The sequence below is a fragment of the Paraburkholderia sp. JPY465 genome (assembly GCF_050436725.1).
Classification (GTDB): domain Bacteria; phylum Pseudomonadota; class Gammaproteobacteria; order Burkholderiales; family Burkholderiaceae; genus Paraburkholderia; species Paraburkholderia youngii.
Genome location: NZ_JBNDMT010000006.1, coordinates 1 through 57,671 on the forward strand (window position 1 = coordinate 1; position 57,671 = coordinate 57,671).

Below are 57,671 nucleotides of genomic sequence, written 5' to 3' on the forward strand. Positions count from 1 at the left end.
GCCGCGACGCCATCGACCTGCACGGTACATGCGCCGCACACGCCGTGTTCGCAGCCGACGTGCGTGCCCGTCGCGCCCAGTTCGTGCCGGATGAAGTCCGACAGCAGTTCGCGCGGCTCGCAATAGCCGCTTCGTTCGCGGCCGTTCAGCGTCAGCGCGATGCGCCGCACTTCGCCGTGCCGCATGATGGTGTCCGACATCTTGCTCACTTCGCCTCCTCGATCACGCGCCATCCGAGTTGCCGGACCAGATTCCGGCGATATGCCGCGCTGATCTGCACATCGTCCTGCGCGTTCAGTTTCCAGCTCAAATCGTTCAGTGCGCCGCGCAGGTCGTCGCCCCGCAGACGCGGCCATTGCTCCGTCACCGGCCGGTCGGCGACGCCGCCGACAGCAATGCGGATCGACTCGTCGGTGACCACGGCCGCGCACGCGACGATCGCGAAGTCGCCGTGCCGCGCGGAAAATTCGGCGAACGCGTAGCGCTCGCCTTCCTTGCGCAGCGGGAAGCGCACGGCTTCGACGAGTTCGTCGGGCTCGCGCGCGGTCATCAGCATTCCCTGAAAGAAGTCCTGCGCCGCGAGCGTGCGGCGCCTCTTTCGCGAGCGCAGCATCACGTCGCCGCCGAGCGCCGCAAGCACGAGCGGCAACTCCGCGCTCGGGTCCGCATGCGCGATCGATCCGCACACGGTGCCGCGATTGCGAATCTGAAAGTGCGAGATGTGCGGGAAGGCCATCGCGAGCAGCGGCGCTTCGTCGGTGAGCGTGCTGCGCCATTCGACGCTGCCTTGCGTCGCCGCGGCGTTCACCACGAGACGCCCCGCCTGCTTGTCCACGCGCACGGCATCGAGTTCGGCGGTGCGCGAGATATCGACGAGCACCTTAGGCTGCGCGAGCCGCATATTGAGCACGGCCATCAGCGACTGGCCGCCCGCCAGCACGCGGGCGTCTTCGCCGTATTGCGTGAGCGCGTCGAGCGCGTCTTGCGCGGTCATCGCGCGCAGGTAATCGAATGGTGCGGGCTTCATGCGTGTCTCCTGAAACGTGCAAGGAGTCTTGCGATCCACGATCCGTGCGCTTGCACGGGCTTGCCCGCCGCCTGCCGTCCGAGCGATTCGAACAACTGCTTGAGCACGACCTTCGCCGCGCCTTCGAGCATCCGGCCGCCGACCGCCGCAACCTTGCCTGACACCTGTGCTTCGTAGTCGTACGTCAGCCGCGTGCCGCTGCCTTGCGGCGTCAGTTCGACGAGACCGCTGCCGCGCGCGCTGCCGAGCGGCGAGATTCCCGCGCCGGCGAGTCGCAGGCGGCGCGGCGCATCGATCTCCGACAAGCCGATACGCGCCTCGAAACGCGCCTTGATCATGCCGACGCCGACGGTCACGTCAGCGCGATACTGGTTCGGCGCCGTCTCTTCGAGCGCGTGACAGCCGGGAATGACGTTAGCGAGTGCCTTCGGATCGAGCAGCACGGCGAACACGGCTTCGGGTGTCGCGGGCAGGTCGACCGCGCCCTGCGCCGTCAGTGCGCGACCGCCGCCTGGCGTCGCCGGCTTCGCGGCGGGCGCTTCGCGATATTCCGGCCGCGACGGTTCGGGATCGTCCATGCCGATCATCGCCATCACTCTGGGCGGCGTGAGCGGCAGGCGAATGTCTTCGACGCCAAGCGCGTCCGCCACCGCATTCGCGATGCACGGCGGCGTGCTCATGTTGTTGCCTTCGCCGAGACCCTTCGCGCCCAGCGGCGTGAAAGGCGAAGGCGTCTCCAGATGCACGATCAGCGGATCGGGCACTTCGCAGGTGGTCGGCATCAGATAGTCGGCGAGCGTGCCGGACTGGAAGCTGCCGTCCGCGCCGTAGCGGAACTCTTCCATCAGCGCCGCGCCGAGGCCTTGCGCGAACGCGCCGCGAATCTGGCCATCGGCGAGTGCGGGATTGAGGAGGGTGCCGGCGTCGTGCACGGTCACATACCGGTCGATGCGCACGCGTCCCGTCGCGCGATCCACTTCGACCCCGCACATGTCGAACGCGAAGCCGTATGCCGCCGAGGTATTGATGCGGTCCTGTTCGTCGGGCGCATCCATGTGCGGCGGCGACCAGAACACGGTTTCGCGCAGGCCCGGCTCTTCGCCTTCGGGCAGGAGCGCGGGCGCCCAGTGCGGCGCATTGCTCGCGGCACGCGCGAACGGCAGCGCGCGGTCTTCGGCGTCGTGCGGAAAGACGCGCGCGCGTTCGAAGCGCACGTCGCCGGGCGCGCAGTTGAATTGCTTCGCGAGCACGCGCGCGAGCTTGTCGCGCACGCGCGTCGCGGCGAGATGCACCGTGCCCGCCACCGCGCCCGCGAAGCGGCTCGAATAATTGCCTGCCGCGACGGACCAGGCGTCCTTGTGCGTATCGAATTCGACGTTGACGACGATGTCCTTCGGATCGAGCCCGAGCACATCGGCGACGACTTGCGCGCACACGGTCATGTGGCCCTGGCCCGCGGGCGTCGATGCGATCGTGACGACCACGCCGCCGAGCAGATCGACGCTGACGGTCGCGCTCGCGATCGCGCCGTTCTTCGGCCCGGCTTTCCTGCGTGCGTCGGCGGGCATCACGGTCGTGATGTAGCCCATGTTCGATACCGACGGCTCGACGATCGCCGCGAAGCCGATGCCATACAGCCGCCCTTCGTTGCGCGCGGCGTCGCGGCGCGCAACGAGTTCCCGGTATCCGCCTTCGTCGAGTGAACGGCGCAGCGCTTCCTGATAGTTGCCCGAATCGAGCAGGGCGCCCGCCGCTGCGCGATACGGGAACGCATCGGCGGGAACGAAGTTGCGGCGATACACGTCGAGCACATCGAGCTTCAGTTCGATCGCGATGCGCTGGATCAGCCGCTCCAGCGCGAAGTACACCTGCGGGCCGCCGAAGCCGCGCACGAGCCCCGTCGGCGTCTTATTCGTCAGCACGACGCGATTGCGCACGAGCAGATTCGGGATCGCGTACGCGCCCGTCAGGCAGCCGTGCATCCGGTAGAACGTCGCCGGCTCGGGCGCGCGCACGTAGCCGCCGACGTCTTCCAACTGATCGTAAGACAGCGCGACGATCCGGCCATCGGCTTCGACCGCCGCTTCTATGGTTGAAACACGCGCCGTCGCCGATGTCGCCGCGCTCAAGTGTTCGAGCCGATCCTCGACCCACTTCACCGGCGCGCCGGCCTTGCGCGACGCGAGGCACATCAGCACGACATACGGAAACACCGCCTGCTTCACGCCGAAGCTGCCGCCGGAATCGCGCGGGGCCTTATGACGCAGCCGATTGGCAGGCACGTTCAACGCCATCGCCATGACGGCGTGCAGCGAGAACGGCCCCATGAAATTGGACGTGACGTCGTAGCCTTCTTCGCCCGAAAGATACTCGGCGATGACCACGCCGCACTCGATCGGCGCGCAGGTGTTGCGCGGATAATGCGCGACCAGCTTCACGCGATGCGGCGCGCGCTCGAAGGCCGCTTCGGGCTCGCCGTAGCGGAAATGCCGGTCGCTGATGACGTTGCTGCCGACGCGTTCGTGCAGCACCGGCGCGTCGTCCTTCGCGGCCTGTTCGATCGACGTCACGGGATCGAGCATCGCGTAGTCGACCTTGATGAGATCGAGCGCGTCTTCCGCGAGCGCACGCGATTCGGCCATCACGACCGCGACCGGCTCGCCGACGTAGCGCACACGGTCCATCGCGAGCGCCCACTGTTCCATCGGCGATTTCAAGCCGACGACGAACGGTCGCGACCACGGACGCAAATCGTCGCGCGTGAGCACGGCACGCACGCCCGCGAGTTTCGACGCGGCTTGCGTATCGATCGACAGGATGTCCGCGTGCGCGTGCGGCGAACGCAGAATCGCGGCGTGCAGCGTGCCCGGCTTGACGGCGATGTCGTCGCCATAGCGGCCACGGCCCGTCAGGATCGCCGGGTCTTCGAGGCGCTCGATCGAGCGTCCGATGTGACGCTGCGGTGCGCTCGCTTCGCGCGCCTCGTTGCCGGCGACGCGCGCGTCCATGTCGGCGAATGCGGTTTCGCGCTGATTCATGACCTTACTCCTCACGTGCGGCGCGGCCGCCGAATTCATCGGCTAGACCGCTCCAGCGGCGCGCAATCTCGTCGTGCTCGATCTCGAACAGATCGAGAATGCGCCCGACAGTGTGGTCGACCACGTCGTCGATAGTCTGCGGATGCGCGTAGAACGCGGGCACCGGCGGCATCACGATCGCGCCCATTTGCGTGGCGAGCGTCATGTTGCGCAGATGCGCGAGATTGAGCGGGGTTTCGCGCGCGACCAGCACGAGGCGGCGGCGCTCCTTGAGCATCACATCGGCGGCGCGCGTCAGCAGGTTGTCCGCGAAGCCGTTCGCGACGCCCGCGAGCGTTTTCATCGAGCATGGCGCGATCACCATGCCTTCGGTCAGAAACGATCCGCTTGCCACGGCCGCGCCGATATCACGCACGTTGTGCACGACATCGGCAGCGGCTTCGAGGTCACCGCGCGCGAGGCCGAGTTCCTGGGCGGCCGTCACCGCGCCCGACGACGACACGATCAGATGCGTTTCGTGCGTGCCGAGCCGGCGCAAGGCGGCGAGCAAACGCACGCCGATCACCGCGCCGCTTGCGCCCGAAATGCCGACGACGATGCGTTTCTTTCGTTCAGCCATGATCGCGTGACAGATAGGCGTCGAACGCGCTGTTGTCGGCGGCGACGAGTGCTTGCAGGTCGACCGTGTCCTGCCCCGGTATGCGCACGCGGGTGAACACATGCGCGGGGTAGACGACGGGGCGCGTCGCATCGAGACCCATCTTCGCGCTGACGCCTTGCAGATGCGACGGCGCATCGTCGGGCTGACCGACCGTCGTCGACGGATCGAGCGGCGAGCCTTGCGCGCCTGCTATCACGACGAGATCGCGGTCGGCCTGGAAGCGCGTCGCGATGGCCCATTCGATTTCGGCGGGATCGTGCACGTTCACATCGGTATCGACGACGACGACCTGCTTGATGTCGTAATGCGCGCCGAACGCGCACAGAATGACGTTCTTCGCTTCGCCTTCGCGCTTCTTGTCGAATTGCACCCACAGGTGATAGCGGCACACGCCGCCCACCGACAGATGCACGTCTTTCACGGCGGGATGACTGCGCTGAAGATGCGCGAGCAACGTGGCTTCACGCGGAATCGCGCCGAGCAGCAGATGCTCCATTTCGGCGGGCACGATCGTATGAAAGATCGGATCGCGCCGATGCGTGACGGCCGTCACTTCGATGACTTCGCGTGCTTCCTTCGCGCTGTAGTACTTGGGAAATTCGCCGAACGGACCTTCCGGCTCGCGCACGTTCGGCAGAATGCGCCCTTCGATGACGATCTCCGCGAACGCCGGCACGTGCACGCCGTTCGTCACGCACCGCGCGACAGGCAGCGGCGCACCGTGCAGCGCGCCTGCGATTTCGAGTTCGTCGTGATCGATCGGCGTGATCGCTTGCGACGCGAGCATCGTCAGGGGATCGACGCCGATCGCGATGGCGACGTCGAGCGCATCGCCCGCGGCTTCCGCGTCGCGCTGGAACGCGTAGAGATGACGCGGCAGCAGCAGGATCGCCATGCGATCGGGGCCGTGCACCTGAATGCGGTTGATCGAGACGTTCTGCAGGCCGGTGCGCGGATTGCTCGCGATCACGAGACCGGCGGTGATGTACGGGCCGTTGTCGTGTTCGCTGTGCGTGGGAATGGGCAGCAGGGCGTGGAGATCGATGCCGCTCGTATGCACCACCTGCTGACAGGGCGCGTCTTCACGTTGAATCAGTTTCGATGCGAGCGGCGCCGCGGCCGCAGCGGAAAAACGCGCGAGCAACGCCGATTCATCGACGCCCATCGCTTCGGCGATCCACGCGCGCTTCGACATGAAGCCGCTCACGACGGGAATCCCATGTCCGTGCGGCTGCGTGAAAAACGCAGCTTGTTCGCCGTCGAGGCGCTTTGCAATGGCGGCGAGTTCGTGCTCGAGCGCGACGGGCTTGTCGATCGTCGCGACGCGGCCGGTTTTCGCGAGATGCGCGAGCCAGTCGCGCAGCGACAGCGAGCCGGTGTCGGCGTGATCTCGTGCCCAGGTGAATGAGGGATTGCCGTGCGTTGCGGCATCGCGTGTGTTCATCAGCGTCTCCATCTGTGCGCGCTACCGTAGCAAGCGCATGGGATGAAGCGTAGCGAGATCGCGCCATAACATCTAATACTGTTTACTGATGCGACGAATCATTCGTCGTTATATCGGTGTTAGCCCGGATGACAGCGGTCTTACGGTTACGTATCAATAGACCGCTCACGCACGCCCGTACTGCAGGGCGCACTACCAAAAGGGGCCCTGCACCGTCGATGAACGCAGGGTGATAATGTCACCACGCCCCATTAGCATCGCTGATGCCGTGAGGGAACATGGACCTCAAGCAAATCCAGTACTTCATCGCACTATTCGAGGACGGCTCGGTCACCCGTGCCGCGAAGCGGCTGAACATCGTGCAACCGGCCCTGAGCATGCAGATCGCCAAGCTCGAGGACGAACTGCATCAACAGCTGTTCGAGCGCGGCGCGCACGGCATGGCGCCGACCGCCGCCGGACGGCTGATGTACCGCCTGTTTTTACCGATCGTGCGTGACCTTGCCCACGCACGGCAGCAACTCGTGCAGCGCGATGAAGTGGTGACGGGGCATGTCGGCATCGGGCTGATCGCATCGGTGACGGAAAGCGTGCTCGCGGATTCGCTGTCGCGCTTTCACGCGCGTTACCCCGATGTCGAAGTCACCGTCGCCGATGGCTACAGCGCGACCTTCATCGACTGGGTGGCGGGCGGGCAGCTCGATGCCGCCCTCATCAACAAGCCGCGCGCGCGCTTGTCGCTCGACTCGCGCCCGCTGCTCGACGAAGAGATGGTGCTAGCCACCAGCGCCGCGCATGGCCCCGACTTGCCGCATGCGATCGAACTCGCGCAATTGCCGGAACTGGAACTCGTGCTGCCCACCAAACGTCACGGCCTGCGCGGCGTGCTCGACAGCGCCGCGCAACACGAGGACGTGCTGCTTGCGCCGCGCTTCGAGATCGACGTGCTTTCGACGATTCTCAAGCTCGTCGAGCACACGCGCTTTGCGACGATTTTGCCGCGCATCGTCGTCGAGCGCGCCGCGCGGCACGGCACGTTGCGCGCGTACCCGATTCTGGCGCCTCGCATCGTGCGGCACATCGTCTGCGTGAATCATCCGCGCCGCCCGTTGAGCGCGGCGGCCGAAGCACTGATCGGGATCATCGGCGACGAGTTGCACCGCGCGTCGAGCCTGTCGGGCGACGAGCCCTCACACACCATCAAGGAACGATCTTCATGAACGCACGACACTGGATTGCCGGCGAATGGACCGGAACGCCCAACATCGACAGCATGGATCCCGCGACGGGCGAGGCCATCGGCCGGTTCGCCGACGGCGGATCGAGCGAAGCCGATGCCGCCATCGCCGCCGCTCGCCACGCGTTCGATCGCACGACATGGGCGCAGGACGCGCGCTTGCGCCAGGACGTGCTGCTCGGCTGGGCTTCGGCGCTCGAAGCCGAACGCGACATGCTCGCGACGCTGCTCACGCGCGAAAACGGCAAGGCGATCGCGCAATCGCGCGGCGAGATTGCCGGCGCGATATCGGAGGTGCGCTATTACGCGGGGCTCGCGCGCCATATTGCCGGGCACGTGCTCGAACCGGAACCGGGCACGATATCGACGATGCTGCGCGAAGCGGCTGGCGTTGCGGCGGTCATCGTGCCTTGGAATGCGCCCGCCGTGCTGCTCGTGCGCTCGCTCGCGCCCGCTCTCGCGGCCGGCTGCACGGCGATCGTCAAACCGGCGGCGCAAACGTCGCTGCTCACGGCCGCGATGCTGCGCTGCTTCGAACACACGGCGTTGCCTGAAGGCGCGGTGAACCTCGTCAACGAACGGGGATACGCGGCCAGCCAGCGGCTCGTCGATTCGCACGGCGTCGACGTGGTGAGCTTCACGGGATCGACGGCGACGGGCAAGAAGATCATGGCGGCCGCTGCCGACAGCATGAAGAAGCTGTCGCTCGAACTTGGCGGCAAGTCATGCTGCGTCGTCTTCGACGATGCCGATATCGCGGCGATCGCGCCGCGTCTCGCGCGCGCCGCGACGATCATCTCCGGGCAGCAATGCACGGCGGCGCGCCGGGTGCTGGTTCATGCGTCGCGCGCTGCGCAAATGCGCGAGCACCTCGCGTCGGCGCTTGCGTCGCTGCGGGTCGGACCGGGCATCGATCCGGCGACGGATATCGGCGCGCTCATCGACGGCACCACGCGCGATGCGGTGGCACGGACGATCGAGCGCGCGTGTGACACGGCCGAGCGTGTGCTGCTGCGAGGCACTCGCTCGGGGTACGCGTTTCTGTCGCCGACGCTCGTCGAGCATGACGATCCGAAGGCGTTCTTTTGTCAGGACGAGATCTTTGGCCCGTTCGTCACGCTGGAGGTCTTTGAGAACGAAATGGAAGCGATCGAGAAAGCCAACGACACGGTCTTCGGTCTCTCGGCGAGCGTATGGACGCACGACGGAGCGCGCGCATTGCGCGTCGCGCGTGCGCTGCGCAACGGCACGGTGTGGATCAACGACCACAACAAGCTTTTCGCCGAAGCCGAAACGGGCGGGTATCGCCAAAGCGGACTGGGTCGGCTGCACGGCTACGATGCGCTGGCGGACTTCACCGAGTTGAAGCACATCTGCATGCCGGCCGGCGTGGCGGAAGGCATCGCGCCGTTGCGGTGAAGGGCAGGGACAGGCGCCGTAAGGCGAGCGGTCCATCGCTTAACTGCTGGCGCAGGAAATCGACCGCCACGCGCACCTTCGCGGTGGACGGCCTGCGCTGAGTCCCGTCGAGGTAAGTCAGTCGTTGTCGGCGTCGGGGGCTCCGGTATCGAATCCGGCGGCCTCGCGCAGCGCTTGCAGCATCGCCCGCGCACCCGGTGAGAGCCGGTCCCCGCGCCGTGTGACGATGCCCGCCGGCCCGAGCTTCAGATCGAGCTCGAACGGCAACGGTTCGAGCGCGCCGGCAATGCAATACGGCCGCACCGGCTCGCGCGCAAGCGGCGCGATCATATCGCTGATCTGCAGCAGACTCGTAATGACAGGCAGCGATGAGCTCTCCACCACATCCGTCGGCAACGCGAGCTGCCGTTCGAGAAAAAGTTGCGTGAACTGATTGCGCATCACGTTGCCCTTGGGCGGCAGGATCCAGGTTTGCGGCGCCAGTTCGTTCCAACTGAGAGCCTTACGCCTGGCGAGCGGATGGCCAACGCGCGCGAACAGCGCATGCTGAGCTTCCGCGAGCGGGGCGTAGTGCAGTTCCGTCAGATCGTCCGGCTTGCGGATTCGCGCGACGATCATATCCAGCTTGCCTTCCTGCAAACGCTGCACCAGCACCTCGCTGAACTCCATCTCGATGTTGACGCGAATCTGCGGAAAGCGCTTCTTGAGTAGCGCCACGGCCTGCGGCACGACGTTGGTGGCCGCCGTGACCTCGGTGCCGATCATCGCCTGCCCGGTCAGGCCGGCTTTGAGCGCGGACACTTCGTCGTACGCGTGCTGCAACTCCGCCAGCACGCTGCGCGCATGGCGGATCAGCACCTCGCCGTACCAGGTGGGCTCGACACCGCGCGGATGGCGTTCGAACAATGGCACACCCATCGTCTCTTCCAGTTCCCGCAGCAACTTGGTCGCCCCGGGTTGGGTCATGTGCGTGGCGTCCGCCGCGCGCAATACCGAGCGATGCGTGTCGAGCTGAACGATCAGGGCCAATTGGCGCGTCTTCAGGCGCGAGGGGTCGAAGCGGCCCGGCGCGATGGCCCCCGCGCCGTCGACCGGATGAAGTGCCGAGCTCACGATGTCGCCTCCACGTATTCCGTATCGATATAGATCTTGCGTTATTTTTCATTATAAAAGCATATCGAACAATCCTACTATGCAGCAGTCGCCCTGCATTTCAAGGCGGGCGGTTTCCCATCATGGGCATCGAGACCGGCTGCATCCAGCATCCGCGCATGCAGCCGCACAGGAGGCGAAGAGGTAATGAACATCCGTACTGCAGACATCCCGCCGGAAGGCATCACCACCGACGAATTCCTCGGCCGCGTCGCCAAGGTCCGCAGCGCGCTCGACAAGGCGGGCCTGGTCGGCCTGCTTGCATTCGGCGATTGCTGGCGTGGCGCGAACATCGGCTACTTCACCGAGTTCCGCCCGCTCGACGGCGTATCGGACATTGCCAATGCGATCCTGCTGCTGCCGGTGGACGGCGACCCCGTGCTGTTCGTGTCGGATCAATGCTTCGATTACGCGACGAGCGTGACCGCCTTCGAGGTGCGCAGTCTGCGTGAAGTCACGCAACAGGTGCAGGCCTTTTCTGCGCGGCACCGCAGCGGCACGGTCGGCCTCGCTGGCGCCGCCTATATCCCCGCGGACCTGTTGCAGCGCCTGAACGCCGGTCTCGGCGAACTGAAGCTCGAACCGACGATGGTGCTGGCCGAAATCAAGGCGATCAAGAGCGAGCCCGAGGTCGCGCTGATGCGCAAAGCCGCGGCCTTGACCGATTCGGCGATGGCCGCGATTCGCGACGCGCTCGCCGAGGGCCGTCCCTACACCGAGCGCGAACTCGCTTTAATCGCCGACCGCGCGATGCTCGCGGGAGGCGCGGACCGGACCGCGTTCGATTCGATGGTGCAATCCGGTCCGCGCTCGGCGTATAACCTGGCGCGCCCCACCGACCGCATCCTGCAACCGGGCGACCTCATCATGACCGACATCGGTGCGCGTTATCGTGGGTACGTGGCCGACGGCGGACGCGGTTTTACCTACGGTCCGGCGAATCCAGAGAAGATGGCGATCGTCGCGGCAGCGGCGCGCGCGGTCGAAGCGGGGCTGGCCGCCGCGCGTCCCGGCATGGCGGCCATGGAGTTGAACGCGGTGATCCAGCAGGCGCTGGTGAAGTCGAACTACGAGCAATACTCGAGCGAAGCGCGCGGCCATGGCACCGGTCACGGCACCGGCATGGACCCGGAAGAAGAAGCGCCGTGGATCGGGCCGGGCAACAGGACCGTGCTGCAGGAAAACATGGTCTTTACGCTGAAGGCGACGATCACGGTGCCGAACGTCGGCGGCCTGCGCACGGAACGTATCGTGCGGTTGACTTCGGGCGGCGTCGAAACGCTCGACCATTTCCCGATGGAACTGCACTGGTGAGCACAGTGAACTGATCGTAACGTGCGGGCGGCCCCGCGCCGCCGACACGCAGCAGTTCAAAACATAGATTCCCAGAGAAGGGAGGAGACGTGAAAACATCGCCCATTTCATCCGGCAACGCGCCGGTTATCAGCCGGTCGGCCGTCAACCGTGTGCTGGTCGCCTCGGTGGTCGGGACCGCCATCGAGTGGTACGACTTTTTTCTCTATGCCACCGCTTCGGCGCTGGTCTTCGCCAAGCTGTTCTTTCCCTCGTTCGATCCGATGGTCGGCACCATCGCGGCGTTCGGAAGTTTTGCGGTCGGCTATCTCGCCCGGCCCTTCGGCGCCGTGTTTTTCGGGCACTTCGGCGATCGCATCGGACGTAAGGCGACGCTCGTCGCGACGCTGACGATCATGGGCGTCGGCACCTTCGTGATCGGCCTGCTGCCGACTTACGCCTCGATCGGCGTCTGGGCGCCGATGCTGCTGGTCGCGATGCGCTTCCTGCAAGGGCTCGGCGTCGGCGGCGAATGGGGCGGCGCGGTGCTGATGGTGGTCGAAACGGCACCGGCCAGAAAGCGTGGTTTCTTCGGCGCGTTCCCGCAGTTGGGCGTGCCGCTCGGGTTGATGCTCTCGACCGCCGTGTTCAAAGCCGTCTCGAGTCTGCCGTCGCAGGCGTTCTATTCCTGGGGATGGCGCCTGCCGTTCCTGCTGAGCGTCGCGCTGATCGCGATCGGCCTGTTCATCCGCCTGCGCGTCATGGAGTCGCCGGTATTCGAACAGATCAAGGCGAGCAGGCAGGTCGTGAAAGCGCCGCTGATCGAATTGCTGCGCCGGCATCCGAAAGACCTCGTGCTGACGATCGGCACGCGCTTCGCGGTCGACATCACCTTCAACGTGATCAACGTGTTCGTGCTGGTGTACGGAACGACGCGGCTCGGCTTGTCGCGCGGACTGCTGCTGAACGCCATCATTGTGGGCTGCGTGGTTGCGCTGTTCACGCTGCCGCTGTTCGGCAAGCTGTCGGACGCTATCGGACGCCGGACCGTCTTCATGCTCGGCGCGGTATTCGTGGCAATCTATGGATTCGCGTTCTTCCCGTTGCTCGAGACACGCAATCCGACTTTGATTTTCGTGGCGTACGTCTGCGGCATCGCGTTGAGCCAGGCGTCGGTGTACGGCGTGCAATCGACGTGGTTCGCGGAACTGTTCGGGACCCGGGTGCGTTATACAGGTGCTTCGCTGCCGTATCAGATCGCCGGCATCATCACGTCGGGACCGACGCCATTGATCGCCACCTATCTGTTCGCGACGTATGGCCAGACGCTGCCCATTTCGATCTATATCGCGGCGACAGGATTGCTGAGCCTCGCGTGCGCGTTTTTCCTCGCAGAGACTTTCAGGCGCGATCTGTCCGCCGAGCCGGGAGATGAGGCGGCCGCGGCGCCGGGCGCGCGAGCGTCCGCGCACTCGCCGCATCCTCTGGCGCGGTGAGTGCAAATCGATCCGGTTGCTGTGCCGTCCGGGACCTGATCATTTTCGGTGCTGGAGCGGCAGCCCGGCGAGGGGGCGGGCGAACTCGCTAACGCGGGTGGAATGGAAGCCTCGTCGGCCCGTTCGCTGATTTACGCATCGCTTACCGGCCCCATGGCGCGGGCAAGCGCAAGCCGTTTTGCAAGGGCTTCGTATAGAGCGCGCACGCCGAATCGCCAAGGCGCGATTTCGGTTGACGACTGCACGGTGTTGACCAGTGCGCCGAGCTCCGGCGTTGCAATAGTCACCTTGTCTCCGAGGTGATGCGTGAAGCCACTGCCCGGAGCATGCCGGTCTTTAATCGGGGAGAACATCGTGCCGAGAAACAGCATGAAGCCGTCGGGATACTGGTGATGTGGGCCGGCAGTCTGAGCGACGAGTTCCTCCGGGTCACGGCTGATCTCGCGCATGTGGCTCACGCCTTCGAGAATGAATCCGTCGTCCGCGCCTTCTATCCTCAGCGACACGCTGGCCGCACGCACCGAGTCCATCGTGAAGCGATCATCGAACAAGCGGACAAAAGGACCAGTCGCGCATGAGCCGTTGTTGTCTTTCGCCTTGCCGAGCAGCAACGCACTGCGGCCCTCGATGTCGCGCAGATTGACGTCGTTGCCAAGGGTTGCTCCGACGATCGTTCCGCGGCTGTTTACCGCCAGCACGATTTCCGGCTCGGGATTGTTCCAGTGGGAGGCCGGGTGAAGCCCGACGTCCGCGCCGTAGCCGACTGCCGACATCGGTTGAGACTTGGTGAACACCTCTGCGTCAGGCCCAATGCCGACCTCCATATATTGCGACCATGCACCGCGCCGTTCCAGTTCCCGCTTCAGACTGTCGGCGGCTGGCGTGCCGGGGCGAATTCTGGAGAGATCAGTGCCGATCAGTTGCGCGATCGTCGCGCGCACCGTGTCGGCTTGCGTCGCGTCGCCGGCAGCCTGTTCTTCGATGACCCGTTCGAGCAGGCTCACGGCAAAGGTCACGCCACATGCCTTGATAGCCTGAAGATCGCATGGCGCGAGCAATGCCTGGCCGATGTTCTCGACGGGACCGAGCGCCTCGCCCTCGACGTGACGTGCAAACTCCAACAGGTCCACGCGCTCGAACAGATCGGAGCTCGTCGGCGCCGACGCCGTGATGTCGTAGACCTGACCGGCACGAACAACGACGACCGACGGCCCGTCTATCGGCGCGTCTCGCCAGATGCGTCCGACCAGCAACGCATCGGGTAGGTCAGCAGGTACGAAAGGCGGAAGATCGTTCGATATCATGGACGGATTGGCTAGCGAGGGTTCGGAACCGCGCGGCAGGGGTGCTTCCGGCGAGCGATACGCGTTGCGTGCCGGGCCGAAGCTTGCCTGGCAACATCACGCGACTCAGCGCTTCGGCGAAGAAGAAATCGCCGAACATCGTCGCGCCATCGACGCCTTCATTGTGCGGCTTCGAATAGCAGGAATTTCTCAGGAGTCCGCGATGCGCAGATTCGTAGGCAAACTCGTCACGACACAGAGCTTCGAGCATCGCAAGTCCGTGTTCTCGCCAGTGAACCGAACTGGCCGGATCGGGATGCAGACGGCCCAGCTCGATCAGCGCTGACGCCATCACCGCTGCTGCGGCAGTGTCCTTGATTTTCGCGTCCGCGCCAGTGGCGTCGAAATCCCACGGTGGCACCAGACGTCCATCGAGCCGGCGCAGATAGTACGCCCCCAGGCGCCCTGCAAGATCCAGCCAGATGCGCTTGCCGGTTTCACGCGCCGTGTTCACGTAGCCATAGACGGCCCACGCCTGGCCCCGGCTCCACGCCGATTCGTCGAATGCGCCCTGAAACGTGTAGCCGCGCCGACGCTCACCGGTTGTTACGTCGTACTCGACCGCGTGATAAGTCGAACCGTCCGGGCGGATAAACGACTTCGCGGTCATGACGGAATGTGCTTCGGCGGCGAGGCGATAACTGCCGTCCCCGGAATGGTTGGCCGCCCAGTAAAGCAACGATAGATTAGCCATCGTGTCGATAGCTGAAGCGCTGCGTCCGCGCGGATCGTCGAGCGGGCCCCAGGAGGCGAGATAGGCGCCACTGTGCGTGGTGACGAGACGGGCGCGCAATTTGTCCGCGGCTTCCATTGCAATTTGCGCGTACCACGGGTCGCGGGTGATTTCATAACCGGGCACGGCGCTGCTGTCGAAGATGAAGCCAATGTCGTGCGTGTTGGGGTCCTGCGCGCGCTGCGCGACGAGGCGCATGCGCTCGCGGGCCCACGAGAGGTATTTGTCCTCGCCGGTGTGCAAATACGACGTCAGCAGAAGTCCGACCCAGAAGCCACAAAACCAGTTGCCGTGGCTCCAGGTTGAACCGCTGTAGCCTGCGGACAGCGACGCCGGGAGCAGCACCCACTTTCCATCGGCCGCCGTGATCTGAGGGAATTCGACGCCGAGCGTCGGCTCGTCCTCAGCAACTTTGGCTGCCATGCGGTCGAGGACGCCGGTGAAGAGCGCGGACCGTTCAGAGGACAACCCTTGATCTTGGTACGAAGCATTCACGCCTTTTCTCTCCTGATTGCTTTCACGTTTCCCGAGTGACGGGGACACGCAAATTCTAGGAGCGCGGCGGTTCCGGCAGTTAGGACGAAGTGCGGCTTATGTTGGACTTTTCTACGCGCACCGGCGTGTGTCGAGCCACTGCTTCAGATGCTCAGTTTTTCCAGGCTGCGGCGGAAGTCGATGGGCGAGCGGCCCGTATGCTTGCGAAAACATCGGCTGAAGTAGGCCGGGTCGTCGAACGCAAGCTGTGTTGCGATCTCGGCCACATTGACCTCGGAATGCAGCAGCAGACGCTTCGCTTCCAGCATCACGCGTTCACGAATCAGCTTGGCTGCGGTGCTGCCGAGCGCCTGGCGCGTCGCATCGTTCAGCGCTCGTTCCGTGACGTTCAGCAGGCAGGCGTAGCGAGCGACGTCGTGGATCGTGGCGAAATGTTTTTCCAGCAGGCTCTTGAAGCGTCGCGACAACAGCACGCTACGCGACGAATTGACCTCGGTGACGGCGTCGCCGCCGAGGCGCGCGGACTTGATGAGCAGAACCCGCAGATACGACCAGATCACGTCCTCGTAGCCAGCCTCTTCACCCTGATATTCCGCATTGATTCCATCCAGCACACGGCGAAGGTCCTGAGCCTGTGCGTCGCTCATATAAACCGTATTCGGAATTCGCTCGAAATCGTAGACGGGAATCTCGGTCTGCGAATGGCGGTTCTGCACCTTGAACGCGAAAAATTCGGACGAGAAACTGATCGCGTGCCCGATGGTGTCTTCGGACAACGCGAAATCGTGGATCTGGCCAGGGGCCATGAAAAACAGCGTATTGGGCCGCACCTCGTAGCGAATCGAGTCGATGATGTGGTGACCGCTGCCCGACTCGACCCAGACGATGTGATAGAACTCGTGCCGATGAGGATACGGCAACGTCGATTTCATATCTTCGAGAGGCGCGAGATGAAAATCGATCGACTTGATTCTCGACCCATACTCGTAGTGCGCGATCTTGAAGACCGGCAACTCACAACCACAACTGCTAGGCATCTGACTTGTCTCCTGCATCCAGCGCACTTCTCAGGCTCGCCTAGCCAGTTGCCCCCCAGCCAAGTCAAGCCTGCTGTTTCTCCTTCGCCCGTTCGGCATCGAAAGTAGTCTAATTGTAATTGGCAAAGCGGCGTGACGGCTGTTGCCGAAAACCCGCACAGGTTCGGCCTCGCGTGCTGATTGTCAGCTCATTACGTCTGCTGATTGGAAACGCAATTCCTTCAGCGCCGACAGTCCGGTCAGCACCGGCTTGCCGTCCTGATTGCGAACCATCGTGTCCATCACGAGGATGCGCTTGGCGGGTTTCTTCTCGACCACGGTCACATGGATTTTGATCGTATCGTCGATGAAGACGGGTCCGAGAAAGCGCAACTCCTGCCCGACGTAGACGAAGCCGGGACCGGTCAAGCCGGTATGCGTCGTCGACACCAATGCCGCGGTCAGCAGGCCGTGCGCCACGCGCTGGCCGAATGGCGTGCGTGCCGCGAAGTGGGGATCCATATGCAACGGATTCAGGTCGCCCGACAGATGGCCGAAAGCGTTCACGTCACTTTCCGCGATGGTATGCACGAGGATCTGGCAGCGGCCAATCTCGATATCGTCGAAACGCAGCATCTCGTGGCACCGATTCGGATGAGTGTTCATGCGGTTCTCCGCTCGGTCAACGCTGTGCCGGCTTCAACCAGCGCATTGATTTCGTGCGGCTCGTAGCCGAGTTCGGCGAGCACCTCACGGGTGTGCTCGCCTTGCCGCGGCGGCTGGCGGGTGAGCGGCGGTGCTGCGCCGTCGTATCGAACCGGATGCGCGAGCAAGCGAACCGGCCCGGCCTGCGGATGGTCGACCTCCATGATGATGTGGTTGTGCGCCACTTGCGGGTCGGCCTCGACCTGATCGTAATCGTTCACGGGCGCGTACCAGACGTCGTGCTCGTCGAAGGTCGTCATCCAGTCCGCCGTCGTGCGCGTGGTCAGCGCGTCGTACACGATGCGGTTCAATTCGTCGCGGCGGCGCACGTTGTCCTTGGGGTGCGAAAACCCGGCGAGCGTGGGCTGAGACAAGGCCGCCGCCAGCTTTTCAGTGGGCGTCAGCGAAACGGCGATCCAGCCGTCGAGCGTCCGGTAAATCCCGTAGGGCGCCGGATGGAACCGGCTGCCGGTCGGCGGGTTTGTGCGCGGCCAGAGCGGCCCCTTGTTCAGGTAGTAGGTGAACGGCTCGATCTGAAGATCGAGCGCCGCGTTGAGCAGATTGCTTTCGACCAGCGTGCCTTTGCCGGTACGTTCACGCGCCTGCAACGCCGCGACGACGCCGAAGGCTGCCAACGCCGCCGCGTGCTGGTCGACGATCGCGGAGCCGACTGGTGTGGGCGGGGAATCGGCGTCGCCGGAGAGCATCGTCATGCCGCTGATCGCCTGCAGCAGCAGATCCTGCCCTGGCCGCTTCAGATATGGCCCGGATGACCCGTAGCCGGTGCACGAACAGTACACGAGCCTCGGATTGATCTCGCGGACATCGTCGTAACCGAAGCCCATGCGCTGCAGGACGCCTGGGCGGTAGTTTTCGATCAGGACATCGGCTTCCTTGATCAGCCGCCAGACGATCTCTCTCGCGCGCTCGTCTCGGAGATCCAGCGAGATGCTGCGCTGATTGCGGTTGCCGAGCAGGAAAAACATGCTCACACCTTCGACATACGCATCGAAACCGGTCCAGCTTCGCTCGAACGCGCCGCCCGGCGGTTCGATCTTGATCACGTCCGCGCCGACGTCGGCCAACATCTGCACGGCAGCGGGGCCCTGTAAGAAGTGAGTAAAACTTACTACCTTGATGCCTTCCAGCATGACTCGTCTCCTGAGCGCGTGTTCCTATCTGTTTGACTGATCGCTCAGGCAAGCAGGTTTCGCGAAATGATCATCCTTTGAATCTCCGAGGTCCCCTCGACGATCTCCAGAACCTTGGCGTCGCCGAATGCGCGCGACACCGGGTACTCGCTCATCACGCCGTAGCCGCCGTGTATCTGCAACGCCTGATGAGCCGCCTCCATCGCGCGCTCGGTGGCGAAGAGCTTGGCCATCGACGCCTGTTGATCGAAGCGAACGCCCGCATCTTTCAGCGCGGCGGCATCGTAGAGCATCAGCCGCGCGGCGTGCGCGTGGGCCGCCATGTCGGCGATCTTGAACTGCAGCGCCTGGAACTCGGCGATCGGCTTGCCGAACGCGCGCCGCTCCTTCATGTACGCGATCGACCGATCCAGCGACCCTTGCAGGATGCCCAGCGCGAGCGCGCCGATCAGGATTCGGCCCGTGCTGATCTGGGCGAGCGTCTGTCGTAAGCCCGCACCGCGTTCGCCGAGCAGGTTGGCGGCCGGAATCGCGCAGCGCTCGAAGAACAACTCGTAGGTGCTCGATGCGCGCCAGCCGATCTTGCGCAGTTTGCGTCCGTAGCTGAAACCGGGGGTGCCGTTGGGCACGATGAAGTTGGAAATTTCCTTGCGGCCGTCGGGGCGCGTTCCCGTTACCGCGGCGATGACGACCGGTCCGGTCACTTCCGTGCCGGAGTTGCTAATGAAGGTCTTTGATCCATCGATAATCCATCGGTCGCCTTCCAGCGTCGCACGCGTCGCGATGTTAGCCGCGTCGGAGCCCGCGTTGGGCTCCGATAATCCGATCGCGCCGACCTTGCGGCCGTCGAGAATAGGGCGCAAATAGCGGTCCTTCTGCTCATCGGTGCCATAGTTGGAGAGCAGGCTCGCGACCGTCGAATTGGCCATCAGCGAATTGGCGATTGCGCAATCCACCCGTGCAAGTTCTTCCAGCACGATCACATAGGAAAGCCATTCGCCACCGCCGCCACCCCAACTCTCCGGATAGGGCAGGCCGGCGAAGCCAAGCTCGCCGGCACGCTTCCAGATGTCGTAAGGAAAGGCTTCGGCTTCCCAGAGCTCTTCCGAGACAGGAGCGATTTCGTTTTCCGCAAAACGGCGCACGGCGTCTCGTATCGCGGTGTGTTGTTCGTTTAACCAATGCGGCATGTTCGATTCCGTGAAAAGCGGGAGAGATTAAAGGCAGTGCGCTGGGTTACAGCACCTTCAGATAGGTATCGCCGGATGCGACCACCGTGCCGTCCTGGCGCGTGACCTCTGCTCTGAACACGCATACGTTGCGATCGTCGTCCTTCTCGCGCAGCGTGAGCCGGGCAGTGACGGTGTCGCCGATAAATACCGGCGCGTTGAACGTGATGTCGTAGCGGTAGGAAACCGCACCAGGGCTCGGCGCCTTTTGCGCCATATAGCCCATCACAGTCGATAAGAAGCCGACCGACAGACATCCTTGCGCGATGCGCTTTTCGAAACGCGTGGTTTTGGCGAATTCCTCGTTCAAATGCACGGCATAGAAATCGCCGACGATCCCGGCGAAACCGTAGATATCGAATTCGGTGACGGTCTTGGCGAAATCGGCAGTGTCGCCGAGCGCGTAACAATCCATGTGCGGGCGTTTGGCCATGGTGGTTCTGACGGTGAGAGTGGGTTGAGAAGCCTGCCTGTTCCTCGTTGATTGGGGCCGGCAGGCATGACTCAAATCTAATCAGTGCGGGTTGCTGACCGTTAGGACGGGTTGGGGGAATGCTTGGACTTTTTTGACCGCACGCACGCGGTGATTTCAGTCTTCACCTGATCCGCAAGGCGCCCGCGGATAGCCCCCGCTGTGCCCTTCGCCAGTATCGCCAAGGGTCTTCCGCCGTGTGCGCCGGATCAATCGCCGGACAGTCCGGGAAACGCTTGCTATCGAAGACGCCGTAAAAAAGTACAAGAAATCGGGCGACCGGTCCTAACGCCCGTTGCGTGCACTCACGAATACTTGAAGCGCCTGCTGACGGATCGACCTGACGCGGAGCGAAGACTAAATTCCAGTACGGAAGGAGACGAAATGAAAGCATTCTTGAGCGCGCGCCGCGCAGGACGCGCCATCATGGTAGGTACGCTGCTCGCGGCAGGCGTCGTTGTCGCAGGCGTCGCTCGCGCCGACGACCCGATCGTCATGAAGCTGGGCCACACCCTGGCTCCGAACAATCACTATCAGCTGACTGCCCAGGTGTTCGCCAAGGAGGTCGCGCAGCGAACCCACGGCAAGGTCAAGATCGAGATCTTTCCGCAGTCACAGCTCGGCGGCGAAGTGCAGATGGCGCAAGCGCTGCGCACCGGCACGCAGGAGCTCATGATTTCCGCACAGGCGCCGATCGGAAACACGATCAGGCAATGGCAGATCTTCGATACGCCTTATCTCTTTAGCAGCATCGACGACGCCAACCGGGTTCTGCAAGGACCGGTCGGCCGCAAGTTCCTCGACATGATGCCGGCCGTCAACATGATCGGCCTGACGTGGCTATCGGTGGGCGAACGCAATTTGTTCACGGCTAAGAAGTCCGTCGGCTCGCTCGGTGACATGAAGGATATGAAAGTGCGAGTGATGCAGAGCCCCGGCTATATCACGGGCTATAAGGCACTGGGCGCAAACCCGACGCCGTTGCCTTATAACCAGTTATTTCTGGCGCTTTCGCAAGGTCTGGTGGACGGCGGCGACACGTCACCGGAGCAGTTCATCCAGGACAAGTTCTCGGATGTCGCGAAGCATTACTACCTGACCCACGTGAACTACTTGCCCGTGGTGCTGGCAATGAGCAAGAGCGCCTGGACGCGTCTTTCGCCTGACGAGCAGAAGGCGTTTCAGGCGGCTGCCGCCGTCGCCGCTGACTATGACATGAAAGAATACAAGCGCGAGTATGACGACGCGCTAACAACGATGAAGAAGAACGGCACCCAGGTGACCGAGATAAACACCGCGCCGTGGGCCGCAGCAACCGAAAAGGCGCGCGACGGCCTGCTCAGTGGCATTCCGGATGGCAAGGCGCTTTATCGGGAAATCGAAGCAGCCGACCAGTCCGCTGTCGCTTCGAAATGAACGGGGAGCGCCATGGAAAAGCTTGCGCGTAGTCTCCTGTTTATCGACGACCTGGTTCTGAAGATCACGCTGTTCCTATGCGGTGGACTGCTTCTCACGATGGTGTGCGTCGCTGGCCTCGGCGTGGTCTTTCGCTTCATCCTGCAGGACTCGCTGTCGTGGTCCGACGAACTCGCGGCTTATCTGTTCGTGTGGCTCACGTGCCTCGGTGCGGCGGCAGGAGCCAAGCTGCGGGTTCATCCGGAGGTGCGGGTACTGGCCGACCGTTGTCCGCCCATCTTCGCGCAGACACTGGCGGACCTTACCGACTGCGTAGTCCTCGCGCTCGGCGTGGTGTTCGTCATGTACGGTGGAGAGATGCTGGAGCTGATGGGCACGGAAACAGCGACCTCTTTGCCAGTTTCCATGGTCTACCCGTATCTCTCGATTCCCGTCTGCGGCGCGCTGCTGGTCTTTCATTCCGCGGTGCGAATCGCGGTTTCCCATCTCGCGCCCGGCGCGCAAACGAGGCCCTCTCTGTTGCAGGGCGTCTCCGAACATATCTGAGGTGAATCAACATGTGGGCACTCGCTCTAGGCGCCGGATTGCTCGGCTTCGGTGTACCGGTGGCCATTTGCATCGGCATTGCGGCGACGATTGCATTGACGCTGAATGGAACCCCGCTGCTGGTGATTCCGCAGCAGCTATTTGCGAACCTGAATAACGTCGGCCTGCTGGCCATCCCGTTCTTCATGTTGACTGGCGCCATCATGGATGCGGGTGGTGTCTCGCGCCGGATCATCGACTTTTCGCAGGCGCTTGTCGGGTTTATGCGTGGCGGCATCGGCCAGGTGACGATCGTTGCCAGCATGTTCTTCGCCGACCTCTCCGGTTCGGCGACTGCGGACACCGCAGCGATCGGCTCGGTCATGATTCCGGGGATGGTCAAGCAGGGCTATTCACGCGCGTTCGCAGTGGCGCTGCAGTCGGCGGCGGGCTCGCTCGGACTGCTGTCGCCCGTGTCGATGAGCATGCTGGTGTATGCGTACACCGCTAACGTGTCCGTCGGCACGATGTTCGTCGCGGGGATCGTGCCGATGCTGCTGGTGGTGATTTCCTTCATGCTCGTGAACTACGTCACTGCCGTGCGCCAGAACTATACGGCCGTCGAACCGTTTTCCGCCGCGCGGCTGTGGACCACGTTCAGACAGGCGATCCTGGCACTGCTGACTCCTGTGATCATTCTGGGCGGCATTCTCGGCGGCATCTTCACCCCGGTTGAGGCAGGCGTCATCGCGGCGGTCTATGTGACGCTGGTGAGCGCCTTCGTTTTCAAGTCGCTCAGGCTGTCGCACTTCAGGGAAATACTCACGCGCACTGCTATCAATACCACGCGGGTATCGTTTCTTCTCGGGCTCGCGTTCGTGCTCGGCCGCTATCTGATCGAGGCGCAAATCCCGCTGCACGTCGCCAACAGCTTTCTCGCCGTGACGACCAGCGCGTTCGTATTGCTGATCCTGATCAATCTCTTCCTTCTGGCAGCCCATACGGTACTGGAAACGATCTCGAGTATCGCGGTGGTGATCCCCGTGTTCCTGCCGCTCGTCGCGCAGATGCATATCGACCCGGTGGTGTTCGGCGTCATCGTACTGATCAACTCGGCCATCGGCATCAACCTGCCACCGATCGGCTTTTGCCTCTTTACGGCTGCATCGATCGGCGGCGTGTCCGTCGAAAAAGCGACTCGGGCGATCCTGCCGTTCATCTTCGCGCTGACGGTCGACCTGCTGCTGATCATCGTCTTCCCGCATATCCCACGGTTCCTGCCGAACCTGCTGGCAATCAAATAACACGAGGAGAATGGGCCACCGGCCGCACGCGCCCGGCCCAATCTTTAGAACTTCGTATGCGGCGACTGTTCTCGCGCGCAAAACGATCGCAATACCGAGAGGCTCATCATGAACACGGCTCACATCGAACGAAGCGGCGCCGCCCAGGTCCCGCTGGCCGCAGGCGAGGACCTGCGGTACCTGAAGCTGGAACAACCCGCTGAGTTCGTCTGGTTGATCACGTTGAATCATCACGACAAGCGCAATGCGCTGTCTGTGCCGCTGCTGGAGGAACTGGCGCGCGTGCTCGCGGCGGCCGAAGCTAGCGACGACGTCAGGGCTGTCGTGCTGACCGGCGGCGAGCGTTATGGCGTTTTTCTTCAGCGCGGGAGCGGATATCGCCGACATGGCGGCACGCGGGGTCGCAGCGTATGCGGACCCGGTGCGCCTCGCGAGCTGGAAGACGATCGAGACGTTTTCGAAGCCGCTGATCGCCGCGGTCAACGGCTTTGCCATCGGTGGTGGTCACGAACTGGTGATGCTGGCCGATATCGTCGTCGCGGCGGACGACGCGACCTTCTCGCAACGAGAAATCGTGATCGGCGCGCTCCCGGGCGACGGCGCCACTCAGCGCCTGCCGCGGGTGCTCGGCAAGACACTGGCGATGAAACTCGTGCTGACCGGCGAACCGCTGACGGCTGCCGAGGCCGAGCGCCACGGACTGGTGACCGAGGTCGTCGCGCCGGCACGCAGCATCGCGCGCGCTGTCGAGATCGCGTCGCTGATCGCCGCCCGCGCACCGCTCGCGGTCCGACTGGCCAAGCGCGCGGTGCTCGATTCGTTCGAGACCGATCTTCAACGAGGCCTGGAGCTGGAGCATCAGGCGAATCTCGACGTGTTCAAGACGGAAGATCGCGCCGAAGGCCACCGCGCGTTCGTCGAAAAACGGCCGCCGCACTTCAAGGGTCGCTGATCACTGGTGCGTCGCACATGCGCCTTTCGACGGCGGTGGGCAACGCTTGCCTTTGGTTATGACGGGCATCGAATGTTCAGGGTGAACGCGGAGTTCGGCAGGGCCTTGGGCCGCCTCGGCAGATAGCCGGACTCACGACCTAACGGAGATTGCATGAACGGGCTGAACGGTATCCGCATTCTCAGCTTCAATCATTTTCTGATGGGGCCATTGGGCGTGCAGCACCTCGCCGATTGCGGGGCCGAAGTCATATCGGTCGAACCTGTCGACGGCGCATTTCAGCGCAAATGGGGCGGCGCTAACCGCGCCATCGATGGACAGACGATGCTGCTTCTGATGGGCAATCGCAATAAGCGCAGTCTGGCGCTCAATCTCAAGGACGCGCGGGCAATCGATATCGTCATGAGCTTGCTGCCACAAGTCGACGTCGTCGCCGAAAACTACCGTCCCGGTGTGATGGAACAGCTGGGATTGGGTTACGACGCACTCAGGGCAGTCAAGCCGGACATCATCTACGCGTCCGGCTCGGGGTTCGGTCCTGACGGACCCTATGCCAGCCGGCCGGGGCAGGACCTGATCATTCAGGCCATGTCGGGTATCGCGACAGTCACCGGAACCCGGCAGGACGGTCCGCGCGCGGTGGGCGTGTCCGTCGTCGATCATCACGGCGCTGCGCTGTATGCGAACGGTATCCTGACGGCACTGCTCAACCGTGAGCGCACGGGCGAGGGCTGCCGGGTCGACGTTAGCTTGCTGGCGGCGGCGCTCGATCTGCAACAGGAGTCTCTCACATGCTTCCTGAACGGCGAAGGCCATGACGACGTGCGACAGGCTGGGCGTGTATCAGGTTGGTACTTCCCCGCGCCGTATGGCATATACGCAACTGCGGACGGTTTCATCGCATTGTCGCTGAGTCCTCTTGACATCATCTATCAGATCCTGGAGATCCCTGAAAAGGAACGGATTCCCGCGGAGCGCGCATTCGACGAGCAGCACGAAATCTCCGACCGGCTTGCGCGCCGGCTTGCGCAGCACACGACGGCGCACTGGTTGCCACTCTTCGAGCGGCAGCATGTCTGGCACACGCGCGTCAACGATTATGAGCAGGTGGTCGCCGATCCGCAGGTGCGCCACTTGAAGAGCTTCGAGACAGTCGAAGGTGCAACCGGCAGCCCCGTGACGCTCGTCAATCATCCGGTGCGCTACAACGGCAGCGCCCCGGCTATCCGCACGCCGCCGCCACGATTGGGCGCGCACACGATCGACATCCTGTCAGGGTTGGGAATGAGCCGGCCGACCATCGACTCGTTGCTGGCGGACGGCGTAATCGGCGTTGCCGAGGACGCCGCGGCCGTTGCCGCGGATGCGGCAAAAGACGGCGTTGCGTGAAGCAGGGGTGCGCCGTCCACGCGGCAAGCGTGCCGCACGTGTCGATGGAAACAGGAGAAGCGGGCATGAGTGACAAGTACAGGGAAGTCATGACGGACGTGCTGGTCGTTGGCAGCGGCGGCGCTGCGCTGCGGGCTGCGCTCGAAGCAGATTCCAGCGGCGCTGACGTGCTGGTCGTGATCAAAGGTCAGTTTGGCAAAAGCGGCGCGACGTTTCATAGCGTAGCTGAAGTAGGCGCCTTCAATGTGCCGGACGGAGCCGGGGATCCCAGCGATAGTCCCGATGTTTTTCTCGCCGATATCCTGCATGCCGCTCAAGGCATGGCCGACCCGCGCTTGAGCGCGATTCTCGCGAACGAAGCGCAGGATTCCCTGCGGTACCTCGAACGGTACGGCGTAAAGTTCGAGCGCGAGGACGACCATTACCTGGTTTTTCGCGCATGCTTTTCTTCCAGGGCGCGCTCACATGTGATTCATGAGCACTTCAAACCCATCGTGAAATCGCTGGGGACCGAAGCGTCCCGGCGAGGCATCAAGGTCATGGACCGGTTGATGCTCGTCGACCTGCTATCGCAGGACGGCGAATGTCTCGGCGCATATGCGATCGATTCTGACGGCAACCCGGTGCTGATCCATGCCAAGTCGACGATTCTTACCACCGGCGGCGCAAGTCAGCTGTTCGCCCAAAACCTGTATCCATCGGACATTACCGGCGACGGCTATGCAATGGCTTATCGCGCGGGCGCGAGACTGGTCAACATGGAGTTCATGCAGGCCGGTGTGAGTGTGCTGACGCCTTTCGTCAACCTGTTCGGCAACTACCTGTGGGACGCGCAGCCGAATCTCACCGACCGCGATGGCAGGGCGTTCGTCCCTGACTATCTGCCGGCGGGACTCGCTCAGGTCGATGTCATTCGGCAAAAAGAGCGGCACTTCCCATTCAGCTCAAGCGATATCTCGCGCTACGTCGAAATTTCGATTCAGAAGGCACTCAACGATGGCCGCGGCACGGTTGAAGGCGGCGTGTTTCTCGACTTCGTCGGATGCGATCTCGAAGCGAGACTGGCCGACAAGAGCCGCAGCATCGCAAGGATGTGGCCGCTGACCTGCCAATGGTATAAGGAGCACGGCGTCGACCTTCATCGCGACCGCGTGCAGATCACCTGTTCCGCACATGCGATCAACGGCGGTCTGTACATCGACGAAAACGCTCAGTCCAATTTGAAGGGTTTGTTCGCTGCGGGTGAGGTGGCAGCGGGTCCGCATGGCGCCGACCGTCTCGGCGGCAATATGGCCTTGACGTGCCAGGTCTTCGGCCGCCGCGCGGGCCTCGCCGCGGCCGAACGAGCGAGAATGACAACGCACCGCGCGACCGCGGCAGCCCTCGACGACAGTCGCACGGTCGCCACGCAATTCCGCCGAAGTGGCGGACACACGGTGGAAGAACTGAGAGCACGGATTCAGCAGAGTGCAAACCGGTATTTGCTGATCGTGCGCGAGGAAGCCGGGCTTCAGACCTTCAGGCGGATCTGCAGAGAGACGCGCGATCAGTTGTTTCAGGACACGATGATCCGCACGCCGGCCGAACTCATCCGGAGCATCGAATTGGCGAACTTGATTCAGGTCGGTGAATTGATGGCTTGCGCATCGCTTGCCCGACGTGAGAGTCGCGGCGGTCACTACCGCGAAGACTTTCCTGAGCGCAATCCGGACTTCGCCAGCAACATCTTCCTCGAGCGGAATGTACCGGAAGGTCTGTGGTTCGGGCGGCTGGCGGATTTGCCGTCGTAAGTCACAGGTTCCCTCGGCACACGAATCAGGCCGGCCATACAAGCGAAGCTCAAGCCAGTTTCCAGCGCGTTCTTCGCCTTGCCGAGGTATCCGCCCTGTTCATCCGCGCCGTTAGCGGAACCGACGGTCGCCGAGAAACGTCGGTGAAATCCGAAACCCAGAGCTGGTTCTCGGTAGATTGCTGCGCACGCTTTTGCTGTGCGACTACTTCAGCAACATTGAATTCCGGCGTGAAATGCATACGCTGCTCAATCGCGGTGAATCGGTCCATCAGTTGCAGCGCGCAATCTAGACCGGCAAGATCGCGCCGGAGCGCGGGCGGCGCCGCGACGAAATGATCGCGATTTCTGGCTCCTTGTCGCTGCTGACAAACCTGGTCATTGCGTGGAATACACAGCGCATCCAGGCAACCCTTGATCGTTGGCAAAGCAAGGGCCAAGGGGTGGACGACGACTGGTTACGGCGGATGGGTCCAGCGCATTTTGCGCATGTGAATTTCCGCGGAACGCAGAGCTTTCCGATCGATCTCTATCGAGAGATGCTTCTCGATGCGGCGCCATGGCGGCGCATGGCTGGATCGTGAACGCGTTCTGCATGCACACAGACCGCAGGACTGCAGCGCGTGGTGCGGTTTTGTTGGCCGCCCTCAATCATGCGCGCTCCGGCCAGGCGCGGTGGCGGATGAAAGCGCCAGATTCATCACGAAAAGGACGAATGCCCCGAACTGCAGTTACCTTCGCCCACGTACCACAATGGCTCTTTGTTTTATCCGTGCGGTCAGCGGGGAAGCGTTGCTATGTCATCGGGGCTCGATATGACCAAGCAGCTCCATCAGCGAATGCGGGCGGCCATCAAACAACGCCGCGTAGTAGACCGTGTTCGACAACACATTCTTGACGTAGTCGCGGGTTTCGTTGAACGGAATAGTTTCCGCGAAAATCGCGCCTTCCACCGGACGCGGGAGGTTGGCCTGCCACTTGCGCGGGCGTCCAGGGCCGGCATTGTAGCCGGCGGTCGCGAGCACGGCCGAACGGTCAAGCTGGTTGTAAATCATCGACAGATAATACGTGCCGAGCTGGATGTTCGTGTCGAGCTCATTCATCCTCGCCCGCGAGAGCGGACCGAGCCCGATTTTCCTCGCGACCATCTCCGCGGTTTCCGGCATCACCTGCATCAGGCCGCCTGCGCCAACCTCCGAGCGCGCACTGATGTTGAAGCGCGACTCCTGGCGAATGAGGCCATATGCCCATTCGATATGGGACCCGTTGGACTGCGCATCTCGCTCGACAATCGCGCGGAAGGGCGCCAGATAGCGCAGCGAAAAATCATGCTCGGTCAGCGTCCTGTCGGCGGTGCTCACAGTCCGGTCGTAGAGCTCGATGCGGCGTGCGTACTCGGCGACTGCAAGCAGTTGCCGGTCGGTCATGCCGCGCAACGGCCAGTTCCACTCCCGGTTGCCTTCCGTGCGCAGGTTCAGCGCATAAAAACGTTTTGCCAGTTCGAAGCCCGGTGTCTGGCTGGCCTTCTTAACTTCTTCGTCGGTCACTTTGATCTGTGGCGGAATCACGATCTGCTGGCCGAGCGCCTCGGAGGCCAGTTGGCCATAGAAGGTGTAAGTTCCCGCGATCTTCCCGAATTCCTGGTTCGCCGCTGTCACCTCGCCGGCCTGCTTCAACGCGCGTGCGTACCAGTAGACCCACGGTGATTGTGCGCGCAGCGCGGCCGGCATCTGCTCGATCGACCAGCGCACCATCATCCAGTCTCCTGCCAGCAGCGCGCTACGCGTGCGCCACTCATAGGCCTGGCTCGACAGGGGCGCGTTCGCCGACAGCCGGTACCAGTCCACCGCGCCTGGCAGCTGCCGGGTCGCCGCCTGATAGGCAATCGTGCCCCAGCCGATAGCGCGTTCCGCCAGGGTGAGCGCCGGTGCGATCGCGGTGAAGATGGCTGCGGCCGCTGCCGGATCGCTGGCCGCCACCTGCGTGATGGCGAGCAGCGCGAGTTGATGTGACGCCGAGTCCATCGGGACGCCTTTCGCCAGCAGCGCGCGCGGCTGGTTCCTCGCCTGATCGAGCCGCAGCGGATCCGGGCGCGCCGTGCCCAGCGCATCGACCAGTCCGCCACCGGTCCTCGTCGCGCCCTGTTCATAGGCCTCGCGAATCTTCTGCCAGACATCCTCCGAAGTGAACTGGTGATTACCGTCGAGCGCGGTGATCAGATCGACGCAGCCGTCGCCGTACCACTTCGGCTCGACGAGCAGCGCGCGCGCCGCGTCGGCGACGTTTTCACCCCGCGCGGCGCGCGACTCGAGCGCATAGCAGTTCACCTGCGTGTCGTCGTTCAGGACGAACAGTGAATATTGGGAATCGAAATCCTTCCAGTCGTGGCGGGCGCCCAGCACGCGCAGGTAGTCGTTGCGCAGACGGTCGGCAATCGCCTGTCCGTCGTAGCGTTGCAGAAACGATAGCACCGGTACGTCCGGCGCATCGAGATTCGCATGCCCCGCGCCGATGAACAGACGCGGCTTGATCTGAAAATAGCTGAGATAAGCCGGCGCCGGATAATTTCGGATCAGGCTCGCCAGCTGCGCGGCACGCTCGGGATCGTTGTCGCGGGCGGCGTCACGCAACTTGATGAAAATCTGATCGTCAGCGGAAAGCGAGGAGAGTCGGGTGGGATGTCTGGCCACCGCCGTGCCAGACACGACGAACGTCGCGGCGGCAAGGGCAAAGCCGATCGCGCGAGACGCCCGGTGACGTCGTGTGGACATCGCTGTTCTTACCTTGTTTTAGTGCAGAAAATTGAGCCAAAGCTTAGGCCGCAATTCGGCGAAGCGAAGCTTCGAAAAAGACTGGACCCAGCCCGCAATTCGGCGCTTTGCGAGCCGGATGGTTGCCTGCAGCAAGCTCGCGGAGGGGTGCAACCTGCGTACAAAGGAAGCCGTGCGCTGGATCACCACGCCACTTGATCGCGTTCTCGCGAGATCGTGGCGGAGGCGCCGTCTCACGCATCTAATTCCAGCCTAATTCTCAAGGGGGAGAATTCGTTGCGCAGCACCTCCCGAGCGCTGTACCTTCAGCTTGATGTGGATTAGCCGCAGCCCGAGTCTAAAAATCTCGACTACTTAATTGTCATGGTCGGTGACCTTATCTGAGTGGAAAGCAGTAGCCCATTTCGCTTACTGACCGGTGCACCAAATACTGCCCTGTGCGTTAGAGAGGTATGAATACGCAAACTGATGCAAGGAAGCTGGGCGAGGCAACGCAGGCGCACCTGAGGAAGATGGTGGTGCAAGCGGTGCGTAGCGGCATGACGCGAGTGGAAGCGGCTCGAACGTATGGCGTTAGCCTGCGTGCGGTGGGCAACTGGATGAAGTTGGCACGAGAGGGTGGCTTGAGGGCACTGAGGTCCGGCAAGCGTGGCCGTCGGCACGGAAGCGGCCACCTGACTCATCCACAAGCCGTGAAAATGCGCAAGCTTATCATCGAGCGCATGCCCGACCAGCTTGCGCTGCCGTTCTACCTGTGGACCCGCGAATCGGTGGCAAAGCTGATTGAGCGCGAGTGCGGCGTGAAAGTGTCGAAGTGGACGGCGGGCCGATACCTCAAGGCATGGGGCATGACCGCCCAGAAACCTGTTCGACGCGCGTACGAGAGAAAGGACGAGGAAATCGAGCGCTGGCTGAACGAGGACTATCCGGGCATTGCGAAAGAGGCGAAGCAGGAAGGGGCAACCATCTATTGGGGCGACGAAATGGGCTTGCGCAGCGACCACGTGAGCGGTACCAGCTTTGCCCTGAAGGGCGAAACGCCGGTCGTCAGGGCGACCGGAAAGCGCTTCGGCTGCAACATGATTTCTGCGATCACGAATCGTGGAGAACTGAGCTTTATGGTCTTCGAAGGGACGTTCAAAAACGCGACCTTCATCGATTTCCTGAAACGCCTGCTCAAGCAGGCCACGCGCATGATCTACCTGATCGTCGATGGGCATCCTGTGCACCGGTCCAAAGCAGTCAAGCGGTACGTCGCCGATAACGCTGCACATCTGCGCCTGATCCGGTTGCCGGGGTATTGCCCCGAGCTCAATCCTGACGAGCTGCTCAACCAGGACGTCAAAACCAACGCGCTCGGCAAAAGCCGACCGGCGACCAAGGCGGAACTGATCGGCGCGATCCGGCGACACCTGCATCGCCGACAGAAGGAGCCTCACATGATTCGCAACCTCTTTAAAGAAAAACATGTCCGGTACGCAGCCTGAGAAGAGGCACTATTTGATGCACCAGTCAGTAACCTGACAAAGCCGGCAAAAACCCACAACCCGCTGTTGGTGCGACAAATCGCTCTTGACGTTATCTTCCGCGCCTGCATAGACTTTGGACGTATTCAGGTCAGTTCTTCGGAACATTCGACTATCTAAGGAAGCGCATAGAAACCCTGCCCGAATGAAACCGGCCCCCGTCAACGAGCGACGTCGCGTTGCCTGTTCGCTGCTCGCACTGTCTGCGTTCGCCCCGACCGCACTCCGAGGCGCGACGCATGCATCCGTTGCAGGCACGGTTAGCAGATGGCCCGTGTTGCTGTTCATTCCCTTCGCCGGAAGCGATCTCGGATTCAGCGAAGCCGCATATCGCGGCTACCTCCAGGTCCGCCACGACGGCTACCGGATGACCGTCGTGCGCGATGCCGACAGTCTGGGTGCCGCGCGAATTCTCACGGTTATCGGCCGCCACTACACGGCAGGTGTACGCGGTTTCATTCTGGCAGGCGCTGAGCTGAGCGCAGTCACCGCAACGGCCGCAGCACAATACCCGCAAGCCTATTTCGCGACCTTGTCGGGTAAGGCGAGTGGCCCCAACGTCGTCAACTATTGTCTCGATTGCAAGAGCCTCGGTGGAGCGCTTGCTGGTGCTGTTGCCGCGAGCGTGTCGAAGACGAAGACCGTCGGCTTCGTCGGCGGCGTAGAGTCTGTCGACGGTACGGAGGCGCAAAGCTTCAGGCAGGCCGTACTTGCCAAGGCGTCCGACGCAACGGTTCTGATAGATTGGGTCGGCAACTGGGGTGACCGCCGACGCACGCAGCAGTTGACCGTGCAGCAGATCGACGCCGGTGCCGACGTACTCGTTGCAGATGCAAATGACGCGGTGATCGTCGCGGCCGCCCGCCATCCGCGCGTCCGCGTGATCGGCTGGATGGCCGATGCATCGCGTCGGTACGGAAACGTCGCAGCGAGCGTGATCATCGACACGAGCATCATTTTCCGGCGTTTCGTCGATGGAGTGGTCGCGGGCCGATTTGAGGGCGGCGACTACCCCGTCGTCGATACGGACAATGTCTGGAAGGTTGTGTGGCCGCACGGGTAACCGCTGATATACGCTGAACTCGATCGCATGAGCTCGTTGAAAAACCAGATTACTGTAACGTTGATCGTACTGGTCACGGCAGTCGGCCTCATCGATGCGTATACGTCGTATTGGCTGTCGCGCAAGCACATCGGCGAACTGCTCGACGTGCACTTACAGGGCGCCGCTATCTGGCTGTCCGCCGGCAACGTCGGCGCGATAGGCTCACACGGTCCGCCGCAGCACTCCGTCGACGGCTTTGTCGGGCAAATCTGGAGGAGCGGCGACGCGGCGCCAACGGATAATACCGATCCGGAGCTGCTATTCGATCGCAATGCGCCGGACGGATATTCGATCGAGAGTATCGGCGGGCATGCCTATCGCATTTACACGTTGAGAAAGGCCGACGGCCAGTACACGTACCAGGTCGGACAGCCGGTGGCGTTCCGCGAAGAGACAGCAAGGCATGCCGCGCTCGAAAGCCTGATACCCACGCTCATCCTGATTCCACTCGTCTGGCTCGCTATTCCCTTTGTCGTCAACGCGGCGTTCGCGTCGCTGTCGCGTGCAGCGGCGCAGTCGGAGTTAGTCGGCATCCGGCATCTCGAGCCTCTCGATATATCGGGCGTGCCGGACGAGGTACGACCGTTCGCGGCTTCGGTCAATCGGATGATTGCCCGGCTTCAGGTCGGTATCGACGCTGAGAAACGATTCGTCGCCGATGCCGCGCACGAGTTGCGCACGCCCATCGCTGCGATGCAGCTCCGCGTCGACAACCTCGTCAACGCTCCCGACGAGGCGGCACGCTCCGAGCGTCTGCGCGAATTGCGCGAGGCCATCGCTCGAGCGTCGACGATGATCCGACAGCTTCTCTCGCTAGCGCGAGCTGATGCACAGCTCGATCTGACAGCAATCGAGACAGTGGATCTGTCCCAGTTGGTTCAGAAGCTCGTCGCGGATTTTCTGCCGGTTGCAGATGCACGCTCGATCGATCTTGGTGTAGGGAAGTTCGAGAGCGCGAAAGTTGAAGCGCGTGAAGGAGAATTGCGTATGGCCGTGCGCAATCTGCTTGAGAACGCACTGCGCTATACGCCTGCCGGCGGAACCGTCGACATCGATCTGTTCCGAAGCGCCGACGACGTGGTGGTGCGCGTGACCGACAACGGACCGGGCATTCCGGAAGCGTCCCTGGACCGGGTGTTTGATCGCTTCTTCCGTCTGCGTGCGGAGGATTCGGAAGGTAGTGGTCTCGGGCTTTCGATCGTCAAATCGGTCGTGGCGAAGTACCGGGGTTCTATTTCGCTTGCAAACCGCAGCGATGGACACAGTGGTCTGATCGCTACAATCGTTCTGCCGGCGCGCGGCACTATGTAGGAGAGTGGGCCCTGAATGGCACCCGGTCACGGGTTTCGGTCTGGAAGCGGCGCAACGCTAATTCTCATTAAATAGGCACCGTACATACTGGCATTGTGACTACGTTCCTGTCAGGTCGCCTTCTCTGAGCAGCGAGTTGCTTGCAGCTCTTTTGGTGATGCCTGCGATCAGTGCGATTGCAGTAGCGACTTGCGGCGAGCGCTTTGGAGATGTTCTAAGGATTATCGCAACCCTTTACAGTACATCTGTCGATCAATGGAAATGGATCGAATACTTGAAGACATAAGAAGATTGGAATGTGTTTCTGACGTTGCTTTGATGTCACGTGTCGGGGAGTAGCGTGATCGAACGTCGGTCGACGCCAATCATCGCGGCGAGGGAAGGACACTTTGGCGGCGCAGCGGGCGCATGCATAGGTCGCCTGACTTCATCCGCAGCCGTGCATCGCGACCGACCCCATTTAATAGGCCCGAGGAAGGGCCGTTCCGTCGATTCTCATTCCAATCTAATTCTTAGGATCTAAAATATTTCCTGAGACGAAAATTGCGGATTGGCGGGCTGAAAAGCCCCGGTGCAGAGTGGATTCCGGGAGTTATTGCGAGGGAATCCCTAGCGCAAGATCGTCGCCTACGCGAGAGGGACAACATGTTTAATGTGTGTTTACTGCCCGTGGATTCCGAGGATAGTGAGTGTTCAGCCACCTGTGGAAATCCGGGGCGATACAGCTTCATCAGTTCCGGCATTCTCGAGTGGTTCAGGAAGGTTTTCCCGCGGAGAGCTAATTCGCCTGATGCGAAGCTTCCGAACTCTTGAGAAAAACCGGCGCATTACGCATGAATCGCAAATCGCTCAGGCGAGAAACGCGCCCGCGGAAGAATGTTCCTTGCCCTGCGCCCAACGACAACGCTCCATTGCCGTGGACATTGCACTATGCGAGTGCTCATAGTCGAAGACGACCTGCAGATCGGTCAAAGTTTGCTGCGCGCGCTTCAGGATGCGGAGTACAGCGTCGACTGGGTCCGCGACGGCAATGCCGGCAGCGCGGCCATCGCTGCCGTTGAATATACGCTGGTCTTGCTCGATCTTGGTTTGCCCGGCATGGGCGGCATCGAATTGCTGAAGGCGGCGCGTGAGAAGGGGAGCAAGGTACCCATACTGATCCTGACCGCACGTGACGACCTTGACGCCCGGGTCCAAGGGCTCGATTTCGGCGCTGACGACTACGTTCTCAAGCCCTTCCACCTGCCCGAACTGCTTGCGCGGATTCGTGCCGTGTTGCGTCGCAGGGCAGGCTTTGCGTCGTCGCGTCTAGGCAATGACACGTTGAACCTCGATCTCGACAAACGAACTCTATGCTGCAACGGGGTGTCATCCGTTCTGTCGGCGCGCGAATTCGCATTGATGTTCGCGTTCCTTGAGCGCCCCGGCACTATCCTTTCGCGAGATCAGCTCGAGGGGAAGCTTTATGGTTGGGGTAAGGAAGTCGAGAGCAACGCGGTCGACGTGCTGATCCACGGTGTACGCAAGAAGTTCGGACAGTCTGTGATTCGCAACGTGCGTGGCCTCGGCTGGACTGTGACGCTCGGCGAATCGCCCGAGGTGTGACCGCGCGTTTCGGCTATGTTCCCGTACGACGGCGATGTCAATTTTCCGGGCTCTTGTTGGCGGAAATAAAGCGAATCTCCAAATATTCTTCTTCGGCGCACTTGTGATGATCGGAGACCCCCGAAGAAAAGCATAGTTCTGCGGCGCTCAGGAAGCAGCCATTCACATATCGAATCGTGCTAATCCATACTTTCGTCAACACTACGCCGTTGCCGGTCTTGCCGGCCGATGTTCAGCAGAACACGTTCGCCCGGTCACCATAGAACACCAACCGGCTTGCCATAGCGCGACGCCCGTCGGGGAAGCGGAGTTCCAGGCTCGAAATTCGCGCCGCGCTCTTCAGCTCCTCGACATTCGCATTTTTGTTCCATTGAACAAAGCCCGGCTAGCGGCACCTGATGTTCCCTCCTACTAATAGTTATCTAAGTTATCACGCGCACCATGCAACTTAAGCGCAACGGATTGATGTCTTTTCAAACGCGCATTGGGTGCCTCGGCACGCTGGATCGTGAGATTTATTATGAAAACATTTAACCATATTAAGTCGCTTTTAAGTTTCATGATTATGTGACCATGCCTCCGCCGAATTATTCCGGCGAAAGTTAGAAATTAATCATCTTCCTGTGCAGCGCTCAATTTCGTAGGCATCACTTGCGAGTGCCGGCTTGCGGTCATTCGTCGTGTCCAGAAATCGGATTTTGTCCGATCGAGCCGGGTCGCCAGTAAAACCAGTCTCTGTGCGACTCGCAGACAGATTCGATGTCTTTTCAAAAGACTGGAACCAGTTGCACCTGTTATTGCGACAGAACCGAATGAGGAAGTTCGTGTACATATTCAAGCATTCATCGCATTGTGAGTCTGCGCGGACATTGACGTCGGCGCCTTGTTTTGAGGATTGCTGCGGCCGCAAGCGTCGGACCGTGGTTGCGTTGGCTTCTGCCGTAACGTCGCTTGCCGCGCTGTTTGTTCCGGTCGCTGTGCGAGCCCAGTGCAACAGCAGCGCCAACCCGGCGCTGCCTGCGGCGCCGGCACAGACCAACTTTTCCAATCAGTCGTTTGGCGCAGCGCCGCTTCCGCAGTACTACCTGAACGCCGCGGGACAGGCGGGATGCAAAGGCGCCGACGACGGCTCTTGGAACGGAGTGGGCCAGGATGGCTTCGCTGGTCAGTCAGGTGGTTCCTTTAACAGTGTCAACAGCGGAATTACGGTGAAGGGGGGATTCGCGCCGACCTTCATCAGCCCCACGATGGGAGCGGGATGGTCCGTCGACGGTGGTGATGGTGGTGCCGGCGGACAGGGCGGTTATGACGCCAATGGCTCCGCCCACACGGGAAACGGCGGGGCGGCAGGCAATGGCGGCGCGGTCTCCGTGCAGTTTAGCGGCACCGTTGGTCCCGACCCGAAAGGTGTCCTTCCGGAAGTTGCGCTCGACGTGCAAGCCAATGGCGGCACCGGCGGAGTGGGTGCCGTGTCCAATGCCCAAGGTACTGAGCCGCTCTACGGCGGCAACGGCGGAGCAGGGGGGCGGGGTGGTCAGGCAGCGCTTAGCGCCTCCGGCAGCATTCAGTTCTATGGTGTCGGCCTGCGAGCGTCCGCCCTGGGCGGGACCGGCGGGGTAGGTGGCAACTCGCCGACTCCGGGCGATTTGGTTGTAGAAGGCCATGGAGGCAAGGGCGGCAACGGCGGCGCCGGCGGTACCGCGACGCTTGCCTTTCAGAACGGCAGTCTGACCGCCAGCACCCCGGCAGGCCAGATCTTTCCGATGCAGGCCGACGCCGATGGCGGTACGGGCGGCAGCGCTGGTGGCGCGTACGGTGGAAGTGGCAGTTTTGGCGGGACCGGCGGCAACGGAGGTAACGGCGGCACAGCGAGCGCGGAACTCGGCAGCGGTGGCCAGATCGTGTTCTCCGATCAGATGCAACCGGCGAACAGTCGGTATCAGCCGGGCAGCGGCGTAACCGCCAAGGCGAACGGCGGAGCGGGCGGGGGCGGTGGCACTGCCATCGACGGCTCATTCCGCAATGAGGGTGGTGTGGGCGGCAACGGCGGAATTGCCGGCAGCGCCAGCGCCACCGTTCTTGGTTCCATCGATTACACCGCGAATGTTCCGGCCGGGCAGTCTGCTGCCGGGTTGATCGGGGGTGAGGGGGTGCTGGTGCAGGCCAATGGAGGCGCCGGCGGTATCGGTGACGGCGCCCAGAGCACTGTCGTGGGTGAAGGCGGTGATGGTGGTAAGGCAGGCGCTGGCGGGAAGGCTTCGCTGATCCTTGGAGACGCGGCGAACACGGCAACAATTAAAACGAACGGCCCATATACACATGGCGCGTTGGTGCAAAGTGTCGGAGGCGGAGGGGGCAATGGCGGTAGTGTCAGCTTCGCGCTGGCCGGCACGGGCGGTGCAGGTGCCGCGGGCGGCGATGGCGGCGCGGTCACGGTGAACTCGGACCACGCCTTTGTCACGGTCGGCAGTCAATCAGGCGTAGGCAGCATCCCGCTGATCGCGCAAAGCATCGGCGGTGGCGGCGGAAGCGGCGGTGACTCCAGCGGCTTCACCGCTGGCGCGGGCTTCGAGATCGGCGGCAACGGCGGCCAGGGCGGCAATGGCGGCGCGGTGAAACTCACGCTGGGCCAGAACAGCGTGTTTGGCAGCCTCGACCAGAGCGGCGGAGCCGGCATCCTTGCGCAAAGCATTGGCGGCTCCGGCGGCAATGCCGGCAGCGCGACGTCGAGCGGCGGGGGGCTGATCACCATGGTGATCGGCGGTGATGCCCACGGTGGCGGCGCGGGTGGCCAGGTCACCGTTGACAACGGCGCACTCGTCACGACCTACGGCGACCACGCAGCCGGTATCAAGGCTCAGTCGATCGGCGGCGGTGGCGGCAATGGCGGCAACGCTACAGCGTTCACCGTCGGCGGCCCGCTGTCGAGCTCGGTTGCCGTCGGCGGACAAGGCGGCGGAGGCGGCGCGGCCGGCGCGGTGTCGCTGACCAACACGGGGCAGGTCGTTACGTATGGTTCGGACGCCGAAGGTGTCGTGCTGCAAAGTATCGGCGGCGGCGGCGGCTCCGGCGGCAGCGCCACGGCGCGTGCCGTTGCCGCATCGGCCAGCCCAAATATTCCTTCGATCAGTGTCAGCGCCGCTATCGGCGGCGCCGGCGGGACCGGCAACACCGGCGGCAATGTCACGCTTGATAATTCCGGCCTGATCACCACTGCGGGCGACAGCGCGACCGGCGTTTTCGCGCAGTCCGTCGGTGGCGGCGGTGGTACGGGCGGCGACGCAACCGCCGCGTCCTACTCCGCGTCGCCTGCCAAGGGGGCGTCCCTGTCGGTCTCCGTGGCTCTCGGGGGCAGCGGCGGCAGCGGCGGCACGGGCGGCGCCGTCAACCTCGAAAACTCAGGGCTCGTCGCAACCCTGGGCCAGGACGCCCATGGTGTGTTCGCACAGTCAATTGGCGGTGGCGGCGGCAATGGCGGAACGGGCGATGCCTCGGCAACGGCGGCTAACGCCAAGGCCAGCTTCAGCGCGTCAATCGCGGTGGGCGGAACGGGTGGAACGGGGGGAACGGGCGGCACGGTCGGCCTGACCAACGACGGTTCGATCGCGACGCGTGGCGACGGCGCCGATGCCGTGTTCGCCCAGAGCGTGGGCGGCGGCGGCGGCGCAGGCGGCGGAGGTACCGCTGCGGCCAGCGGCGGCAAAGATGCCATCGCCGTGGGTGTTGGCGGCAAGGGTGGCGTCGGCGGCGACGGCAACACGGTGACGACGACCAACAACGGCAACATCGTCACCCGCGGCGCGGCCTCGACCGGCATCTTCGCGCAAAGCGTCGGCGGCGGCGGGGGCAAAGGCGGCAAGGGCGCGGCGGCCGCGGGCGGCAGCGGCGGCCTCGACACGATCTCCAACGCCCAGACGCTGTTTGGCATTCTGGGTCAGGGCCTTGGCCTCAACCAGAACGTGCAGAACCTGGGCAACAACATCCTGCAGGTCGGAGTGCTCGGCGAAAAAATCAAAGCGACTTATGGTGACCTGGAAAAGCTTCTCACGCAGCCGGACGGGGTATCGAAAGTTCTGGGCACCGTGAACCAGATCAGCGTCGGCGTGGCGGTCGGCGGCAGTGGCGGCGCGGGTGGCCTGGGCGGCGCGGTGAACGCCAGCAACACCGGCGCGATCGGCACCTATGGCGCGCAATCCCACGGCATCTTCGCGCAGAGCATTGGCGGCGGCGGCGGCAGCGGCGGCGCGGCGAGTTCGACCGGCAAGTCGAATAATGATTCGAAGGTGCAGGCCGCGGTCGCCGTGGGCGGCAGCGGTGGCGCGGCGGGCTCGGGCGGGGTGGTGAGTGTCGTGCAGAAGGCAAATGGTGCAGTCGAGACGCAGGGGGTGGAAGCGTTCGGCGTGTACGCGCAGAGCGTAGGCGGCGGTGGCGGCAACGGCGCGATGTCGGGGGCGGTCAGCGGTTCGCTGAAAAGCCTGTCGATCGCCGTGGGCGGCAATGGCGGAGGCGCCGGGAATGGCGGCGACGTAAGCGTCAGCAACGGCGGCACGGTCACGACACTTGGCAAGCACAGCGTCGGCATCCTCGCGCAAAGTATCGGAGGCGGCGGCGGTGTCGTGACGACCGCGAGCAGCGATGAGACATTCGATCCTTCCAAAGCCGTCCAGAATCCGCAGGGACGGATCGCCGACATCTACGGGGTGACACTGAGCTTCGGCGGTCAGAACGGCAGTTCGGGAAATGGCGGCGGCGTCACTGTCAACACGCAAGGCAACGTGACGACGAACGGGCTTGACGCGCACGGTATCGTCGCGCAGTCGATTGGCGGCGGGGGCGGGTTCGTGGCGGGCGGACAGATCAACACGAACACGAACGCGCTCGTTGGCGCCGGCGGCGCGAGCGGCAATGGCGGCAACGTTCTTGTCGTGGACACCAATCACACTGTCTCTACCACCGGCGACGGTGCGTATGGGATCGTCGCACAATCGATCGGCGGTGGCGGGGGCTTTGCCGGCGACCCGTCCGCCCCGAACTACTACGGTGACAATACGGGCGGCGTGGTATTTGCCAACAGCGGCAATGGCGGCACCGTCAACGTCATCGTGGTAAACGGCGGGAAGGTCGTGACGACCGGCCGGTACGCGCCGGCAATCTTCGCGCAATCGATCGGCGGTGGCGGTGGTCTGGTGGCCTCCAACTACAACTCAAGCCCGCTCGGCCCGCTGCATGATGTGGCACGTGGCAGCGCGGGTGGCGCCGGCGTGGGCGGCCTGGTCGCCGTCAACGTCAGGGATAACGACACGGTCATGGCCACGGGTGTCGGGTCCGCCGGCATCCTCGCGCAAAGCGACGGCCAGAAAGGCGGGCAAATCTCGATCCACCTGGCGCCCGGGTCGAAAGTCATAGGCGGCACGACCGATCCCAATTTCCGGACCTCCTCAATGGGGGGATTGGACCCGGAGTTTCGCGACGCTGCCGCCGTCCGTCTGATCGGCGGCAATAACAACATCATCACCAACCAGGGCACCATCCAGACCTTGGGCAAATACGCGATCCTGGTGGACCCCACGTTGTATGGCGAGGCGTCCGCCACCACCACTGTCAACAACTCCGGCACTATCACCGGTGACATCCACGTCCTTGGTGGCCCCGGCAACAGCGTTGTCAACAATCTGCCAGGGGGCGTTATCGACACACCGGCCACGCTGAACGTCGGAGGCGGCACGGTGAACAACGCCGGTACGCTGAAAGTCGGCGGCGCGAAGTCGATCGGCAATACGATTCTCACCGGCAATCTCGTGCAGAGTTCGACTGGCACGCTGAACGTACAGATCGATCCGGCCAACAAGCGGTCCGATCTGCTCAACATCACGGGTACCGCCGCGCTTGCCGGCAAGGTGCAGGCCGATCCGGTGAGCTATCTGAAGAGCACGAGCACCGTGCTGTCGGCGGCCGGCGGAATTCGGCCGGATACGGCGCTCACGGGTTCTTCTACGCCGGTCTACCGCTTCACGCCGCTGGTGCAGGGCAACACCGTCACGATCAAGACCGATGCGGACTTCGTCGGTGCGAGCAAGGGGGCTTCGGCCACGCAGCAGAGTGTCGCAGCCAATCTGGACCGGTTGTGGAACAGTGCCGATCCTACCTTTGCTCCCATCTTCGGAGCTTTCGGTAGCGCCGGTAGCACGGCGGGCTATGCCCAGACGCTAACCGCCGTTTCCGGCCAGGAGTTGCTCGGCGTTGCCGCTGCGCGCTACCAGTCCAGCCAGGCATTCTCGCGCTCCGTCTTCAGTTGTCCAGAGTTCGGCGACGACGACACCACCGTGAGAAAGCAGGGCTCCTGCGTGTGGTTCCGCGCCACGGGCATGTGGGAAAACCGCAGCGCCGACGCTTCGTTCCCAGGTTTCGGCTGGCAAGGTACGACGATGAAAGTCGGCGGGCAGGTCCAGCTACAGCCCGGCTGGTTCCTCGGTGGCGCCATCGGCTACGAGACCGACCGTTTCACCGGCAACGACAACCTGACGAGCGCCAACGGCAATGCGCTTCTTGGCGTCGTCGCGCTCAAGCACGAGGTCGGGCCATGGACTTTCAGCGGTGCGGTGGACGCGAGCTACGGCTGGTTGAACAGCTCGCGCGTGATCCCGAGCGCCAATGCGGTGGCGACCGCCTCGCCCAATTCGTTCAATCTCGGAATGCACATGCGCGCGGCCTATCAGATTCCGTTCGGCCGTTTCTACCTGGAGCCGGCGCTCGACGGCGACCTGAACTACATCAATCTCCCGGGCTACACGGAGAGCGGTGCGGGCGCGCTCAACCTGAAGGTGAATAGTGCGAACAGCATCATTGCGACCGGCACGCCGAATCTGCGGATCGGGACGCGCGCGCAGATCGGGTCAGCGACCGTCGACGCTTATGTCGGCGCCGGGGTGAGCTTCATTGCAGGCAATAGCTACACGACCAACGCGTCGTTCGCCGCTGCCCCGGGTTTCGGCAGCTTCACCAATACGCTCACCAATGCGCACGTTGCAGGCAAGTTTTCCGCTGGGGTAGAGGTCTATACGACCAAACGTCTCGATGTGCGTCTGGAGTATGACGGCGTCGTTGCCGCGCACGAGGTCGAGAATGGCGGCCAGATCCGGTTCAAGTACCGGTTCTGAAAACCTCCGGGACCCGGACAATGCAGCAAAAGCCATAAAGCGTAGTTGGATTGATGACCAGGATGCGCTGTCGCAAATCCGGTTCGGGTACCCAGTGCGCAAGTTGATTCAACACGCGCGCGTCGTCGACGTGACGGAATGGGCTTATGGCGGTCGATTTTTCGCCCGGCTCTCCTTGGTTTGAGTACAGGAAAGCGCGCCGGGCGGCGCTCGGCTGCGATCAGTGCGCGGCGGCGCTGGCCGTCGGCTGCGGCACGGACTGGCGCGTAAAGCGGTCGATCGCGAAGTCGTCGAGCGGCAGCGAAGCCTTGCCGTCGAGCACGAGTTCGGATACGAGCCGCCCGCAGGCCGGTCCAAGCTGGAAACCGCTGCCGCAATAGCCGAACGAATAGACGAGATTCGACGCGCGGCGGCTAGGTGAGAGCACGGGCAGCGCATCGTCGGTGAATGCTTCGACGCCGGCCCACGCGCGGTTCACGCCGAGATGCCGCAAATGCGGGAAGAGATCGACGACGGTATTGGCGCTACGCACGAGCCGCGCGAAATCGACTTCGCCATGCCGGCCGTGCAGATCGGCGATACCGATCAGCTTGCCGCCGATCACGACGGTGCCATTGTCGAACTGCTTGAACGACAACGGACGCCCGGTTGCACCCAGCGTCGCGCGGCAGAACGGCGCGACGCGATGCGTGACCATCAGCATCAGCCCTTCGGGGTGCACGGGCACGCGTTCACCCACTTGTTCGGCCAGTTGTCCCGCCCACGCGCCCGCCGTGACGACGAGTTTGTCCGCGCTGAACCCGCCGCGCGGCGTCTGCGCGAACCAGCGCGTGCCGCGTTGTTCGATGCGCGTGACCGGCGTGCCTTCGAAAAACGCCGCACCATGCCGCTGCGCGGCGAGTCGGAAGGCGGTGGTGGTCTTGAACGGCAGCGCATAGCCGTCGCGCTCGACCCAGATGCCGCCCGTCACGTGCCGCGCGAGCGCCGGCTCGAGTTCGAGCACGCTCGCGCGGTCGATCAGCTTTTCGTGCGTGAAGCCGTGCGCTTCGAGTTGCGCGACGCGGGCGCGGCATTCGTCGAGTTCGGCTTCCGTCTCCGCGATCTTCAACTGGCCGGACGGCACGAAGCCGCCGTCGTCGCCGATCGTTTCGCGCAGGCTGTGCCAGATTTTGCGCGACATCAACGCGAGCGGAATCTCGGGCAGCGGGCGGCCGAGCGTGCGCACGCCCCCCGCATTGACGCCTGACGAGTGCCGCCCGACGTAGTCGGCTTCGAGCACGATCACGTTCGCGCCGCGCGCGGCCAGATGGAACGCGCTGCTCGAGCCGTGCAGCCCGCCGCCGATCACCAGCACGTCGGCCTCGCGCACGGCGCCGGAAGAGGAGCGGGTAGCGTCATTCACCGGCGAGTTCTCCGAGCGTCAGCGGCTTGATGGGCGGACGGATGCGGTAATAGCCGACTTCGCCCGGCGGCACCTTGCGCGCGTCGGCGATGATTTCGGTGACGGTCAGGCCGCACATGCGACCCTGACACGGGCCCATCCCGCAGCGTCCGAACGATTTCGCCTGGTTCGGGCCGAGGCAGCCGAGTTCGACGAAACCGCGCACGTCGCCCGCCGTCACTTCCTCGCAGCGGCACACGACCACGTCGTCGCGCGGAATGCGGTTCGCGTCGCGCGGGCGGTACAGGCTGTCCAGAAACGGACGGATGCGCATCACGCTCTCCAGCGCGAGGCGGTGCGGCTCGGCTTCGCGCTCGCAGGCAGCTGCATCGATGGCACCGAGTTGACTGGCGACCCGTAGCGCGGCGAGCGCGCCCTGTTCGGCCGCCGCCAGCGCACCGCCGATACCGCCGCCGTCGCCCGCGACGAAGATGCCCGGCACGTCGAGTTCGCCCCATGCGTCGGTGGTCGGTGCGAAGCATAGCTGCGCGGCGTCCCAATGGTGGTGCGCGCGCAACGACAGCGTGAACTGCGTATTCGGCACGACGCCCTGATGCAGGAGGATCACGTTCGCGTCGATCCGCTGCGCACGGCCTTGCGTGCTGAAACTCAGCGCGGCGGCGCGCTCGACGCCTTGCGCGTCCTGCTTCGACTCGACGCGCAGATCGTCGGCGGCTTCGTAGACGGGCACGCCCGCGGCGCGCAGCGTGCGGATCAGTTGCAGGCCCTTGCTCAGGAACGGCCACGCGCGCAACGCCGACAGCAGATGTTTCTTCGCGCGCCAGCGGTCTTCGTGACGAGTCGTGTCGACGAGTGCGCGGATCGGCACGCCGGCACGCACGTACTGCCAGCCGAGCAGATAGAGCAGCGGACCGCAGCCCGCCAGCACGGGCGGCTCGGCGGGCACCTCGCCCGCGCTTTTCAGCAGGATCTGCGCGGCGCCCGCCGTCAGTACGCCGGGCAGCGTCCAGCCGGGAATCGGGAACGGCCTTTCCAGCGCGCCCGTGGCCAGAATCACGCGGCGTGCGTCGAAGCTGCCGACCTTGCCGTCCCTCAGATAGTGCACGGCATGTTCGCGCGTCACCTGCCACACGGACGCATGCGCGACATGCCGTGCGCCAGAGCGCGCGAAGGCGTCGGCGAGCGATGCGCCCGCCGCGTAATCCGGGCCGAGAATCTCCTTGCGGCGCGCATCGGCGCGGCCGATCGCCCGATAGATCTGCCCGCCGACGGCGTCCTGTTCGTCCAGCAGCACCACTGACAGGCCAGCGCTCGCGGCGCGCGTCGCCGCGCTCATGCCGGCGGGACCGGCCCCGACCACGACGACATCGACGGCTTCCGAAGGGAAACTCGACACGGTTTCGACAGCGTGATCAGCGGGCATGAGCGTCCTCCCGTGAAACATCGACGGGCGGCAGATCGCGCGCGCCCTCCTGCGAGCGGATGCGCATGCCGGCGCGCACGGTCACCATGCAGCTTTGCCGGCTCGGCACGCCGTCGATCTCGACGAGACACTCGAAGCACGCGCCCATCATGCAATACGGCGCGCGCGGCGCGCCCGAGACGGGTGTCGCACGGAACCGCGCGATGCCGGCAGCGAGCAGCGCCGCCGCTACCGACCGGCCGCCCGGCACGCGCAGCGGCTGATCGTTGAACCAGATGTCGACCGGCGCATCGGCGCCGGGCAAGGCCTTGAAGAGCGGTGTGGAGGTCATGTCGGAATCAGTGAGCGGGGGTGAGTGCAGGGGATTCGAGAAAGCGCGTGCCGGACAGCGCGGGGATTTCAGCGGGCATCGCGCCGCCCGCGATCCACGGCGCGATGCGCAGCGCGTGCGCGGCGGCCAGCGTCACGCCGCTGTGGCAGGTGACGACGAACGCGCCGGGATGGCGTGCGGATTCGTCGTAGATCGGAAAACCATCGGGGCTGTAGACGCGCAACGCGGCCCACGTGCGCACCAGCCGCACGTTCTTCAGCAGCGGAAAGGCGCGCACGCCGCGCCGCGCAATGTCGGACAGCACGGGCGTCGTCGTGAAGTCGTCGAAACCGACTTCTTCCATCGAATCGCCGAATTGCAGCGTGCCTTCGTCGGTTTGGCGCACGTTGAGGGTCGGGTAACGCAGGAACGGCGCGACGCGTTCGCTGATCAGCACCTGTCCGCGATTCGGTGCGACGGGCGCATGCAGTCCGACGTGCCGCGCGAGCGCGCGATTGCCGAGGCCCGCCGCGAGCACGACGCGCGCCGCGCGGTAGGTGCCGAGTTTGCCTTGTACCGTGAAGCCGCCGTGTTCGGGTGTGATGCGCAGCGCTTCCTCGTTGTTGACGAGCTTCACGCCGCGCCGCTGCATGCCCGCGTGGAGCGCGCGCAGCAGCTTGAGCGGATTGACGTGGCCGTCCATCGGCGTGTAGCTCGCGCCGATCACGTCCGGCCCGATTTCGGGAATACGCTCTCGCACTTCGCGCGCATCGAGCAACTGATACGGGTAGTCGCCCAGTTCACGCTGCAAGGCGCCGAGACGCTTCGCGCGTTCTGCGATTTCGTCTTCGGAGAAAAAGAAGTGGAAGCCGCCGGGCTGGCGCAGCGCGACGTCGATACCGGTTTCGTCGAGCAACGCCGCAGCGAGCGACGGCCAGCGCGAAGCCGAGCTGCGCGACCAGCGTGCATACGGCGACAAGCCATAGCCCTTGCCCTGAATCCAGACCAGCCCGAAGTTGCCGCGCGACGCGCGGAACGCGCCGTCGTCCTGGTCGAGCACGGTGACGTTCGCGCCTTCGCGCGCAAGGCCCCAGGCAACGGCGGAACCGACCAGTCCGCCGCCCAGCACGAGCACGTCGGGGTTGTCGGTAGCGTGACGAATCATCGAGCTTCTCCAATGAGGATGCGGTCCAGTCCGACCATGCGGTCGAGCAGCACCATCAGCAGAACCGTGCCGACGATCAGCACCGCCGACACGGAAGCGACGAGCGGATCGATGGTCTGCGCGATCTGGTTGCACATGGCGACGGGCAGCGTGGTCGTGCCGGGGGTCGCGACGAATATGGTCATCGTCAGCTCGTCGAAACTCTGGATGAACGACAGCACCCATCCGCCGGCGACGCCCGTGCGGATCATCGGCAGCACGACGCGGCGAAACGCGGTGAAGCGGCTCGCACCGCACGACAGCGCCGCGCGTTCGGCATCGCGATCGAGCCCGACGGCCGACGACAGCGCGAGGCGCAGCCCATACGGCAGCACGATGATCACGTGCGTTGCCGCCAGCGCCCAGAACGAGCCGCTCAGATGCAGCAGTGACAGAAAGCGCAGGAACGCGATGCCGAGCACGACGGCGGGAATCATCATCGGCGACAGGAAGAAGCTTATCAGCGCGCCACGGCCCGCGAAGCGATAGCGCGCAATAGCGAGCGCGGCGGGCACCGCGAGCGCCACGCCGATGGTCGCCGCCACGAACGCGAGCCGCACGGAAAGCCAGAATGCCGACACGATGTCGTCGTTCTCCAGGATCGCGCGAAACCAGCGCAGCGACGCTCCGTCGAAGGGCATCGAGATGAAGCCCTTGTCGGTGAACGCGACCAGCATCACGGCGACGAGCGGTGCGAGGATGAAAGTGAGGAACAGCGCGTTGAACAGCAGGCCCCACAATCCGTTCTGTTTCATGGCGTCACTCGAAAATATGCTTGAAACGGCGCTCGGCGAGACGGCTGCAACCCATCACGATCGCGACGTTCGCAATCAGCAGCAGCACGGCGATGCTCGCGCCGAGCGGCCAGTTCAGCGTACCGAGGAATTCGTCGTAGGCGGCGGTGGCCACCACTTTCAGACGGCGCCCGCCGATCAGCGCCGGCGTCGCGAAAGCCGACGCGGACAGCGCGAATACGATGATTGAACCCGACAGCACACCTGGCATGATCTGCGGCAGCACCACGCGGCGGAACACGCGCAGTGGCGAACCGCCCATCGACAGCCCCGCCCATTCGACGTGCGGATCGAGCTTTTGCAGCGTCGCCCACACCGACATCACCATGAACGGCACCAGCACATGCGTGAGCGCGATGATCATGCCCGTCATCGTGAAGACGAGACGGATCGGCTCGGACGTAATGTGAAATGCTTGCAGTGCGTTATTGAGCACGCCGTTATTCCCGAGCAGAATCTGCCAGCCGAGCGTGCGCACCACGACGGAAATCAGCAATGGGCCGAGCACGATCAGCAGGCACAGCGACTGCCAGGGCCGCTTCATGCGCGCGAGCACGATGGTTTCCGGCACACCGAGCAGTACGCTCAGCAGCGTCACGGCGAGCGCGAGACCCACCGTGCGCAAAAAGATTTCGCCGTAGTACGGATCGCTCAGCACTTCGACGTAATTTTTCAGCGTGTACGCGGCCTGCACACCGGCCACATCGCTGAACACGCGAAACGACAGCAGCAGCGTCAGCACGAGCGGCACGAACAGCAGCGCGCCGAACAGCAGCAGTGCCGGCGAAGAGAGCAGCCAGGGCGCCGCGCCCGCGCGTGAATCGTCAAGCGTTGCCATGAGCACGCTCCCGGGTCAGCACGCGCAGATCGTCGTCTGTGAACGAGAGTCCCACTTCATGGCCTTCGTCGGGCGGCGGCGCGCCGAAGTTCGGCTGCGCGATATGGAGTTTGCCGAGCGCCGTATCGACTTCGAGCAGCCACTGGTTACCGATGAACACGCGGTTCGCAATACGTCCGTGCATGCGCGCGTCGCCATTCGCAAGGCGTACTTTCTCCGGGCGAATGTAGACGTGCACTGCGCCTTCGACATCGCGCCCTTCGTGCGGCACGTGCAGCGTCGTGCCCGCCACATCCACGACGGCGCAGCGCGGATTACGCTCACGCACTTCGCCAGGCAGCGTGTTGGTACGCCCCAGAAAGGTCGATGCGAACGGCGTAGCGGGACGTTCGTAGGCATCGAACGGCGTGCTCAGTTGCGCGATGCGCCCCTTGTGCAGCACGGCGATGCGGTCGCTCATCGTCATCGCTTCGACCTGGTCGTGCGTGACGAGGATCGTCGTAATGCCGAGGCGCTTCTGGATCGCGCGCAGTTCGATGTGCATTTCCTCGCGCAGCTTCGCATCGAGATTCGACATCGGTTCGTCGAGCAGCAGCAGGTTGGGGCGCATCGCCAGCGCCCGCGCGATCGCGACGCGCTGGCGCTGGCCGCCCGACAGTTCCTTCGGATAACGCGCGTCCAGGCCGTTGAGCCGCACAAGATCAAGCGCTTCGGCGATGCGCGCCGCGCGCTCGTCGCGCTTCATGTTGCGCATTTCGAGACCGAAGCCCACGTTGCCCGCCACCGTCATATGCGGAAACAGCGCATAGCTCTGAAACACGACACCCATGCCGCGCTTTTCGGGGCGCTCGTGCGTGATGTCGCGTCCGCCGAGCGTGATGCGGCCCGCGCTCGGCGTCACGAAGCCGGCGATCATCTGCAGCGTGGTCGTCTTGCCGCAGCCGGACGGCCCGAGCAGCGACAGGAACTCGCCGCGTTCGACGGACAGATCGAGCTGCTCGACCGCAGTGAAATGGCCGTAGCGCTTCGAGATGCCCTGCAGAGTGAGAAAGGTCATGGCGTCGGTCCTGTGCGGAGTCGGGACGTAGGAACTGTTGAGCGGCTATGAGGCGGTTGCGCCGCTCAGCGTTCGACCGAGCGGTTCCAGCGCTCCGTCCATTCCGTGCGATGCTGGTTGATCGTGGTCCAGTCCATCGCCGTGAGCTTGTTCACCTGTTCCGGACCATACGGCACGCGCGCCGCGACCTCGGGCGTCAGCTTGACCGTTTGGTTGACGGGGCCAAGTCCGATTGCTTGCGCCTGCATTGCCTGCACTTCGGGGCTCAGCAGATACTGGATGAACTCCTGCGACAGCTTCGGCTGTGCGTTCTCGGCGAGCGCGCAGGCCGCTACCTGCAGCGCGACGCCCCCTTCCTTCGGATACACGAACTTGAGCGGAAAGCCCGTGTTTTGCAACGCGACGGCGCGACCGCTGCCATACGGCGCCATGATGACGTCGCCCGCCTGCATCAGGCCGTCCATCTCACCGGGCGTCGGCGCCCACGACAGCACGTCGGGTGCGACCTGCTTCGTCATCGTGTTGAAGCCGGGGTCGATATTCTTTTCGCCGCCGCCGTTCAGGCGCGCGAGCATCACGAGTGTATGCAGTCCATACGTGTTGGTGATGGGCGGCACGCCGAGCTTGCCCTTCAGGCGCTTGTCGGTGAGCGCCTGCCATGAATCGGGCGCGGGCAGACCGAGCTTTCTGAATGCCTCTTCGTTGTAGCCGATGCCCGTCGCGACCATGCCGACGCCGACGGCCGTCGGGCCCAGCCGCGCGAGCGGGTAGAGGTCTTTCATCACGGGCGCATCCTCGACCTTCGCGCACAGGCCGAGCTGCATCGCCTGATACATGGGGCCGTCGTCCATCACCGCAACGTTGATCTGTTGATGGCCTTTCTGCGCCTGAAGCTTCGCGAGCGTGTCGCTTGAATTGCCCGCCACATAGACGATCTTCACGTCATGCGTTTTTTCGAACGGCGGAATGACTTTCTGCCGGTACAACTGCTCGTTCGAGCCGCCGACGTTCGCGACATACAGCGTGGTTTCGGCGTGGACGTGGAAGGGAGCGGTCAGACAGACGACGGACAGTGCGGAGACGAGGGCGCGGAGCGTAGAACGGCAACGGCGGCGCGGCGATTCTTGCATGACGGCGATCTCCAGTCAGTGTGGGAATGGACGCTCTGGTGGCGTGTCCATGCATCACAGTCTGTGCCGGGATGGTCATATAGTCCAATACGAATAAAATAGCAATCTATACATTGTTGATATGGGTTGAAGCCGATGAACCTGAAACATGTCGAGGCATTTCGGGCGGTGATGGTAGCCGGGTCGATGACGGCGGCGGCCAAAGCGCTTTTCACGTCGCAACCGAATGTGAGCCGTCTGATCTCGCAGTTGGAGCGTGAGACCGGCTTGCTGCTGTTCCAGCGCAGCGGCGTGCGGCTGATTCCAACCAGCGAGGGCACAGCGTTTTTCCGCGAAGTGGAGCGCGCGTATGTCGGCTTGCAGGGGCTCACGAACGCCGCTGCGCAGATCCGCAATCTGGGCAGTGGGCGTCTGCGCATCGCGGCGATGCCTTCAGCGGGTCTCACACTCGTGCCGCATGCGATCAAGCGTTTTCAGGCGCTGCATCCCGGTGTGACCGTGTCGCTGCACGTCAATACGTCGGGCACGGTGAATCACTGGACGGCGTCGCAGTTCTGCGATCTGGGCGTGGCGGTGTACATCAGCGAGGCGTCGAATTGCGAAGTTGAGATGCTGTCCAAAGTGGCCGCCGTGTGCGTGATGCCGGCGGTGCACCGGCTTGCTTCAAAGGCTGTCATCAGGCCCGCTGATCTCGAGGGCGAGTCGTTCATCTCGCTGTGTCACGGCGACGGCACGCGCGCGCAGATGGATGAGGTGTTCCTGCGGGCGGGCGTCGAACGCAAGCTGGCGATCGAGGCGCAATATACGGCGATCTGCTGCGAGCTGGTGCGCTGCGGCATGGGTGTGACGCTCGCACATCCAGGCGTGGCGCTGGACTTCGTCGGGCCGGACATCGCGATCCGGCCGTTCTCGCCGGCGGTGATGTTCCCGATGTATCTGCTGTTCCCGCCGCACCGGCCGCGCGAACGGCTGGCGTCCGCGTTCATCGAAGTGCTGCGCGAGGAGCACGACGAGCTGATGGAGAAAATGGCGCGGATAGTGCCGGACTCAACGCCGAAGAAGACCCGCAAGCGAAGCGTGAAAAGGTGATCTTCGCCGGCCTCTCCTTCTATTGCCGCGTCACGTCATTTGAGGGCTGTGAGAGCCATCTCGATGAGTTGCTGCAGTCGTGCATTGGGATCGCCACTCTGTTTGCGCAAAATCATGAAAAGAGAAAGCGGATCGGGTGGATTTAAAGCGATCCGATGGATCGTGCATCCGGTTTCCTTGGCCAATGGCGTCGTTAAAAAAGCAGGAACAATGGCCCACGCTCCGTTTCTCAGCATCGGCGCCAGCATGTGTGCTTTCTCCACCCAATTTACGTGCCGCGAAAACCCGCGCCGAGCGCGCCATAGATCGAACTGAGGCGACCACGGCAGATGAATTTCTCTTGATGGATCGAGATCCGTCATGTCGAGAACTTCGGGCAACGGGGCTGAACCCGACGCAGCGTAGACCACAAACATCGCATAGTCTCGGATCTTTCTTGAAACAAGATCGACGTGTTCGGATGGAGTCAGTGTGAAGGCTACGTCAAGGTGACCAGAAACAACCCGGTTAGCGAGCTGGAAATAGCGCGAGCTTTCCATATGTAATTGGACAGGCGGTGTCTCATTAGAGAGCGCAGCGACAAACGGCGGTAGCACGTTGATTGCAACGGCGTCCACGGAACCGACAGCGAGGTGCCGCACCTGGTTCGCCTGAAGTTGCTCAGCCTCTATTTCGAGCATTTTCCAGCGCTCGGCAATGTCGAGAAAACGCTCACCTTCCGCCGTCAGCGATATGCCCCGCGCGCCCCTCGAACGCCGCAACAGCGGATGTCCTAACCGGCGCTCGAGGGACTGGATCCGATACGAGACTGTCGATTGCGTCGTAGATACGATCTCGGCCGCCTGAAGCAAACTTCCCGAGCGGACCACCGCCAGGAACGTGTTGATCTCCTCGCTGAACAGCATATCGAATCCTTCGATATTTGGTGAATAAAATCTGACATTGACCGATATTGTGCCCCCACCTTAGCCTAGCTGAATAGAAAAACAAATCCCGTCATTTGATTCGGTAACGTTTGGAGGCACATATGGGCAAGGCACTCGTCGGCATCGAAGATTTACCTCCGAGCCGCTTTCATAAGAGGATAGCCCTCGTGGCGGCAGGGGGACCGTTCTGTGACGGGTATCTGCTAGGGATCATCGTTGTAGCGCTGCCGTTCATTGCGAAGGACCTCGCGCTGAACGCGCTGCAGATCGGTCTGATCGGCGCGTCGAGCCTGATCGGCATGTTCGCCGGCGGCCTGGTTTTCGGACCCATGACGGACCGCTTCGGCCGCCAGAAGATGTATGTGCTTAATCTCGCCGTATTCGTTATCTGCTCACTCGCGCACCTGTTCGTGCATGACGTGACGACGTTGTTCATCCTTCGTTTCGTCATGGGGGTTGCGCTGGGCGCGGACTATCCCATAGCGACCGCGCTGGCAGCTGAATTTCTGCCTCGGAAGCTTCGCGGGCCGGTGCTCGCGAGCCTCGTGCTTTTGCTCTGGGTCGGATACACCATAAGCCTTGCAACGGGTTTGATCGTTAGCGGCAGCGAAAGCGGTGTATGGCGCTACATTCTTGCAAGCGCTGCGATTCCTTCGGCAATCTTCCTGCTGCTGCGCCTTAACATCCCCGAGTCGCCGCGCTGGTTGATTTCCGCAGGACGCGTAGACGCCGCTCGTGGCATCGTGGCACAGCATCTTGGGCCGCAGGTTGACTTTGAGGCGCTCGTTGCTGAAACCCGAGTCAGCACCTCCGGGCGTGGCCTCGGGCTGTCCAAAATCCGCGAACTGCTTTCGCGAGGCTATGGGCGCATGCTGGTGTTTTGCTCGATCTTCTGGATGTGTCAGATTGCGCCTTCGTTCGCAATCAAGACGTTTCAACCGATGCTATTGAAATCGCTCGGCGTCACTCAGCCACTCGCCGGCTCGCTCGTGATCATTTCATTTGCCATCGTCGGAACTGCGATCGGCATGTTCGTCGTCAACCGCGTCGGTCGGCGCACGCTTTGTCTGGTCTCTTTCGTTCTTGCAACGCTCGCGCTTTTTCTTCTGGCAACGCCGATGTCGAACATTGCCACGGTTGCGATCGGTTTGTTCGTTCTCTTCACGGTGGCTGAAGCTGCCGGCTCCGGGCTGCAATTCATCTACCCGAACGAGGTTTTTCCGACTGATCTTCGTGCAACCGGTATGGGACTCGCGATGTCTGCAAGCCGCATCGGAGCCGCGGCAGGAACGTTCCTCCTTCCTACCGTGCTAGTCCATTTTGGAAGCGCGACTGGTCTGCTTATCGCGGGTGGGATCAGCCTGATTGGCCTGCTCGTATCGGTTCGCATGGCTCCCGAGACCCGTAACGTGTCGCTCGGCGCGGCGAATGCTCCGAGCATGGCAGCGAGCGCCAGCGAACACTCTCTGCAGCGAAGAGAGGCTCGCAGCTGAGCGGAAAGGACGGCGTAGCCATCGCTGACGCCGGTCAGCCACAGCAACTCGGACTTAAGAATCTCACCCTGGCAACACTTCTTGCACCAATGCAAAGAGGCACTCTATGAATTCGGCACCTAAAGTCATCATCATCGGCGCTGGCATCATCGGCACCACACTCGCTTATGATTTCGCGAAACGCGGCGCGCGCGTCACCGTGCTCGACAAGAACGAAGTCGCGAAAGGCGCCACTTCTGGATCATTCGCGTGGATAACGAATCAGACGAAGTTCCGCAATGCGGACTCGCTTGGCGAAGTTGGCGCGCAGCATTACTTCAATCTGCATCGCCTGTCGCACCTGCGCTGGCGTTACCTGCAAAGCGAAATCGACGGTCTGCCGATTCGCTGGTCAGGCTGCTTTCAAAGCGCCGAGCCCGGCACCGAGGAGGCACGGGAACTCGCGGCGGAACTGGACCGGCGCCTGCGCTGGGGCAGCCCGACGTACCGCGTCACCGCGGCCGAGGCACGCGAGATTGAGCCGGGGTTTGAGCCGGGAGCCGAGACGGACATTTTCTACACGCCCGACGAAGGGATGATGTCCCCGGTGCAGCTAACGTCAAGGATGCTCGATGCCGCGGTCGCACACGGGGCGCAATACTCGCCACACGATGCGTATCTAGGCTTCGCGAAGACGGCGGGCGGTTACGAGATCCAGAGCGGAAGTGGCAAGCGCGAGGCCGACATTCTCATCTTCGCGGGCGGCATCGCGAACCCGGAACTCGTCGAAGGCACGGGGCTTAAGGCACCGCTCATCCACAGCATGGGGAGCGTCGTCCATCTCGCGCCGTTGCCACGCATTTTCGATTCGGTCATTCTTGGCTCGCATGTTCACGCGATCCAGCGCATCGACGGTCGTGTGGTCATCGCCAGGCACTTCTCCGGTTCGCCCGTTGGCGATCCAGGCACGCCCGACCCCGAGGAGCTTGTACGTGTCGCCGCGCGCGTGCTGCCCGGCTTGAAGGACGCCGTCGTGGAGAAAGTGACCGAAACGCGTCGCGTCATTCCCGCTGATGGACTGCCCGTCGTGAGCCGTTCTGAAGACCTGCCCGGCGTGCTTTCCATTACAACGAACGCAGGCATCAGTCTTGCGGCCGGACTGTCTCAGTTCATCACGACCGAATTGCTTGACGGCGTGATGGTGAACCTGATGGATCCGTACCGCTCCCAGCGTTTTGCATAGAACTCCGCGGGTAAGTTAATGTGGCGCGCTCTCGGGCGGTGCCGCAGCAGCATCGACAGCATCGCTCGATCGCGCAAACCTTTCAGAACGTCATCGCCTGCTTCCTCGACGAATGGCTATCAGCGCAAGCCTCTCGACGCGTTGGCTATCGACATGGCTCTTTAGGCGAGTTCGTGTTTTCGACCGCTCAGGCAGACACATAGGCGGTGCCGCGGCAGACAAAAGAACACACAACACAAACTGCAACAGCACCGACATGGATCTTGACGCGTGAAAACTCCGACAGCAAACCATTGAATTTCGGCGTGTGGACCGCGAACCGGAGGCGATGCCAGGCTCGCGCAGCAGCTGACGGTCACGTAGGCCGCGGTCCGCGGCCTGATGGATTGCTTCGAGCAGATATCAAAGCGCTTCAGAGCGGTTGGTTGTCTTTTTTGAACGGAGAGTATTCCGGCGCGTCTTCATGCTGGATCAGTCGCAGCAAAGGGCTGATCGCCCGGTTCAGCAAAGGCTGGCGGTGGCGCACCCAAACCTGCATCGGCTCCGGCCGGCAGCCGATGCGGGCTTTGGGTGCGAGCGCCGTTCTGCCGAAAGAGACGCGTCGGCAACCGAAATCGATTGCCTGCGTCAGCGACGCATGCAGAAGGCGTAGATAAAGCGGCACGCCATAGGTAGCAGCTTCGCGATCGAAACCGATGTGCCAGACGACCGCCGTGTCCGCGTCCTTGAGCGTGACAACGAAGCCATAAATATGGCTACCCTTGACCGCGACGTGGAAAACGATTCTTGCGCCGGCGGCTGCCGCTAACGCTGGCCAGTATTCCTGATCCAGCATAAATGGCCGCAACCTGGCATTGGTGTGGGTCTGCAGGTAAAGATCTTGCAGATGTCCAGTAACCGACGCCACGTCGTCAAGACGTTCCATCCGGAACCCAGCCGCATCGAACGGTTTGTAGATCTGGGACTTGACCGCATTGCGGTACTTGGAAGCAAGATTGGCAAGATAGTCAGCGTGGGTATGGACGCCTTCGGGTAGCGTCAGCACCATGTTGGGTTCGGTTTCGACGGCGGAATAGCTGAGTTTGCCGAGGCAGGCGCTGGGTTCCTTGTCGGCTTCGAGAATGTCCTTAACCACAATAAGGTTGGTCTGTCCGTCCAGCTTTTCGCATCGCCGGGTACGATACAGTGCGTCCGCCACGGCGGGCCACAGTTCCGCAGGAGTACTGCCGGGCGCGAAACAAACGCCGTGCTGCCCGTAACTGAGCAGGTTGCCGCAGACAAGAATACGCTCGGTGAGCGGCACTTTGAGTTTGCGCTTGCCTGGTTCACCGAAGTGCTCGAGGCTTACCTGGACGATTTGCATGCAAACTGCGGCTCGCGGTCCGTCGTCATCCGAGATCAAGGCGTAGCGCGGCTCCAGATTGGCCGGACCGGCCACTTCGATCATTTGCAGGTATTCAGGCGAAAAATAAAAGCTTTGCGCAGCAGTGACTGTGCGCCAATCCTCCACGTTAAGCTGTCGCAGGCGATGCGCAATAGCGATTTGAAAGCCGCTGGCGCGACGCAGTTGCTTGCGCAGTTGCAGGCGGGTGTTCAGTTGCTTTGGAAGTAGTTTCATTGCGAAGGGGCCCTGGACGACCGGCAAACTGGCACCCGAGCAATCTTACAACCGCTTTGGTCCCGCTGGCGAGGTGTCCCGATGTCGTCGTAAGTCACGCTTCTGAGCCGCCCACGCTGTTGCATCTGCTGACATCGTTGTGCGGATCAATTCGTTTTCAACGGCTTTTGATCGAACTACGATGTGCGCTTGATTCGTTCAAGAGGCATTCGTGAGCGGCCCAAAAAGCCACCCTTGCGACGCCCAAATAAGCGTTTTGCACATTGATAGCGTGGCGGAAGGAATGTGCAAATCGTGTAGAGCATCGGTGCATCCGACGCACCGACGCGCCTTGGGAAGCAGACTGCGCGTCGGCTTTCGTCGGCGGGTGTGCCGCTGCGCAGACGCGCCACGCGCTTCGAACG

43 protein-coding genes and 2 pseudogenes are annotated in these 57,671 nt (G+C 63.1%); 21 read left to right on the plus strand and 24 right to left on the minus strand.

What is annotated here, in order from left to right; all coding sequences use genetic code 11:
- From QFZ94_RS33320 to QFZ94_RS33340, 5 genes are all read right to left on the minus strand, one after another.
- Positions 1–200, minus strand: a 200-nt coding sequence (locus tag QFZ94_RS33320; protein ID WP_429463600.1) for a 2Fe-2S iron-sulfur cluster-binding protein, incomplete at its 3' end; no start/stop codon positions are given.
- Positions 201–205: 5 nt separating this feature from the next.
- Complete coding sequence (locus tag QFZ94_RS33325) at positions 206–1,027, minus strand: FAD binding domain-containing protein (protein ID WP_429462225.1); 822 nt, start codon at positions 1,025–1,027, stop codon at positions 206–208.
- A complete protein-coding gene (locus QFZ94_RS33330; protein WP_429462227.1) occupies positions 1,024–4,065 on the minus strand; it encodes a xanthine dehydrogenase family protein molybdopterin-binding subunit in 3,042 nt (1,013 codons plus the stop codon). Before QFZ94_RS33330 ends, QFZ94_RS33325 begins: the two co-directional genes overlap by 4 nt.
- A 4-nt stretch (positions 4,066–4,069) precedes the next feature.
- On the minus strand, positions 4,070–4,684 hold the full coding sequence (locus QFZ94_RS33335; protein WP_013093433.1) for a UbiX family flavin prenyltransferase: 615 nt from the start codon (positions 4,682–4,684) through the stop codon (positions 4,070–4,072).
- Positions 4,677–6,170, minus strand: coding sequence for a UbiD family decarboxylase (locus QFZ94_RS33340; RefSeq protein ID WP_429462230.1), 1,494 nt, complete (start codon positions 6,168–6,170; stop codon positions 4,677–4,679). The genes QFZ94_RS33335 and QFZ94_RS33340 overlap by 8 nt, the downstream gene beginning before the upstream one ends.
- A gap of 278 nt (positions 6,171–6,448) precedes the next feature.
- Here QFZ94_RS33340 and QFZ94_RS33345 point away from each other — a divergent pair, with 278 nt between their 5' ends.
- Positions 6,449–7,390, plus strand: coding sequence for a LysR family transcriptional regulator (locus tag QFZ94_RS33345; RefSeq protein ID WP_429462232.1), 942 nt, complete (start codon positions 6,449–6,451; stop codon positions 7,388–7,390).
- On the plus strand, positions 7,387–8,826 hold the full coding sequence (locus QFZ94_RS33350; RefSeq protein WP_429462234.1) for an aldehyde dehydrogenase family protein: 1,440 nt from the start codon (positions 7,387–7,389) through the stop codon (positions 8,824–8,826). The genes QFZ94_RS33345 and QFZ94_RS33350 overlap by 4 nt, the downstream gene beginning before the upstream one ends.
- 117 nt (positions 8,827–8,943) lie before the next feature.
- On the opposite strand, the gene QFZ94_RS33355 is transcribed toward QFZ94_RS33350, so the two are convergent.
- Entirely contained in the window at positions 8,944–9,939 is a 996-nt protein-coding gene (locus QFZ94_RS33355; protein WP_429462236.1) for a LysR substrate-binding domain-containing protein, read from the minus strand.
- 186 nt (positions 9,940–10,125) lie between these two features.
- On the opposite strand from QFZ94_RS33355, the gene QFZ94_RS33360 reads away from it, so the two are divergent.
- A complete protein-coding gene (locus QFZ94_RS33360) occupies positions 10,126–11,292 on the plus strand; it encodes a M24 family metallopeptidase (RefSeq protein ID WP_429462239.1) in 1,167 nt (388 codons plus the stop codon).
- 89 nt (positions 11,293–11,381) lie between these two features.
- Positions 11,382–12,767, plus strand: a complete 1,386-nt coding sequence (locus QFZ94_RS33365) for an MFS transporter (protein WP_429462241.1) — start codon at positions 11,382–11,384, stop codon at positions 12,765–12,767.
- Between the two features lie 131 nt (positions 12,768–12,898).
- Here QFZ94_RS33365 and QFZ94_RS33370 read toward each other — a convergent pair whose 3' ends face one another.
- From QFZ94_RS33370 to QFZ94_RS33400, 7 genes are all read right to left on the minus strand, one after another.
- Entirely contained in the window at positions 12,899–14,071 is a 1,173-nt protein-coding gene (locus QFZ94_RS33370; RefSeq protein ID WP_429462243.1) for a fumarylacetoacetate hydrolase family protein, read from the minus strand.
- Entirely contained in the window at positions 14,034–15,386 is a 1,353-nt protein-coding gene (locus QFZ94_RS33375; protein WP_429462245.1) for a glycoside hydrolase family 88 protein, read from the minus strand. The genes QFZ94_RS33370 and QFZ94_RS33375 overlap by 38 nt, the downstream gene beginning before the upstream one ends.
- Before the next feature lie 95 nt (positions 15,387–15,481).
- Positions 15,482–16,375, minus strand: a complete 894-nt coding sequence (locus tag QFZ94_RS33380) for a helix-turn-helix domain-containing protein (protein WP_410848489.1) — start codon at positions 16,373–16,375, stop codon at positions 15,482–15,484.
- A 183-nt stretch (positions 16,376–16,558) separates the two neighbouring features.
- Positions 16,559–17,020 (minus strand): MaoC family dehydratase, encoded by a 462-nt coding sequence (locus QFZ94_RS33385; RefSeq protein WP_368581600.1) that lies wholly within the window; start codon positions 17,018–17,020, stop codon positions 16,559–16,561.
- Positions 17,017–18,210: a CaiB/BaiF CoA transferase family protein gene (locus QFZ94_RS33390; protein ID WP_429462247.1), complete on the minus strand. Its 1,194-nt coding sequence runs from the start codon at positions 18,208–18,210 to the stop codon at positions 17,017–17,019. Before QFZ94_RS33390 ends, QFZ94_RS33385 begins: the two co-directional genes overlap by 4 nt.
- 44 nt (positions 18,211–18,254) lie before the next feature.
- On the minus strand, positions 18,255–19,400 hold the full coding sequence (locus tag QFZ94_RS33395) for an acyl-CoA dehydrogenase family protein (protein WP_408237611.1): 1,146 nt from the start codon (positions 19,398–19,400) through the stop codon (positions 18,255–18,257).
- Between the two features lie 46 nt (positions 19,401–19,446).
- Positions 19,447–19,872 (minus strand): MaoC family dehydratase, encoded by a 426-nt coding sequence (locus QFZ94_RS33400; protein ID WP_013093447.1) that lies wholly within the window; start codon positions 19,870–19,872, stop codon positions 19,447–19,449.
- Positions 19,873–20,226: 354 nt separating this feature from the next.
- Between QFZ94_RS33400 and QFZ94_RS33405 the strand changes: the two genes are divergently transcribed.
- The 8 genes and pseudogenes from QFZ94_RS33405 to QFZ94_RS33440 form a co-directional block, all read left to right on the plus strand.
- Positions 20,227–21,327, plus strand: a complete 1,101-nt coding sequence (locus QFZ94_RS33405; RefSeq protein WP_429462251.1) for a TRAP transporter substrate-binding protein — start codon at positions 20,227–20,229, stop codon at positions 21,325–21,327.
- Between the two features lie 12 nt (positions 21,328–21,339).
- Positions 21,340–21,873, plus strand: a complete 534-nt coding sequence (locus QFZ94_RS33410) for a TRAP transporter small permease (protein ID WP_129961552.1) — start codon at positions 21,340–21,342, stop codon at positions 21,871–21,873.
- Positions 21,874–21,884: 11 nt separating this feature from the next.
- Positions 21,885–23,156: a TRAP transporter large permease gene (locus QFZ94_RS33415; RefSeq protein ID WP_429462254.1), complete on the plus strand. Its 1,272-nt coding sequence runs from the start codon at positions 21,885–21,887 to the stop codon at positions 23,154–23,156.
- 108 nt (positions 23,157–23,264) lie between these two features.
- Positions 23,265–23,441 (plus strand): annotated as a pseudogene (locus tag QFZ94_RS33420) (2,3-dehydroadipyl-CoA hydratase); the annotation flags it as partial.
- A 61-nt stretch (positions 23,442–23,502) separates the two neighbouring features.
- Positions 23,503–24,108 (plus strand): enoyl-CoA hydratase-related protein, encoded by a 606-nt coding sequence (locus QFZ94_RS33425; RefSeq protein WP_429462256.1) that lies wholly within the window; start codon positions 23,503–23,505, stop codon positions 24,106–24,108.
- A 153-nt stretch (positions 24,109–24,261) separates the two neighbouring features.
- Positions 24,262–25,497 carry a CaiB/BaiF CoA transferase family protein gene (locus tag QFZ94_RS33430; RefSeq protein ID WP_429462259.1) on the plus strand — a complete coding sequence of 412 codons (1,236 nt, stop codon included), beginning with the start codon at positions 24,262–24,264 and terminating at the stop codon, positions 25,495–25,497.
- Between the two features lie 65 nt (positions 25,498–25,562).
- On the plus strand, positions 25,563–27,287 hold the full coding sequence (locus QFZ94_RS33435; protein ID WP_429462261.1) for an FAD-binding protein: 1,725 nt from the start codon (positions 25,563–25,565) through the stop codon (positions 27,285–27,287).
- A 169-nt stretch (positions 27,288–27,456) separates the two neighbouring features.
- A pseudogene (locus tag QFZ94_RS33440) lies at positions 27,457–27,870 on the plus strand (Tn3 family transposase); the annotation flags it as partial.
- Between the two features lie 216 nt (positions 27,871–28,086).
- Here QFZ94_RS33440 and QFZ94_RS33445 read toward each other — a convergent pair.
- A complete protein-coding gene (locus QFZ94_RS33445) occupies positions 28,087–30,057 on the minus strand; it encodes a transglycosylase SLT domain-containing protein (RefSeq protein WP_429462263.1) in 1,971 nt (656 codons plus the stop codon).
- A gap of 452 nt (positions 30,058–30,509) precedes the next feature.
- On the opposite strand from QFZ94_RS33445, the gene QFZ94_RS33450 reads away from it, so the two are divergent.
- From QFZ94_RS33450 to QFZ94_RS33475, 6 genes are all read left to right on the plus strand, one after another.
- A complete protein-coding gene (locus tag QFZ94_RS33450) occupies positions 30,510–31,544 on the plus strand; it encodes an IS630 family transposase (protein ID WP_429455271.1) in 1,035 nt (344 codons plus the stop codon).
- A gap of 313 nt (positions 31,545–31,857) precedes the next feature.
- Positions 31,858–32,646, plus strand: coding sequence for a BMP family ABC transporter substrate-binding protein (locus QFZ94_RS33455; protein WP_429462266.1), 789 nt, complete (start codon positions 31,858–31,860; stop codon positions 32,644–32,646).
- Positions 32,647–33,063: 417 nt separating this feature from the next.
- Positions 33,064–33,999 carry an ATP-binding protein gene (locus QFZ94_RS33460; protein WP_429462268.1) on the plus strand — a complete coding sequence of 312 codons (936 nt, stop codon included), beginning with the start codon at positions 33,064–33,066 and terminating at the stop codon, positions 33,997–33,999.
- 930 nt (positions 34,000–34,929) lie between these two features.
- Positions 34,930–35,604: a response regulator transcription factor gene (locus QFZ94_RS33465; RefSeq protein WP_013093459.1), complete on the plus strand. Its 675-nt coding sequence runs from the start codon at positions 34,930–34,932 to the stop codon at positions 35,602–35,604.
- Positions 35,605–36,341: 737 nt separating this feature from the next.
- Complete coding sequence (locus QFZ94_RS33470; RefSeq protein ID WP_429462271.1) at positions 36,342–42,761, plus strand: autotransporter outer membrane beta-barrel domain-containing protein; 6,420 nt, start codon at positions 36,342–36,344, stop codon at positions 42,759–42,761.
- On the plus strand, positions 42,727–42,945 hold the full coding sequence (locus QFZ94_RS33475) for a hypothetical protein (RefSeq protein ID WP_368581613.1): 219 nt from the start codon (positions 42,727–42,729) through the stop codon (positions 42,943–42,945). The genes QFZ94_RS33470 and QFZ94_RS33475 overlap by 35 nt, the downstream gene beginning before the upstream one ends.
- A 36-nt stretch (positions 42,946–42,981) precedes the next feature.
- On the opposite strand, the gene QFZ94_RS33480 is transcribed toward QFZ94_RS33475, so the two are convergent.
- The 8 genes from QFZ94_RS33480 to QFZ94_RS33515 all read right to left on the minus strand — a co-directional run bounded on the left by QFZ94_RS33480 (position 42,982) and on the right by QFZ94_RS33515 (position 50,919).
- On the minus strand, positions 42,982–44,163 hold the full coding sequence (locus tag QFZ94_RS33480) for an NAD(P)/FAD-dependent oxidoreductase (protein ID WP_368581614.1): 1,182 nt from the start codon (positions 44,161–44,163) through the stop codon (positions 42,982–42,984).
- Complete coding sequence (locus tag QFZ94_RS33485) at positions 44,156–45,586, minus strand: FAD-dependent oxidoreductase (RefSeq protein ID WP_429462274.1); 1,431 nt, start codon at positions 45,584–45,586, stop codon at positions 44,156–44,158. The genes QFZ94_RS33480 and QFZ94_RS33485 overlap by 8 nt, the downstream gene beginning before the upstream one ends.
- Positions 45,576–45,917, minus strand: a complete 342-nt coding sequence (locus tag QFZ94_RS33490; RefSeq protein ID WP_429462276.1) for a (2Fe-2S)-binding protein — start codon at positions 45,915–45,917, stop codon at positions 45,576–45,578. The genes QFZ94_RS33485 and QFZ94_RS33490 overlap by 11 nt, the downstream gene beginning before the upstream one ends.
- Before the next feature lie 7 nt (positions 45,918–45,924).
- Positions 45,925–47,061 (minus strand): NAD(P)/FAD-dependent oxidoreductase, encoded by a 1,137-nt coding sequence (locus tag QFZ94_RS33495; RefSeq protein ID WP_429462278.1) that lies wholly within the window; start codon positions 47,059–47,061, stop codon positions 45,925–45,927.
- Positions 47,058–47,855: an ABC transporter permease gene (locus QFZ94_RS33500; RefSeq protein WP_429462280.1), complete on the minus strand. Its 798-nt coding sequence runs from the start codon at positions 47,853–47,855 to the stop codon at positions 47,058–47,060. Before QFZ94_RS33500 ends, QFZ94_RS33495 begins: the two co-directional genes overlap by 4 nt.
- A 4-nt stretch (positions 47,856–47,859) precedes the next feature.
- Positions 47,860–48,732, minus strand: a complete 873-nt coding sequence (locus tag QFZ94_RS33505) for an ABC transporter permease (RefSeq protein WP_368581619.1) — start codon at positions 48,730–48,732, stop codon at positions 47,860–47,862.
- The gene (locus QFZ94_RS33510; protein ID WP_368623174.1) at positions 48,719–49,789 is read right to left on the minus strand and encodes an ABC transporter ATP-binding protein; all 1,071 of its coding nucleotides are present in this window, start codon (positions 49,787–49,789) and stop codon (positions 48,719–48,721) included. The genes QFZ94_RS33505 and QFZ94_RS33510 overlap by 14 nt, the downstream gene beginning before the upstream one ends.
- A gap of 65 nt (positions 49,790–49,854) precedes the next feature.
- On the minus strand, positions 49,855–50,919 hold the full coding sequence (locus tag QFZ94_RS33515) for an ABC transporter substrate-binding protein (protein WP_429462283.1): 1,065 nt from the start codon (positions 50,917–50,919) through the stop codon (positions 49,855–49,857).
- 135 nt (positions 50,920–51,054) lie between these two features.
- Between QFZ94_RS33515 and QFZ94_RS33520 the strand changes: the two genes are divergently transcribed.
- A complete protein-coding gene (locus QFZ94_RS33520; protein ID WP_368581622.1) occupies positions 51,055–52,008 on the plus strand; it encodes a LysR substrate-binding domain-containing protein in 954 nt (317 codons plus the stop codon).
- A gap of 35 nt (positions 52,009–52,043) precedes the next feature.
- Here the strand turns inward: QFZ94_RS33520 and QFZ94_RS33525 are convergent, their stop codons facing one another.
- The gene (locus tag QFZ94_RS33525) at positions 52,044–52,913 is read right to left on the minus strand and encodes a LysR family transcriptional regulator (RefSeq protein ID WP_429462285.1); all 870 of its coding nucleotides are present in this window, start codon (positions 52,911–52,913) and stop codon (positions 52,044–52,046) included.
- Positions 52,914–53,035: 122 nt separating this feature from the next.
- Between QFZ94_RS33525 and QFZ94_RS33530 the strand changes: the two genes are divergently transcribed.
- Both QFZ94_RS33530 and QFZ94_RS33535 read left to right on the plus strand, forming a co-directional pair.
- The gene (locus QFZ94_RS33530; protein WP_368581623.1) at positions 53,036–54,427 is read left to right on the plus strand and encodes an MFS transporter; all 1,392 of its coding nucleotides are present in this window, start codon (positions 53,036–53,038) and stop codon (positions 54,425–54,427) included.
- A 106-nt stretch (positions 54,428–54,533) separates the two neighbouring features.
- Positions 54,534–55,649: an NAD(P)/FAD-dependent oxidoreductase gene (locus QFZ94_RS33535; RefSeq protein WP_429462289.1), complete on the plus strand. Its 1,116-nt coding sequence runs from the start codon at positions 54,534–54,536 to the stop codon at positions 55,647–55,649.
- Positions 55,650–56,061: 412 nt separating this feature from the next.
- Here QFZ94_RS33535 and QFZ94_RS33540 read toward each other — a convergent pair whose 3' ends face one another.
- Positions 56,062–57,267, minus strand: coding sequence for a GNAT family N-acetyltransferase (locus QFZ94_RS33540; protein WP_429462291.1), 1,206 nt, complete (start codon positions 57,265–57,267; stop codon positions 56,062–56,064).
- Positions 57,268–57,671: the final 404 nt, after the last annotated feature.

Bases quoted from the DNA above. Each gene is read 5' to 3' on its own strand.
- QFZ94_RS33335 (WP_013093433.1), bottom strand. From the start codon at position 4,684: ATGGCTGAACGAAAGAAACGCATCGTCGTCGGCATTTCGGGCGCAAGC.
- QFZ94_RS33515 (WP_429462283.1), bottom strand. From the start codon at position 50,919: ATGCAAGAATCGCCGCGCCGCCGTTGCCGTTCTACGCTCCGCGCCCTC.
- QFZ94_RS33495 (WP_429462278.1), bottom strand. From the start codon at position 47,061: ATGATTCGTCACGCTACCGACAACCCCGACGTGCTCGTGCTGGGCGGC.
- QFZ94_RS33530 (WP_368581623.1), top strand. From the start codon at position 53,036: ATGGGCAAGGCACTCGTCGGCATCGAAGATTTACCTCCGAGCCGCTTT.
- QFZ94_RS33520 (WP_368581622.1), top strand. From the start codon at position 51,055: ATGAACCTGAAACATGTCGAGGCATTTCGGGCGGTGATGGTAGCCGGG.
- QFZ94_RS33400 (WP_013093447.1), bottom strand. From the start codon at position 19,872: ATGGCCAAACGCCCGCACATGGATTGTTACGCGCTCGGCGACACTGCC.
- QFZ94_RS33385 (WP_368581600.1), bottom strand. From the start codon at position 17,020: ATGAACACTCATCCGAATCGGTGCCACGAGATGCTGCGTTTCGACGAT.
- QFZ94_RS33490 (WP_429462276.1), bottom strand. From the start codon at position 45,917: ATGACCTCCACACCGCTCTTCAAGGCCTTGCCCGGCGCCGATGCGCCG.
- QFZ94_RS33445 (WP_429462263.1), bottom strand. From the start codon at position 30,057: ATGTCCACACGACGTCACCGGGCGTCTCGCGCGATCGGCTTTGCCCTT.
- QFZ94_RS33380 (WP_410848489.1), bottom strand. From the start codon at position 16,375: ATGCCTAGCAGTTGTGGTTGTGAGTTGCCGGTCTTCAAGATCGCGCAC.
- QFZ94_RS33330 (WP_429462227.1), bottom strand. From the start codon at position 4,065: ATGAATCAGCGCGAAACCGCATTCGCCGACATGGACGCGCGCGTCGCC.
- QFZ94_RS33505 (WP_368581619.1), bottom strand. From the start codon at position 48,732: ATGGCAACGCTTGACGATTCACGCGCGGGCGCGGCGCCCTGGCTGCTC.
- QFZ94_RS33325 (WP_429462225.1), bottom strand. From the start codon at position 1,027: ATGAAGCCCGCACCATTCGATTACCTGCGCGCGATGACCGCGCAAGAC.
- QFZ94_RS33430 (WP_429462259.1), top strand. From the start codon at position 24,262: ATGAACGGGCTGAACGGTATCCGCATTCTCAGCTTCAATCATTTTCTG.
- QFZ94_RS33525 (WP_429462285.1), bottom strand. From the start codon at position 52,913: ATGCTGTTCAGCGAGGAGATCAACACGTTCCTGGCGGTGGTCCGCTCG.
- QFZ94_RS33370 (WP_429462243.1), bottom strand. From the start codon at position 14,071: ATGATATCGAACGATCTTCCGCCTTTCGTACCTGCTGACCTACCCGAT.
- QFZ94_RS33350 (WP_429462234.1), top strand. From the start codon at position 7,387: ATGAACGCACGACACTGGATTGCCGGCGAATGGACCGGAACGCCCAAC.
- QFZ94_RS33500 (WP_429462280.1), bottom strand. From the start codon at position 47,855: ATGAAACAGAACGGATTGTGGGGCCTGCTGTTCAACGCGCTGTTCCTC.
- QFZ94_RS33360 (WP_429462239.1), top strand. From the start codon at position 10,126: ATGAACATCCGTACTGCAGACATCCCGCCGGAAGGCATCACCACCGAC.
- QFZ94_RS33415 (WP_429462254.1), top strand. From the start codon at position 21,885: ATGTGGGCACTCGCTCTAGGCGCCGGATTGCTCGGCTTCGGTGTACCG.
- QFZ94_RS33425 (WP_429462256.1), top strand. From the start codon at position 23,503: ATGGCGTTTTTCTTCAGCGCGGGAGCGGATATCGCCGACATGGCGGCA.
- QFZ94_RS33540 (WP_429462291.1), bottom strand. From the start codon at position 57,267: ATGAAACTACTTCCAAAGCAACTGAACACCCGCCTGCAACTGCGCAAG.
- QFZ94_RS33410 (WP_129961552.1), top strand. From the start codon at position 21,340: ATGGAAAAGCTTGCGCGTAGTCTCCTGTTTATCGACGACCTGGTTCTG.
- QFZ94_RS33535 (WP_429462289.1), top strand. From the start codon at position 54,534: ATGAATTCGGCACCTAAAGTCATCATCATCGGCGCTGGCATCATCGGC.
- QFZ94_RS33390 (WP_429462247.1), bottom strand. From the start codon at position 18,210: ATGCTGGAAGGCATCAAGGTAGTAAGTTTTACTCACTTCTTACAGGGC.
- QFZ94_RS33510 (WP_368623174.1), bottom strand. From the start codon at position 49,789: ATGACCTTTCTCACTCTGCAGGGCATCTCGAAGCGCTACGGCCATTTC.
- QFZ94_RS33465 (WP_013093459.1), top strand. From the start codon at position 34,930: ATGCGAGTGCTCATAGTCGAAGACGACCTGCAGATCGGTCAAAGTTTG.
- QFZ94_RS33395 (WP_408237611.1), bottom strand. From the start codon at position 19,400: ATGCCGCATTGGTTAAACGAACAACACACCGCGATACGAGACGCCGTG.
- QFZ94_RS33475 (WP_368581613.1), top strand. From the start codon at position 42,727: ATGGCGGCCAGATCCGGTTCAAGTACCGGTTCTGAAAACCTCCGGGAC.
- QFZ94_RS33435 (WP_429462261.1), top strand. From the start codon at position 25,563: ATGAGTGACAAGTACAGGGAAGTCATGACGGACGTGCTGGTCGTTGGC.
- QFZ94_RS33450 (WP_429455271.1), top strand. From the start codon at position 30,510: ATGAATACGCAAACTGATGCAAGGAAGCTGGGCGAGGCAACGCAGGCG.
- QFZ94_RS33345 (WP_429462232.1), top strand. From the start codon at position 6,449: ATGGACCTCAAGCAAATCCAGTACTTCATCGCACTATTCGAGGACGGC.
- QFZ94_RS33340 (WP_429462230.1), bottom strand. From the start codon at position 6,170: ATGAACACACGCGATGCCGCAACGCACGGCAATCCCTCATTCACCTGG.
- QFZ94_RS33485 (WP_429462274.1), bottom strand. From the start codon at position 45,586: ATGCCCGCTGATCACGCTGTCGAAACCGTGTCGAGTTTCCCTTCGGAA.